Genomic DNA, 57,671 nt, shown 5'->3' with positions numbered 1-57,671 from the left:
GCTGGTTTCTGGCACCCTTGATGTCCAATATGACGACCATGAAAAGGCAACTATAAAAACTGGAGAGTATGCATACGGCCCAGCCAAACTGCCACATTCCGCATATTGCCACAAAGGCGACCCCTGTGTTTTGTATATCGGTTTTGTAGAGCCACTTGATGCAATGCCAATTAAAAGTTCAGAATCTAAATAGTTTGAACATAACAAGGCAGGGCATTGGACTGTTAGATGCGCCACTTAAATTGCATGTGCAATTACCTGCCACTTTTGCAAGCCCATACTTGCGGCGTTAATGTCACTTGATCTTTTTCTTATACTCCACATTATCCTGTTCCAGTCTTTTGGATTCATCGGTTCGCAGTAAACGATTGCGGCGGCGTTTTAAAACCGCCCATTTCCAAAACTGGTTGAGACCTAAACTGCCGATTAGCGCCAACACCAACCCGGTTACAAAACATCCCAAATAGATCGGTTGCCAACTGTTGGCGATCAAATTTTTGATCCAGTCCATTTTGCTGGCGTCGGGTGGCACCTCCAGGTCCGGTACGCCCAGTATCACGCAGCCCACTTTGTACCCAAGGAAATACATCGGAAACATGGTGATAGGGTTGTTGAACAAGGTCGCGACAATCGACATAGGCAGATTGGCTTTCCACCAGATGGCTAAGAGTACCGCCAGCATGGTGTGCGCAGGAATCGGTTGAAAACCGCAAAATATGCCAATCCCCAAACCTAGCACCACATTGCGGCGTTTGGTGGTCCAGAGCTGTCGATTATCGATAAAACCGCGTAATGGACTGACATACGAGGCATCGCGAATCTCTTTCGGGTCGGGTAGAACACGTTGAAAAAAGCGTCTGGGCATGGTGATATTCTAACGGCTTGGTTATACTTTTGCTGACTAAAGGAATTAGTCCACATTTTTTAAACGATCAGCAAGGAAGCGATCATGCAAATATCCCGGGGCGGCGTACTCGCACGCCCGCACAAATCAATTCAGCCGTCTAGTAAAAACCCGCGTGTGCTCAGTCGCACACTGGCGCTGGTATTGTTCACTTTGGCCTTTGTTGCCGGCATATTTTTTGTGCAGCAACAATCCAGACTTTTCACGAGTCTTGAACTTTTATGCGTTCTTTTGCCAACTACAGTGTTCTGCTTGTATCTCTGGCGACTGCAAAGGCTTAAAAGACTAACCGCTTTCCTTTTGAAGATCGGATTACTTGTAATGCTGGGTATCGGTATGGGTTACTTGCGTGCCCACATTCAGGCGCATGTGTATTTGTCTAATTCCGCCGCACCGGATGTGATGGCGCAAGATCTCTCACTCGATGCCTGTATTGCCAGTATTCCGCAAGCCAAGGGTTCGGTACTACGTTTTGTGATCCAGCCACAGGATGAACAAGTCACGCATATTCGTCGCATTCGGGTTAATGCCTACAATCTGGAAGACCCGAAAAAATTTACTGCCGGGAGTTGTTGGAATTTTACTTTGCGACTGAAAACCACACGTGGCTTACGTAATAACGAATCCTTCGACTATGAACTCTGGTTGTATCAGCAGGGCATTGGCGCGACGGCGTATTTACGTGCTGAGGCAATTGACTTAGAGACAAACCGTTACCCCTGGTTGCAAGTGCGTGAAGGTCTGGCCAATACCATTCGTTCTGCCTTGCCGGGAAATTCGAATATCACCGCACTGATCCTTGGATTAAGTTTGGGATTACGTGACGACATCTCAACAGAACAATGGACGGTATTACAAAATACCGGCACCAGTCATTTATTGGCGATATCCGGTTTGCACATATCCATTGCCGCCATGTTTGGGTTTTATCTGGGTAAAATTCTCTGGCTTGCCTGGGCCTTACCAGCATCACGCATATCAAGACTCGCGCAACCGGCGTTTTCACCCCTCAAATGTGGTCTATTACTTGGTGGCGGGTTTGCTTTCATCTATGCCGCATTGGCCGGATTCTCGGTGCCAACCCAGCGTGCCTGCATTATGTTGTTGGTGGCAAGTATTGGCGTGTTTGGTAAACGCCGCTTACACGCCGTGTCAATTTTGGCTTTGGCTTTGCTGATGGTGACCGCCATGGATCCGATCGCAGTTATGGCGAGTGGCACCTGGTTGTCGTTCATGGCGGTTGCGGTATTAATCTATTTAGCCAAACGCGACAAAGTATTTAACCGACCTGAGAAAAAACTCTTACGACGTTTTAAGCACAAGTTCTCAGGCCTGATGCGTATGCAGTTTTTACTGGTTTTGCTGTTAAGTGTACCGGTGGCCATGAGTTTTTCCAAAGTCAGTCTGGTTGCGCCGCTGGTTAATCTGGTGCTTATTCCACTATTCACGCTGAGTGTGGTGCCCGTATTGTTGGTCGCCGTTATCCTGCAGGGCGTTTTGCCTGAATTGTCTCAACAGCTTTATTGGTGGGAACATCAATGGTTAGGCGTAGTCTGGCAAATGTTGGAATGGGTGTCGGTCTGGTCACTGAGCAGTCAGGATCTCAGGCTGGGTTGGTTCCAGATCCTGTGTGTGCTTATTTTGCTTATCACTTTGATCTTGCCCCGTGGTCTTGTGGCACGCCATTATGCAAGTGTATTGATACTGCCTTTGATCAGTGGTTTCGCTCCAGGTAAATCCGTAAAGTCGGGTCTCAGCATGCAGGTCTATGATGTGGGGCAGGGCTTGTCGGTATTCATACAAACGCAACACCATCAGTTGATCTATGACACCGGACCGGCATTTCGACAGGGCGGCAATACCGCCGAGATGGTGGTGATACCTGACTTGCAGGCACGCGGTGTACGGCAACTCTCCGGTGCCATCATCAGTCACAGCGACAATGATCACGCAGGCGGACTTGCTTCGATTCAAAAAGCCTTTGCTCCGAAAGTATTGTATGCGCCGGCAAAAGATCCACTTCCCGGTTCAATGCCGTGTACGGCTGGCACAACATGGACATGGGACGACGTCAGCTTTGCGTTTTTACATCCTTCACCGTCCACACTTAGTGGTGACAATAACGATTATTCTTGTGTCCTGAAGATCTCCTACGCCGGTCGCTCGATCTTGTTAACCGGGGATATAGAAACTTTGGCCGAATACGAGTTATTGCAACAGCACAGCAACGACAATAGTCTTTTAAACAGCGACATCGTTTTTGCGCCACATCACGGCAGCCTTTCTTCCTCCACCCCAGAATTTGTTCAAGCGACGCAAGCTGACCAGGTAATTTTTGCGGCCGGCTTTGCCAATCGTTGGCGTTTTCCCAAGATCGAAGTGGTCGGGCGCTGGCAAAGGATTGGGGCCCGTATTCACAACATTGCTGCAAGTGGTCAATTGGAATTTCAAATAAGTCCGGGTGGAAGTATCAAATCCACATCCTGGCGCGAGACAAATTGCCGCTATTGGCATCAGGACTGTGCAATAAATGCACAATAAACCCACAGCAATGTCAATGGAATAAATCCGCTAAAATCCTGAATTGAATAGATATTCCGCTGACATGACTGTTAAAATAACGCGATAAATCAAATAATTTTCGCCCCACAGATAGAGAGTCTGCATGTACGAAATATTCAGAGCTGGCGGTTGGATCATGTGGCCGTTACTGGCTTGTTCCATCATCACAATGATCATATTGATCGACCGTTTCATTGCCTTACGCAAAGAAAAAGTCATTCCCCCCAAATTGACCGAAACCGTCTGGAGCTGGATCAAGAATCATCAGGTGGATGAGGAACGCTTGCGTGCCTTGCACAATAGTTCTCCCTTAGGGCGTGTGCTGGCGGCAGGTTTGGTACATCGCAATCAATCCACCGACATCATTAAAAGCAGTATTGAAGACACCGGGCGACACGTGGTACATGAAATGGAACGCTACCTGAATTCGCTGGGCACGGTTGCTGAAACCGCGCCATTGCTAGGCTTGTTAGGAACGGTGTGGGGCATGATCAAAGTATTTAATGCCATTGTTACCGAAGGAGTGGGCAATCCCGGGGTCTTGGCGGGTGGTATCTCGCAAGCCCTGATCACCACGGCCGCCGGTTTGTCGGTTGCGATCGTGGCCAAGATCGCTTATCGCTATTTGCACGGCAGGGTCTCGGAACTGGTTGTGGATATGGAAAAAGAAGCGATCCGTTTATTGCAAAGCATGGAAGGCAAACTGCCCTTGGCCGGGGTAGAGCCTACGGCCACCAAGATCAAGTAAGTAAAGAGCATGAATCTTCATCCACGCATCCTCAGCGAACCCAGCATCAATCTGACCTCATTGATCGATGTGGTGTTCCTGTTGTTGATATTTTTCATGGTCTCGACCAGTTTTACCAAAGAGTCGGAAATGAAGATCACTTTGCCACAAGCCGAGGTCGAAACCCCGGCGTCCATTGATCCAAGCATTGAAATAGTAATAACGGCCGATGGCAAATATTTCTTGAACGACAGAGAACTCATCAACTCTGATCCGGCTACACTACGTGAAGCCATTTCGCGTGAAGTTGGTGAAGATCGAAATATGCCCATTACCATTCGTGCCGATGGTAACGCCACGCATCAATCGGTGGTGGCGGCCATGGATGTGGCCGGACGCCTGGGTTTTGCCAATTTGAACATTGTTACCGTAACGCCAGATAAGAACTGATCCCGACCATGCCAGTCGCAAATTGGGAAATCTATGCCTTTTATACATCTTGATGCACCCGGAAAAGTGACCTTCAAGCGTTTGCTTGGGTATATATTCCGTTATAAGCAATTTTTCCCGATCATAATATTGTGTCTGTTGTTTCTGGCTCTGGCGAATGGCGCCCTGGCCAGTATTATTGAGCCCATAGTAGATAAGGTCTTCGCCGAACGTGATCCTTTCTGGTTGACTTGGGCACCGTGGTTTTTGTTTATATTGTTTGTGGTTCGCGGTGGCTCCACGGCCGGCACCACGTTTTTTATGGGTAAGCTGTCACGTAAAGTGATCTTTGACCTCAGGCACGATCTGTTTGCCAAGTACACCTTGTTACCGACCGCCTATTTTGACAATACCAACGATGGCGAGCTCACGGCAAAAATGACTTACCACGTTGAGCAAGTGGCACAAACTGCGAGCAGGGCATTACGCACTTTGGTCGAAGACAGTTTAACCATTGTGGTCTTGCTGATTGTCATGCTCATGAAAAGCTGGCAATTGTTCTTGTTTGTGTTTGCGATTATTCCGATCTTGATGTTGATCATCCAGATCGTGAGTAAATTATTCAAACGCTACAGCGAACGCATTCTGGATTCGGTATCGGATATTACACAAATCTCGGAAGAGTCCATAATCGGCCACAAGGTGGTCAAAGCCTACAGTGGTCAAGCACAAGCCCAACAGGATTTTAAGCAGAGTAATCTGAAAAATTATTTGGGCAATATGAAAGTGCTTTTGACCCGTTCGAGTAGCAATCTGCTGGTGCAACTGGTGGCCGGTGTTGCGGTCGGCTTGATCATATATTTTGCGTCGCGTCACACCGATCTGCAAACCGGCGAGTTTATGGCGTTTTTAACCGCCTTGCTCATGATCAATACCCCGATCAAAAAACTCCTAAACGTTAATGAAGTAATACAAATGGGTCTGGCATCAGCCGCCAGTGTGTTTGAAGTGTTGGATGAAGCCGGGGAGATTGACGAGGGTACTCGCGAGTTGCAGACGGATAATTTGCAACTCAGTTTTCATGACGTGAGTTTCAGTTACGTAGGAAAAGCGGAACCGGTTCTCATGCATCTCAACTTCACGCTGGAAAAAGGAAAAATGTTGGCCTTGGTTGGAAGCTCTGGCAGTGGCAAATCCACGATCGCCAGTTTGATCCCACGCTTTTATGACGTCAGTTCCGGCTTCGTTTTGCTTAACGGGCATGACATTCGTGAATACGCTTTACACGATCTGCGAAGATCGATCGCGTATGTTGGCCAGGATGTGTTCTTGTTCAACGATACCATTGCCAACAACATCGCTTACGCCTGTTCGCATGAATACAGCGAAAAAGACATTATTGCCGCAGCCCAGGCCGCACATGTTATGGAGTTTGTGAACGAATTGCCCGAGGGTCTGGATACCATGGTGGGCGATCGTGGCGTCTTGTTATCGGGTGGTCAGCGACAACGCATCGCCATTGCCCGTGCCATCATGAAAAATGCACCTATACTCATTCTGGATGAAGCCACTTCGGCACTGGACACCGAGTCGGAGCGTTTGGTGCAAGACGCTTTGCAACAACTGATGCAAGGCCGCACAACATTAGTCATCGCGCATCGTCTGTCTACAGTAGAGATGGCCAATGAGATTCTGGTGATGGAGAACGGGCAGGTCATAGAACAAGGTGACCATAAATCCTTATTGGCCAGAAACGGGCAATACGCCAAATTACAACAACTGCAAACCGGTTCGCTGTAACACAGGGTCCGGGCAAGTATTTTAAGATGCAAAAACTCGAACAGTATCTGCTCAGGGTCTGGTACGGCGAGAAAAACTCCCCGTGGTTTTTACGCTGCCTTGTTCCCTTGTACGTTTTCCTGCTTCAATTTCGCAAACTGCTATACAGGATAGGCTTAATAAAAACGGTCAAGTTGCCCAAACCGGTGATCGTGGTCGGTAATATTACCGTTGGCGGTACTGGTAAAACACCCGTGGTTATGCACTTGATCGAATTACTCCGTGAGCATGGATTAAAGCCCGGCGTGATCAGTCGTGGCTACGGAGGCAGTCGATCACATTTAGCCAGTGTGATGCTGGATACCACCAGTCTGGCATCGGAAGTTGGTGATGAGCCCTACATGATCTTTCAGAAAACCCGGGTTCCATTTGCCATCGGGAAGGCCAGAGTGGCGGCTGCACGAACCCTGCTTGCCAATGCCCCGGATGTTGATGTGATCCTAAGTGATGACGGTTTGCAACATCGTAAACTTGGACGAGATCACGAGATCGTGGTGCTGGATGGTCAGCGCGGCTTGGGGAATGGGAATCTAATTCCAGCTGGTCCATTGCGAGAAAAGAAAACACGCCTGCACCAGGCCGATATTTTATTGTGTAATGGAGAGCCCGTACATGATTCATTGCAAAATCTGGTGCTACAAAGTTTTACGCTAGAGCCGGGAGTTATTTGTCAGCTCAATTCAGGCAGGCAACAGGCCCTGACGGCACTCTCAGGTCGATCGGTTCATGCCTTTGCCGGTATTGGAAACCCCGAGCGGTTTTTTAATTTGCTGGAAAAGTATGAAGTAAAGGTCACTCGTCATGCGCTGGGTGATCATGCGGCTATGCCACACAAATTCTTTGAACGGCATAGTAATGAAATTATTCTGATGACCGAAAAAGATGCGGTTAAATACCCGGACTTGCAGGCAGACAATATCTGGTTTGTTCCTGTTACACTGAACTTGCAGTCCGAGGCAATTGACTCAATGATAAGCTCATTAGTCGAACCAACCAGCAAGCAAACAACATGAACTACAAATTAGTCATTCCTGCGCGCTACGATTCACAGCGCTTACCCGGTAAACCGTTAAAGCTAATTCACGGTCGCACCATGATCGAGCGCGTGATCGACAAGGCCCTGGCATCAAATGCCAGTGAAGTCATAGTGGCTACCGATGACGAGCGCATTGCTAAAGCTGTAAAAGATTCCGGCGTTAAGTGCTTTATGACCTCAAAAGACCATCAAAATGGGACCGAGCGCATAACCGAAGTAGCCTTGAAACAAGGCTGGGATGCTGAAACTCTGGTGGTTAATTTACAAGGAGACGAACCCTTGATGGTGCCGGCATTACTGGATCAAGTTGCAGGTTTACTGGACTCGGATCCAGCTGCTGCGATGGCCACATTGTGTTTGCCATTCCATGATCAGGAAAACCTTGCCAATCCGAATGTGGTCAAGGTTGTGTTTAATAAACAGCAATACGCTCAATACTTTAGTCGTGCACCAATACCCTTCCCGCGCGACACCAAGAAATTTCTTGCCTACCGACATTTGGGTCTCTACGCCTATCGGGTTAAAACGCTTAAAAAGCTGATCACCCTGCGTCCGACCGAGCACGAACAAACAGAAAAACTGGAACAATTACGCGCACTGGATAACGGTTTGTTGATCAAGATCGCTACCGCAAACGGGGTTCCCGGGCATGGCGTGGACACTGAGGAAGATCTTAAAAAAGTTACCGAATTTTTAAATTCCTCCGAATAAATGCTATGCGCAGTCCTGATACTACACTCGAAAAAAAACCCGCCAGTATTCTATTTGTGTGTTTGGGGAATATTTGCCGTTCGCCCACAGCACATGGTGTGTTTGAACATCAATTAAAAAAGGCCGACCTGCATACCAGCATTCGTATAGATTCAGCCGGAACCGGTGCTTATCATGTTGGCGAATTACCGGACTCGCGCATGCGTGCCAGTGCCAGGCAACACGGAATCAGTCTTGAGCATATCCGTGCACGTGCGGTACATGAAAGCGACTTTGAAGAGTTTGATCTGATTCTGGCCATGGATGAATCAAATTTCAGTGACCTCATGGCAATCTGCCCTGAACACTTGCAGCACAAGATCAGACTATTTCTGGATTTTTCCCGTCATGCTGAATTGCAATCGGTCCCGGACCCGTATTTTGGTGACCAGGACGGTTTTGATCATGTCATGCGCTTGATCACTGAAACTTGCGAAAACCTGATTGCATACATCAGGATGTTAAATGACAAGATTTGATTTTCTATTTCAATGCGCACATAAAAAAACCGGTCAATGACCGGTTTTCATCTGAGCTAAATAAAGACGTTTAGCCGTTTTCTTTGTTTTTTGGCACCACATTATCGGAATGGCTTAATGTGAATGCCGACTTGCCATCACTTATCTTTTTAACTGGAGTCTCTTTTTGAGCTTCAGCAGTTTTCTTGGGTACCGGTCTTTTCTCAACGGCCTTGGGAATGGCTGGTGCGGTCGTTGTTTGTGCAGCACTCGTGGTTGAGAATCCAAACCCGCCACTTTTAGCCGGCGCCGGTATTTCGGCGGTAGCTTGAGCAGGCGCTTTGCTTGGTGGAGTTTGTGGTTTTGGGGTCACTGGCTTTGGAGTGTGTTGTGTTGGAGTCTGAGGAGCTTGTTGCGGCTTTTGCTCAGACTTTGCTGCCTTAGCTTCAGGTGCTGCCGGTTTGGGAGCAGCGGGTTTGGGAGCAGCGGGTTTAGGTGTCGCAGGTTTAGGTGCCGCAGGTTTAGGTGCTGCAGATACCTCAGGCTTGGACGGAGCAAAACGCATTGCTTCGCTTTGCTTGTTTTCAGGTTTGCTATCCGGGGCCGCTGCCAATGGGGCTACATAACCAGAATTTGACGCTTGGCTTGGTGCGGCAGGCTTGGAAACGGGCGTTTCGACTTTTTGTTCTGCTCGCTTGACCTCCGGCTGTACACTTGCCGACTTGGATTCCGGTTTGGCTTGTTGCGCTGCTTGTTTTACAGGTTCCGCAGTTTGGGATTGCGGCTTGTCATCACGTGGTTGCGATTGTTGTTCGTTGCTACGCGGGTTGCGACGACGGTTACGATTGCGATTGCGTCCTTGGCGCTGACGCCCCTGTTTTTGCTCGCCGCTTTGTTGCTTGGCTTGTTGATTATCTTGCCGGATCTGTGTGTCTGTGGATTTTGTATCTGTTACATCGGAATTTTCATCGCGAGACCTTTGTTGTTTGCGTTGCCCCTGTTTGCGATCTTGCTGCTTGCCTTTTTGACTTTGACTACGATCAGACTGGGTCTTGTGTTTTGATTGGCCGCGCCCGCGTTCATTACGCTTTTGGTTTTGAGATTTCTGACCCTGTTGCTTGCCGCGGCTTTGTTGCTTGCCTGAACGGCTTTTGTCTTGGCCCTGCTTGCCACGTGGTTGACGACTCTTGGAATCCTTGCGTTCACGAGATTCTTTGTCTTTACGGACTTTTTCTTCGCTTGTCGGTTTTTCTGTTGCGCTACCGGTAAACCAATTAGTCACTCGTTTAATCAGTCCAAGTTCTTTTACCGGAGCTTTTTCGGAGGTAGGTTTACGTGACTTAACGGGCTTTTGAGTTTTCTTTTTTGGTACGTGTTGTGGTGCAGGTGTTTCTGGAAGAATATTGGCAACCGCCGGAACTTCCGGTGTTTGTTTTTTGCCGAATTTGTCCAGATCAACCAATGGCAAATCTTCAATTTTGGATGCCAGGTCAACACTGGAACCCTGATTTTCAGGCAGGGCCATTTCATCGCCTTTAATGCGGCGCAAATGGAAATGCGGGGTTTCCAGTTGTGCGTCGGGCAAAACGATCACACGCACATTGTTGCGAGTTTCGATCTCTGCAACCCATTCGCGTTTTTCATTCAACAAATAAGTGCTGACATCGACGGGTAATTGGGCAACAACTTGTGAGGTGTTGTCTTTTCTGGCTTCGTCGCCGATCAAGCGCAGAATAGACAGTGATAGCGATTCAACGTCGCGTATTGATCCCAGGCCACTGCAACGTGGACAGGTCATGGTATTGGCTTCACTTAGAGAAGGGCGTAAGCGTTGACGTGACATTTCCATTAAACCAAAACGCGAGATACGTCCAATTTGTATACGCGCGCGATCATGCCGTACCGATTCTTTCATTCGGCGTTCCACTTCTTTTTGATTGCGTTGCTGGTACATGTCGATGAAGTCAATAACTATCAAGCCGCCAAGATCGCGTATGCGTAATTGACGCGCAATCTCTTCAGCCGCTTCAAGGTTCGTGTTTAAAGCGGTAGCTTCAATATCGCCACCTTTGGTTGCTCGCGCGGAGTTAATGTCGATAGAGGTCAAGGCTTCAGTGCGATCAAACACCACACTACCGCCGGAAGGCAGGTCAACGGTGTGAGCAAAGGCAGAATTGATCTGGCCTTCGATCTGAAAACGGTTAAACAATGGAACGTCATCGTTATAAAGTTTTACTTTGCGTTCGTATTGCGGCATAACTTTAGCCACAAAGTTTTTTGCTTCCTGGTAAATTTCATCGTTATCAATAACGATCTCGCCAACTTCACCACTGAAATGATCGCGTAAGGCGCGCAATATCGGCTTATTCTCTTGATAGATCAGGAAGGGGGCTTTGCGTTTTTCCGAAACTTCATAGATCGCATTGGCAATATTGACCAGATAGTCAAGATCCCATTGCAGTTCTTCGACATTGCGTCCCACTGCCGCGGTACGTGCAATTGCACCCATGCCATCCGGTACTTTCAAATTGTTCATGACCTGACGTAATTCGTTACGGTCTTTACCTTCGATGCGACGCGATACGCCACCGGCTTTGGCATTGGTTGGCATGCACACCAGGTAGCGACCGGCCAGACTAATAAACGTGGTTAGGGCTGCGCCTTTGTTTCCACGTTCGTCTTTTTCAACCTGTACGACTACTTCAGTGCCTTCTTTGAGCACTTCTTTGATGTTGGGCTTGCCTTTACCGCTATAGTTTGAGAGGTATTCTTTGCCGATCTCTTTGAGAGGCAGAAATCCGTGACGTTCAGCCCCGTAATCAACAAACGCGGCTTCGAGACTCGGCTCGACCCGGGTGATTACGCCTTTGTATATATTGGCTTTACGTGATTCGCGCGCTGGCGATTCGATGTCGAGGTTGTAAAGGTGTTGGCCATCGACCATTGCAACGCGCATCTCTTCGGATTGCGTTGCGTTTACTAATAATCTTTTCATGGGTTTTGCTTTCCAACCAATCCCATGATCTGTTGTGTGCGAGGTGTTTTGAAGAATTGAAAACTGGTAAGAGATTCTGGCTTAAGCCGGTCTCTGTGTGTGAGGGACGTACTGAAATCGCTACAGTCGGTGTCAACAGACTGGTTAGGCAATTTAATAAATAGCAAACTATGTATAACATTTTAAAGGTTATGTGTTTTTCGCTTTTACGTCATCTCTGAATTTTCGATTGGCCGACAAACGTTTGTATTGCGTTGTGGCTCTGTGCTCGAACAACAAATCGAGATTGGTATTATTTAGGGTTTATTATTTTGTTTATAAACCGGTGGTAAAAAAAGGTGCTACATTGCTGATATTGGGGCAAATGCCGCAACAGCAAGGTTGCGAAATCTTTGCGTTCTCAAAAAATGTTATATTTCAATTACTTGAAACAAAGTCTAATGAGACGTTAGACGTGCGAACTATACAGTAAATAGTCGGGTGCCGCAATGCCACAATCTTCACGCAAAGGTGTAAAATGTCTTTTTTTTCAATAACTAAGCATGACTGAGCAAAAATCCAGCACCGGGCTTAAACCATCAAATCTGTTCACTGTTGCGGACGACGAGGCCGGACAGCGCCTGGATAATTACTTGTTGCGGGAATTCAAGGATCTGCCACGCAGCCATTTGTATCGCCTGGTTCGCACCGGTCAGGTACGCATAAATAAAAAGCGCTGTAAGCCAATGCAAAAATTGTCTGCGGGTGACCAGATCCGCTTACCGCCAAAAATGGTTTTGGAGCGTCAGGAAAATCTTGAGGCCAAGCCACAACTAAGCCTTGGTTCAAAACTGGCTGAGCGCTTGCAGAATTCTATTTTGTTTGAAGACGAACGCTTGCTCATCATTGATAAGCCATCGGGCATGGCGGTACATGGCGGTAGTGGAATTTCATTAGGCGTGATCGAGGCCATGCGCTTGTTGAAACCGCAACAGCAATATCTGGAATTGGTGCATCGTCTCGATCGTTCAACCAGTGGTTGTTTGGTGCTTGCCAAAAAACGCAGTGCCTTGCGTGAATTGCACCGGCAAATTCGTGACAATGAAGTCAAAAAACAATACCTGACTTTGTTAAAAGACCATTGGTCGGATCGCGCCCGAGTGGATTTACCATTGGACGTTGAACATCGAAAAGGCGGTGAGCGGCACGTTGTCGTGAGTGAGAAGGGCAAAAAGTCACTTAGCCATTTCAATCGCTTACAACACTACATTGCTGAAAAAAACAAAAACCTTAAAGTCAGTTTAATGCAGGTTGATCTTGAGACAGGCCGCACACATCAAATACGCGTGCATGCACAAGCTAAACAACATCCCGTGGCTGGTGATGATCGTTATGGCGATCGCGAGTTTAACAAGCAGCTAAAAAAACTGGGTTTAAAGCGACTGTTCCTGCACGCGCACAATATTGAATTCACACACCCGAAGTCTGGCGAAGAATTGTCAATTAGCGCGCCTTTGCCGGATGATCTAAGCAGACTGATCGATAAACTCAAGCCTGTTTGAATTCGTCGGCTCAGGGAATTTTAATTCCTATTTTCTGCAAACAATTTGCCACCCAGATCATCGGAAGTCCAATCAAGGCCGTCGGGTCCTGGTTTTTGATCTTTTTGAAAAGACTAATGCCTAACCCTTCCGACTTAAAACTGCCTGCACAATTTAAAACATCTTCTGCGTCTACATAATTTTCTATTTGTTTTAAACTCAGTTCTTTAAAGTACACTTGAGTGACATCAAGGTGTTCAAATTTTTCTGCATGGGTAAGTACCGACACAGCAGTAAAGAATTCTACTTTGTCGTTTTTGAAGGTCGAAAGTTGTTTTATCGCGTTTTCCCGGGAACGCGGTTTACCCAGTATTTTCCCGCGATGACTGGCAACCTGGTCCGAACCGATGATCACCAGGGTTTCATCCGCCATACTTTCCAGTCGGTCGAGAACAAATTGAGCTTTACGGGTTGCGAGACGTTGAGTGAGTTCTTGCGCAGATTCACCTGGCCGGCAAGTTTCATCAATATCTGAAGAAACTTGTTCAAAATCAATGCCTAAGCGGTTCAGCAGTTCAGCCCGAAAGGGCGATTGTGAGGCCAGGATGACATGAAATTTATTCTTTACTAGGCTCATTTCTACTCTTGATCACGAAAATGCCGGGATAAATCTGATGCAGACTCGATGTTAAAAGTGATCAGACTGTGGTCAATCCCTAAAAAAGTAATTATAATAACAGGTTATGTCGATAGATTTACTGCGTCCGATACGCGTTACGGATGCCGCCGGACAGGCACTGTTGATCGAGCAGGCCATTAAAGCCCAAGATTTTCCTGGAGTAAACACATTGCTTTTCGCAGACGAAAGTGGCGAAGACCCGGTGTTACGCCTTCAGGCAAAATTTACCAGAACAAGAGAAGATAAACAATCACTTAGTTTGCAAATCGATGGAACAATATTTGTCAGCTGTCAAAGATGTTTAGGAAAAATGAACATCGATGTAAAACACAGTAATAATTATGTTTTAGTGGCAACGGATAAAGACGCAGAAAAGTTTGTCGAAACCGATGAGGAGATTCTGGTTTTGGCAAATCAGGAATCGCAACTGAATATACGTGAGGGCGAACTGGACTTGGGCGCATTATTGGCCGAAGAATTGCAATTAGCCATACCGTTCTATCCGCGTCATGAACATGCAGAAGAGTGCGTAGAGTCGGGATGGGAAAAATATTCCGCAGACACCCAAAGTGTTGAAGCGACTTTTGAGGAAGAAAAACAACGACCGTTTGCGGGTTTGAAAGACCTGATCAAACATTAATACAGAATTTATGCCAGTGGCTTATGCCTTGTAAGCTCGCTGGAAAAAGAATTTGATTTATATTTTGGAGAATACCAATGGCAGTACAAAAGAGTAAAAAAACCCCGTCACGTCGCGGCATGCGTCGTTCACACGATGCTTTGAAAGGCAAAACATTGTCGACCGATCCAACAACTGGTGAAACGCATTTGCGTCACACTGTAACGGCGGATGGTTATTACCGTGGCAAGCAAGTCATCAAGCCCAAGGTCAATGAGTTTGATATGGACGAGATGGATGAGATGGAAGACTAAATAACCATCCAGTAATCCAAGCCGTGTAGATATTGATCTACGCGGCTTTTTTTATGCCTCCGGTATCAATTTTTGCACGATAAATAATACAAATGTTGCTGGTATTGAGTAGAATACAGTTAGTTTCAAATTGCTGCACTCACAGAGAATTCACATGCAAAGAATTTATTCCCGAATAACCGGAACCGGTCGCTGTAATCCACCCAAAATTTTAACCAACGCTGATCTGGAAAAGATCATGGATACTACCGATGAGTGGATCCAGACTCGCACCGGAATCAAGCAACGTCATGTCGCAGAAGATATGACCACCGTGGATATGTGCGAAGTAGCAGCCAAGGCCGCCATGGAGGCAGCCGGAGTGAGTGCCGAAGACATCGATTGTGTGATCGTGGGCACAACAACACCCGATCAGATATTCCCGAATCCTGGTTGTTTATTGCAAGAGCGCCTCGGCATTCATGGCCCCATGGCCTTTAGTCTGGAGGCAGCATGCACCGGGTTTATTTACGCCTTAGCCGTCGCGGATAAATTCATTCGCTGCGGCGATGTGAAAAAAGCCCTGGTGGTTGGTGGCGAACGCATTACCAATTTGCTGGACTGGGATGATCGCAGTACCGCGGTGCTGTTTGGTGATGGCGCTGGCGCGGTTATTCTGGAAGCGTCTGAAGAAGCCGGCATCATCTCAACCCATTTGCACGCCGACGGAAAGTACAAGGATCTACTCTACTATCCGGCGGGTATTGGTAAGGGTGTGGAAACCTTTAAAGGTGAAGAAGCGCAACTGCGTATGACCGGAAATGAAGTATTCAAAACCGCCGTTAAGCAATTGGGCAATGTTGTGCTGGAGACACTGGAAAAAAATAATCTTCAGAAAAGCGATATCGACTGGTTGATCCCGCATCAGGCCAATATGCGAATTATTAAAGCCACGGCTAAAAAATTGAATATGCCAATGGAACGCGTTGTGCAAACGGTTCAAATTCATGGCAATACGTCTACCGCATCAGTACCCATGGCACTGGACGTGGCGGTACGAGACGGGCGCATCAAGCGCGGGGAAACTTTATTGTTGGAAGCGTTTGGTGGCGGCTTTACCTGGGGTTCTGCCTTGCTGGTGTATTAGGAACGCAGTAAATTCCTGATTAATCGAAATCGACCAGATCCCAGTCCTGGGTTTCCTCAAAGGTCACATCATCTTTGATCGCTTCGCGTTTTTTACCTTTGGGCTGTTTGCCGATGATAATAAACGGAGCAACATCCGGGCGGATCAACAAGTGCAAACAAAGCACCGCTTCGGTATCACCATTAGCCAGTTGCAAGCCTTTAATTTTAAACAAGCGTGACGTGCGCTCAAACTTTTTAACCAGATTCGTCTCATTCTCGAAGTCGTTACTGGCTTTGTTGAATTTTTCCTTGAGCAGGGCAATGTAGACCGGTTTGACCGCACTTAGTGCCGCACCGATATTTTCGATGGCTTGTTCCTTGCTTACGCCCTTGGTCAGGAATTTATTGGTGTCACGGTATAAACCGACTTGAAGCTTGATCCCGAGTTTGTTGTTGATCAAGGTGTAATCAATAACACGCTTGTTATCAACCAATAAACTGTACTCGTCCTTGAATTCAGGTACATCGTCGTCATCATAGCGTGCTTTCGAGAACAAGCCTTTGATTTTACTTTTGATATTAGATATCAGGTCGTCTTCCATATTGTCTGATTTTACAGAAATACTGGTGATGATTAAAGGATTATTAGTCGGATGCGGGACTTTTATCAGGGTGTAATTGGTTCAAAGGTACCGATAATCCGTTTTGACTGACTATTCGCGCATGTCGGCGTTTTAGCTTTCTTGGCTCTGGTGCGCCACAAGAGTGGGCAATAGTCTCTACTTCTTTACGCATGGTCTTGGCGAAATTTGCCACGCGTTCAGCTTTATTTTCTACCACCAGGCCACTTTGCAATTTTTCATCGTGGGTAGTGATCCCGGTTGGGCAGGTGTTTTTGTTACATTGCATGGCCTGGATGCACCCAAGTGCAAACATAAAGCCGCGTGCATTATTAACAAAATCAGCCCCCATGCATAAGGCCCAGGCAACTTCGGAAGGATTAATACGTTTACCCGACGCAATAACTTTTATACGCTTGCGTAAACCGTATTCGTTTAATTTATCGACTAACAAGGGTAAGGATTCTTTGAGCTGCAAACCCATTTCATCAATCAGCGCCTGGGGTGCAGCACCGGTGCCACCGTCCCCACCATCAACAGTAATAAAATCTGGGGCATATTCGGGTCCGCGTTTTAGTATGGCCTGCAGAAATTCATCCATCCAGAATTCGGAACTTAAAACAATTTTTATTCCCACTGGAAGCCCGCTGACATTACGTAAGCGATTTATCAAATCGATGAGTTCTTCATTGTTTCCGGCATCAAGGTGACGGTTCGGACTTAATGACGCTTGTCCGGCAGGAATCCCGCGTATCTTGGCGATCTCTGGGGTGACTTTCTCAGCCGGCAAGATGCCACCTTTACCGGGCTTGGCCCCTTGTGCAAGTTTGAGTTCGATCATTTTCACTTGTGGATAATTGGCAATCTCCTTGAGTTTATTTTCATCCAGATTGCCGTCTTTATCGCGGGCACCATACTTTGCAGTGCCCAGCTGAAAAACCACATCACAGCCACCTTCCAAATGATACGGCGATAAACCGCCTTCTCCGGTGTTAAGCCAAATTCCCGCTTGCTTGGCACCGCGTGATAATGCCTGAATCGCCGGTTTGGAGAGTGAACCAAAACTCATGGCAGAAATGTTAAAGAACGACGAGGTGACATACGGTTTGCGTGCCTGGGGCCCAATGGTTAACGGGGTTGGCGATTGTTTTTCGTGCTCTTGCGGAGGGTAGGCGGCATTCACAAAGATCACCGTTCCCTCGGGAGTCAAATTTTTTGTCGAACCAAATGCGGTGGTGGTACTTAAATTTTTCGCGGCACGATAGACCCAAGAGCGTTGTGCGCGATTAAACGGTAATTCTTCACGGTCCATGGCGAAAAAATACTGACGAAAGAACTCACCCAGGTGCTCGAAAAAATACCGGAATCTTCCAATCACCGGGTAGTTGCGCAATATGGTTTTTTTGCGCTGGGTTTTGTCGCGGATGTACATGATGAAGACCGCGAGAACAGCAATGCCTATTGCTGTGATGAACAAGGTTGCAAGAAATTGCAATACCGGAACGATGTAGTCGTTAAACCAGGTCATCATCTAACTCCACTGGGTAGGGAACGGATGCGAAATGCCAGTGTATCTTAAACCTTTTGACCGGCGAGTAACAGCCAAGTTTCAACCACGGTATCCGGATTGAGTGACATGCTTTCTATGCCTTGATCCAGTAACCATTCTGCCAGATCCGGGTGATCGGAAGGGCCTTGACCACAAATGCCAATGTATTTTTTCTGTTGTTTGCATGCGGTGATCGCCATGCTGAGCATTTTTTTGACCGCAGCGTCGCGTTCATCAAATAAATGTGCGATCACACCTGAATCTCGATCGAGTCCGAGGGTTAATTGGGTCATGTCGTTTGAACCAATTGACATACCGTCGAAGTGTTCCAGAAACTCGTCGGCGAGCAGGGCATTGGATGGCAACTCACACATCATGATAAGTTTTAAACCATGCTTGCCCCGCTCCAGATCCTCGGTTTTAAGTAACTCTACCACTTGCGCGGCTTCGGCCACTGTGCGCACAAACGGGATCATCACTTGCACATTATCCAGGCCCATGTCGTTACGGACCTTGCGTATTGCCGCACATTCCAGCGCAAAACATTCGCGAAAATCGTCACTGATGTAACGCGAAGCACCACGAAAACCCAGCATCGGGTTTTCTTCATGCGGCTCATAATTCTCACCGCCAACCAGATTTGCGTATTCATTGGATTTGAAATCCGACATGCGCACGATCACAGGCTGCGGATAAAAGGCTGCAGCTATTGTGGCAATTCCCTCGCTGAGTTTATCAATATAAAAATTTACCGGGTCTTTGTATCCGGCGATCAATTGCGAGATGTTTTTTTGTAAACTGGCAGACTGTTGTTCGAATTCCAATAAGGCTTTTGGATGAATGCCGATCATGCGATTAATAATGAATTCGAGTCGCGCCAGACCGACACCGCGATGTGGCAAACTGGCAAAATCGAAGGCGCGATCCGGATTGCCAACATTCATCATGATCTTGACCGGTACTTCGGGCAAAGTATCCAGTGCAATCTCATTACGCACAAATTCCAAGTCACCGGCATAAATATTTCCAGTATCACCTTCGGCACATGACACCGTGACACTCTGTCTGTCCTGCAGTATTTGCGTAGCATTGCCGCATCCGACTACGGCCGGAATTCCGAGTTCACGTGCGATGATCGCAGCATGACAGGTGCGACCACCCCGATTGGTGACGATTGCCGAAGCACGTTTCATGACCGGTTCCCAGTCCGGATCCGTCATGTCGGCGACCAGTACATCGCCAGTCTGCATGCTGTCCATTTCACTCACGTTCTTAATCACACGAACCTTGCCGGCGCCAATGCGTTGTCCAATGGCACGCCCGGTCAATAAAATCTCGGAATGTTGTTCCAGTTGGTAGCGTTCCAGGGTATTACCACTGCGACTTTGGACCGTTTCAGGACGCGCTTGCAGAATATAGATCTTGCCGGTGATACCGTCTTTACCCCATTCGATATCCATGGGGCGTTGGTAATGTGATTCAATTGCGAGCGCTTGCCGCGCCAGGGTTTCAACATCGTCATCGCTGAGGCAAAACTGTTGACGGTCTTCCTGACTGTTTTCCACGGTTTTGACGGCTTTGCTGTGCGAATTGTGCTCGGCATACACCATTTTTATGGCTTTGCTGCCCAAGGTACGCCGCAGAATGGCGTGCTTGTTTTCACGCAAGCTGTGCTTGCCCACATAAAATTCATCGGGATTTACAGCACCCTGCACAACGGTTTCACCCAGCCCATAGGAGGCCGTGATGAAAATGACATCACGAAAGCCGGATTCGGTGTCCAGGGTAAACATAACCCCACTGGCGCCGGTATCACTGCGTACCATTTGCTGAATACCGGCAGAAAGCGCTACGTTGTGATGCTCGAAACCATGGTGTACGCGATAAGCAATAGCGCGATCATTGTATAAGGAGGCAAAGACCTCTTTGATGGCGGTCAATACATTCTCTATTCCCCGCACATTCAAAAAAGTTTCTTGTTGTCCGGCAAAAGACGCATCGGGCAGATCTTCTGCGGTTGCGGATGAACGTACGGCAACAGCGAGGTCATTACCAATCTCATCGGTCATGCTGGTAAAAGCTACTCGTATAGCTTGCTCAAACGCACTTGAAAACGGCGCCTCTAGGATCCAGTTTCGAATATTTTTACCCGTCCGGGTTAATTGCTGAATGTTGTCAACATCCAGTCCATGCATTTCTTGCCGGATCTTTTCGGCCAATCCATCCTGTTCCAGAAACTCGCGATAGGCATGTGCAGTAGTTGCGAACCCGCCAGGCACATTCACACCGGATTCACTCAAGTTTGAGATCAATTCTCCAAGAGAAGCATTTTTGCCACCAACCTGATCAATGTCCTGCATGCCAAGGTCATTGAGACGAATAATAAAATCTTGCAAGTGCGTGTCCTCTTGTTTCGATGTGGCTGAAATCTTTTATCGGGCAGATTTCAGCATTAAGGAAATAAAATACCTGATCAATTCACACAGATTTGCTCATTGATGGGGCATAATTATGCCCGATTACCTCATACTGAATCGTTGATAAAATGACCAACTCTTCCGAACTGCCCAAGCGTTACGTGTACTTTATTTCAGATCAAACCGGGATAACCGCCGAAACCCTGGGGAAAAGTCTGCTAACCCAATTCAGTGGTATTCATTTTAAACAGGTAACCATCCCCTTTATTAACAGCATCGATAAGGCCGCGCAGACAGTTCAGGACATACACGCCAAAGCAGCCCAGAGTGGTGAACATATTTTTGTGTTCAGTACCATGGTGCAAGATGAGGTGCGTGAGATCTTTATGCAGCATTTTGATAAAAGTGCTGTTTTGTATATGGATTTTTTCGAGGCATTTATTGCTCCATTGGAGAAAGCTTTGGGTAAGGCCTCCACGCATCAGGTCGGACGAGCGCACAGTGCCGATACCAAAGCCTACACACAAAAAATTTCCGCGATCAATTACGCTTTGGCAAATGATGACGGCGTGCGAACCGATCATTACGCTGAGGCTGATGTGATCGTGGTTGGCGCGTCTCGTTCTGGAAAAACCCCGACGTGTTTGTTCCTGGCCTTGCAGTACGGGATTTATGCGGCTAATTACCCCCTGGCTGATGAAAATTTTGAAAAACTGCAATTGCCGGATTCTCTGAGCAAACATCGCCATAAATTATTCGGCTTGAATATTGAACCTGAGCGGCTGGCACAGATCCGTTCGGAACGCCGTCCAGACAGTCGATATGCGTCCATGCAGCAAGTGAATTATGAAGTGCGCCAGGCTGCGGCGATCTATCGCAAATTCAGAATTCAAAATACCGACACCACGCATTCATCGGTGGAAGAGATCGCCAGTATAATTTTGCAGCAAACCGACTTGAAACGTCGCATCTAGTAACGCACAATAAAAGCATGAAATATTCCGACAGTCGCATTGTTATCCCACGCTTAAGCAAACCGGTCAGTTTTGCGGCTTTAATGGCTTTATACGAAAGTAACTATATTCAACTCATGCGTTTTCTCAACGCAGACCGCAAACATATCGATTACGGTGAGGCGACCATTCGTTATGACAAGCACGCGGTGCACTGCAGGATCGAGGATGTAACCACCTACACAAGCCTGGTGTGTATCGATGAAGACCTGTTTGATCAAGGTGAGCCGGTTCGCATCAACCATTTTCGTATTCGGCTGTATCATGACGCTTTGTGTGCGGCGGTAACGTCGAGTATTCAGGAAAATACCGATTATCAGCTAAAATCACTCCCGCTGAATCAGAGCCGACTGCGGGTTTTGTGGCAACAAAACATGTTTTTGAATAAATGGTTGGCGTATTGTTTGTCCAGAAAGCTTGTTTTCACAGGTAAAATCGATGAAAATACAGATAGTTAGGATAATAAGCTAGATAATAAATTATAGCTTGCGGAGAATACATGGCATCTGCCGGTAAAAAACCAGACGGGAATACTGAAGAACGGTTGATGCAACTGTTTCAAAGTCGTGCCGAACTTAAACAGGAGTTCAACCAGCTCCAGAAAGATAAACTTCTCCTGACCAGGACCACCGATGCCCAGGCTCACCGGATCGAAGAACTGGAAACAGATCTGGTCATGCTGGAAAAATTATTAAAAAAACCGGAAAAATACGCGAACTTGCGCGTGTACTACCAGCTGCGTAAAGTCTGGGACACTTGTAATCGTTATATCCACAAGTTTCGTGACCGTCTGGTCGATCAACAACGCGACCGTGAGCGCAAACAGCAGTTGATGGAATTTAATCAACAAAAAACCGACAAACTTAACAAGATCAATAAAAGCATCGATAATCGCAAAAAGCTGCTCGACGGTGTGAATGCGCGGGTCGATGAGTTGAGCAAAAAGATGGAATCCTACAAATATCCCTGGCAGTTTCTGGGTAAACAGGGCGTTTCCAAACAGCGCGCCATCGCTATGAAAACCCAGTCAGAGGCCTACTCGGAAATTCAGGCCATGTATGACCAGCGCATCAAGATCGAGAGCCAACCCTGGCCAGAGTTTGATGGTCTGGACCTGGCAGGAAAGCGCTCAATCAATCTCGCCATGATTGCCTTGGCACAATATTTTTATATGTCATTGACTGAATTGGGCTTGGGCAATAAAACCTATCAGGCACAAAGGAAAAAGCCCTGGGAGATCACATTTGGTTCCGCCGCAGAGCAAAACGAGATTGTTCATCGCTGCGCCCAAAAACTGGAATTATTTGCCCAGTTGAAAGATCTGGGGGCCGAAGTGCAAACCCGGATGGCGAAACTCAAAGAGAACATCGAATACAAACGGCCGGATGATTCGATACCTGATCCCGAATCCATCACAAAACTGGTCAATGATGTCAGCGGTACATCCCTAACCACCACGATCACCGATGTGAATCTGGAAGTGAATGTGCTGAATGAAAATTATTGGGGTCTCAACGACCTGATGATCCCCTGAGTCAGTACGCGGATGCATTCTCCGATTAAATTTAGTTGACTCTCAATTAACCTTTTTTTGTTCTTTTTGGCAAGCTTATTTTGTATGGCTATGCCGCTCTTTGGCGTACCGCACGACCCCATCTTGACATGTTGTCAAGCCACAAGTAGATCACCGGAACGATGATCAAGGAAACCACCGTGGAAAAAAGCAAACCGCCAATAATGGCTTTGGCCATTGGGGCATAAGACGCGTCAGCGCCAGCCAATGTGCTTGAACTTACCGCCAGCGGCACCATGCCCAAAACCGTTGTGATCACAGTCATTAAAATGGGTCGCAGACGATCTCTACCCGCCTGAATGATCGCTGAAATACGTTCGAGCCCGGTTTTGCGTAAAAAGTTGATGTGTTCAACCAGGACGATGCCATTGTTGACCACAATGCCAATAAGGATCAGGGCACCAATCGCCGACATCAGGGTAAAGGTTGTGCCAGTTGCGGCAAAAAACAAAACGATACCGATAAAAGAAAAACCGATCGAGGTGATGATCGACAATGGGTAGAGCAGAGATTCAAACAATGCGGCCATGACAATAAAAATCAACGGGATCGCCAGCAAAACATTAAATATCATGGCTTTTTGATCTTCATCCTGTTGCTGGAATGAGCGACCGAGACCCCAGCCATAACCCGGCGGGAAGTTATAGCTTGCCAATAACTGGTTTGTGGCTTCCCGGATTTGAGCAATATCGGCGTCTTCCTCAAAATCGGCACTGATGCCCAGGGTTGTGCGACGATCTTCACGTCGGATTATGCTAGTGCCGTATTCGGTGATCACATCGGCAACTTGCTCAAGATTAACTCGATCACCGCTAGTGGTGTATACGGGTATCAATTTAATATTAGAGATACTCTGGGCATCTTTATCTGCGAATTCAACCCTGATCTCGGTTTCACCATTTTCGGTTCGCATACTGCGTAGTCTATCCCCGCGTAGAGCGGTGGCGACACTGTTGGCGACTAATAACGGACTAATTCCCAGCTGGGCTGCCCGATCTTTTTTAATTTTGATCTGTACTTCTCGCCCTGACCGGAAGATGTCGGGTAACACATTGGTCAGTCCTTCAACACCACGCAAGGTTGCCATAACCTCGCGACTGATCTCGCGTAAACGTTCTGTAGAATCGCCATAGAGTTGAACTTTGAATCCTTCGTCACCACCAATGCGTTGTCGCTCAAAGCTGGGCGTGCCGATCACCAATTGTGGCAATCCTTCTTCAATGTCTTTTTGCACCTGTTTCGGATTGAGATGTGAATCCTGTTTTAAGATAATCGTAGATTCAGCCCTGTCAGTATTGAAAAAGGAATAGACCGAATCAATGGTGTATTTTTCCTTATTGGCAAAAAGATATTCTTCAATGATATTGACCGCTTCCTCGGTTTTACTTAAGGGGTGGATGCCGATAACGTTGTAACGCAAGAACAGGCGGTCACTGGATTCTTCATCATTCATATCCACCTTGAAACCGTTCATGGCGACCCCCGTCAATACAAATATGGCCACTAATCCCAACACACTGTAACGCGCTTTATTCAGGGCAATCGCCAGAATTTTGGCGTATTTACCGGAAAGCCAGCGCATAATCCGGCCTTCGCCTTTTACTTTTACCGACTTGATGCGCGACGCCAACATTGGAATAAGAGTCTGAGCAATGAGTAACGAAGCCAAAAGTGCCACAATAATTGTGAATGCAGTGTGCTTCAAAAACAGAAACAAAGGATTTGCCTCACTAAACACAATTGGCGCAAAAACAATAACCGACGTCAGGGTGCCGGCAGTGATCGCCAGATTGACTTCTTTGGTGGCCTCGATCGTGGCTGCGTAGGGGTCACTGTTTTCCAGTCTTTTGCGAAAAATATTTTCCGTGACAACCACGCTGTTATCAACCAGCATTCCAATGGCCAGCATCATGCCCATCAAAGTCAAGATATTAAAGCTGTAGCCGGAAAAATAGATAGCGCCGATTGTAATGAGCAAACAAAAAGGTACTGACATTGCAACGATGAGAGTACTCATGGGTTCGCGTAGAAACAAAAAGAGTACTATGAAGGCAAGTATGGCTCCGATCATTCCGGCTTTGACCAGTTCGGTCAATGAGCGTTTTACATCTTCGCCCATATTATTCATTACATAGAGCTCAATGCCTTGCATTTCAGGCAGTCCGCCGATCACCGAGATCTCCTTGAGAACCGAATCGGCAACATTGACCAGATTTGAGCCACTGGCTTTTTGAATGTCGATCCCAACCGCATAGGTTCCATTCAAATGACGACCATGCTCACGCTCCGGTTCCTCCAAAACAACTTCAGCAATGTCCGAGAGTTTGATGCCTTGGGGCTGGATCAAAACATTTCTAATATCGTCCAGACTGTTGAATTCTCCTTGCGGTCGAACCAGCCATTTCTGGTTGGAAGTCGTGATCTCACCAGCACTGACGGTAAAATTGGTCTTTTGCAACTGTTGGCGCAAGCTGAAGAGATTGATGTTATGTGCGGCAACCCGGTCGGCATTCAGCTTTATTGAGATTTGTTTGGGAAACACCCCGTCCAAACGAACATTGGCAACTCCTTCCAGGCGTGATAATCGTTTAATGACGTTCCTATCGAGCATTTGATAGGCATTGGACAAGTCTCGTTCGGTGGATATGCGTATGGTTAAGATGGGTGCATCGCCGGTATTGAACGAGAAAATCGGCAAACGTTCGAGGTCGATCGGGAATTGATCGGAAATGGCATCGATCTTGGCACGCAGCTCGATACGTTTTCCTTCCATGTCGGCGCCCCAGCCAAAAAATATCCCGACAAATCCGCCATTACGGTTTGATGTGGAGAACATACGCTGCACGTCCGTCATGGTCGCAATACTTTCTTCCAGGGGTCTAACGATCTCGGTTTCGACTTCTTTTGCGGTAGCATTCGGGTAGGGAATTTGAATTCCAAGAAAAGGTGCATCGACTTCAGGCCAGCTTTCAAGCGGGATTAAGGGACGAGAGACCAGTCCAATAATGGCCATGGCAACAAAGGCCATGATTGTTGTGATTGGGCGTTTCAATGCGGCGGCGGTCAAATTCATAAGGAGTTACCTTGTATTGAATCCCTGGGTTACACGCTTTGGTAGCGTTTGTTATCCAGTAATGAATACACCACCGGAATCACAATTAATGTTAGCAAAGTTGCAACCAGCATACCGCCAATCACAGTGATCGCCATCGGCGCACGTATCTCGGCGCCTTCGCCGACTCCAATAGCCATGGGTAAAAGGCCGAGAATGGTGGTCATTGCTGTCATGAGAATCGGACGTAAGCGGTCACGACTGCCTTCAAGAATGGCCTGGGTTTTAGCCAAGCCTGCGGCGCGTAACTGATTGATCAGATCAATCAACACAATTCCGTTATTCACCACAATGCCGGCAAGCATGATCAAACCGATCAGGGCAACGACGTTGATGGTGGTACCGGTGACGTACAAGGCGAGGATTGAGCCGATCAATGCCAAGGGAATGGTGAACAGAATGACAAAAGGATGAACCAGTGACTCAAATTGCGAGGCCATGACCAGATAAACCAGAAAGATCGCGAAAAGCATGGCAAATTGCAATGACTTGAAGGCTTCTTGCATTTCTTCGCTTTGGCCTTTGATCTCCGCGTTGATACCTGTTGGAAAGCTTGACTGCTTGAGCTCATTATCAAGTATGTCCACGGCCGAACCCAGATCACCGTCAAGCACATTGGCAGAAATAAGTGCAACCCGTCTTTGGTCAATCCTGTTGATCGATGAGGGGCCCAACGATTCCTCGATGCTGGCTACTGAGGAGAGTGGAACAGGACGATCACTTTGCGGATTGATAATCAGCTTATTGATCTCTTCGCGTGAGGTATCGGTCGCATCAAGGCTTCTTATCAGGACATCGATCTTACGATCGCGCCAGGAGTATTTGGTTGCGATCTTTCCGCGTACTTTATTGACCACGCTATTGGCAATATCCCTTTCATTCAAACCGAGGGCAGTTGCTTTCTGGGTGTCGGCAATAATATGGATCTCTGGTTGACCTTGTTCAATGGTTGAACGGATATCGCTAAACAATCCGGTATTTTGCATAAGCTGAATAACTTGTTGACTGGCAGCTTGTAACTGATCCAGGTCATATCCGCCAATGACAACTTGCAACGGAGTGCTGAAACTTACCAGTTCCGGTGTGCCGAATTCGTAAGCCACGCCTGGCAATCCACTTAATTGTTCCCTGAGGTCATTGCGTAGGCCATTTTCAATCCGGTTTCCCTGTTGACCCGCTTTGTTGATCTGAACATTCAGGCGGCCGGCATTATCTCCGCTGTCTACCGGGGCGGCATCCAGCCGGTTACCGGTGCCTGCAACGGATGCCAGGAGTTTGATGCGGTCATCGTTGCGCATATTCTCTTGCGCCTGACGCAATACGGAATCGGTTGAGGAGATCGGTGTACCGGGCTGCAATCGAATATCCGCATAAAATTCGCCTTGCGCCAGTTGCGGGATCAACTCTGTTCCGAGACGGGGCACCAGAGACAGACTTGCAGCAAAAGCCATAATACTCGTGGCCACAATCAGTGAGCGATTGCCTAATGACCAGGTCAGGAAGGGTGCATATAATCTGGCTATCAGGGTATATAGTCGGTTGAATACCCACACAAACGGTTTTAACACATAATGCAGTAGGGTGCTGACCAGCTTAAACACAGTTTGAATAATCTTCGTGATCAATACCGGTATCCAAACCAGGAATAAGCGACCTATATAAGAGAAGCCTTTTTTTATAGATCCGTAATCATCCGGCTTGAAACCCTGTGCCAGTTCATGCTCAGCGTCTTGTTCGAAGCGTCTAGTGGTTCCCAAAGTACTCAGCATCGGTATCAAGGTTAAGGCCACTATAAGTGAAAAGATCAGGGCAAAACTGACCGTAAGGGCCTGGTCTTTAAAAAGTTGGCCTGCAATTCCGGAAACAAACACCATAGGAAAGAAAACCGCGACTGTTGTAAAGGTTGATGCAGTAACCGCCATGGCGACTTGGGTCGTTCCTTCTTTTGCGGCTTGAACCTGATCCAGGCCTTTTTCACGTTTTTGTGCAATGTTCTCTAGCACGACTATGGAGTTGTCCACAAGCAAACCAATTGCAAGTGCAATACCCCCCAAGGACATAATATTCAGACTCAGGTCCATTTGATACATAAGGAAAAAGGTACCGATGACCGACACCGGAATGGTCAAGCCAATGATCCAGGTAGAGCGGGCGTCACGTAAAAAACCGTAGAGTACGAATATGGCCAACAGCCCGCCCAATACAGCGGCTGAACGAACTTGTGAAATGGCGTCTGCAATAAAGACCGATTGATCTTGTACCAGTTTGAGGTCTGAACCAGCAGGCAAGGGTTGTTTGCGGCTTGCCATAAAGCCCTGGCCATCTCCACGGTTATTCCGCGACTGTTGGCCGGAAGGCTTGCCGTCGGGATCTTCGGCGTCAGACTTTTCTTTATCCGGGTCGCTCGCTTGCTTTTGGGCAGCGTAGGACTCGACAGCGTTACGAATACGCTTGGCAACCTGAACAGTGTTTGCGTCACCTTCTTTATATATGGCCAGTTCAATGGCTTCGTTGCCATTTACTCTAAAGATAGCTTTGCGCTGCTTGTACAGCATTTCAACCTTGGCCACTTCATACAAATAAGTAGGCCGGCTGTCATTAATTGCAATAATCGTATTCTTGATGTCATCCAGTGATTCAAACTGGTTCACTGTGCGTACTTGCAGGCGACGTTGGTCTTCTTCAATTTGACCCCCGCTCATGTTGATGTTCTCCTGCTGCAAGCGATCAGCAATGCTTTGAATGCTTAAACCTTTTTGTGAAAGGTTTTCCTGATCGACCGTGATCAGGATCTCGTCTTCAAAACCACCACTGATCTTTACTGAGGCGGCACCGTCAATTGCTTCGAGGTCGGTTTTAAGACGCTCGTCTGCAAAACGGCGTAATCGCTTGAGGGTTTCAATACTTGATTCTAAACTGGCCCCGGACGGGTCGTCGCTTTCCGGCGTTGCGCCAGACGAAGCAACCAAGGCATAACGAATAATGGGTTCAGATCCCGGGTCAAAGCGTAACAACAGGGGTTTTCCAGCTTCTTCGGGTAAATTCAACAGATCGATCTTTTCTCGAACATCGACCGAGGCCAGATCCATGTTGGTGCCCCAGTTAAATTCCAGGGTGACATCAGACTGTCCAGCCTTGGACACCGAACGCACACGTTTAAGATTTTTTATAACACCCGAGCTTTCTTCAATTGGCTTGGTGATCAGGGTTTCGATCTCTTCAGGTGCGGTGCCACTCAGATCTGTGCGAATTGTTAATGTCGGATAACTCAGGTCGGGTAACAATGTCACCGATAAACGGGAAAGTGCGACCAGACCAAATATGACGATGGCAATCATGGCCATCCCGATCGTGACACGACGCTCGGTAGCGATATCAATTAATCGCATGATCAGCCTCCTGCGTTATTGCTATCGCCACCGTCAGTGTCACTGGCGGTTTCCTGGACCTCGTTATCGGACTTTTCTTTGCTCAATTTGTCGAGTTCGGCCTGATATTCGGGAGTGCGTGGATTAGGTCCTTTAACCACATTCACTTTGGTACCAACTCGCAGTCCGGCCTGACCAAGAATGACTACCGCTTCGTCTCCGGTTAGTCCCGATGTGATCTCAACCACGCCATTGTTCTCATAACCGGTCTGGATTGCTATCTTTTTCGCTTTGTCATCAACGATATGAAAAACAGAGCGTTCACTATCAAGTTCGAGAATTGCGTTACGCGGCAAGGTCATTACATTAGCGTGCTCACCAAACACCACATTAAAGCGTCCAAACATCCCGGGTTTAAAAAAACCTGCCGAATTGTCCAGTTCAAGAGTGGTTTTGAAAGTACCGGTCTTGGAATCGATCACCGGACTTATGCGTTTGATGCTTGCAATGATCGGGGTCTGGTCCTCGGTTTGTAAAGCGTCAAAACTTACCTTGGCCTGTTGCCCGATCTTGATGCGACTCAGTTCGCGTTCCGGTACAAACAGATCAGCTTGCAATGATTTCAAACTGGTGATCTCATACACGCTTTGATTTACACCCAGAGTATTGCCTTTTTGCACCATTCGGGATGAAATGATGCCTGAGATCGGTGCACGAATACGGGTATGACTAAGGTCGAGTTTGGCGAGTGCCAATGCAGCTTCCGCACTTTGTTTGTCGTAACGTAAACTTTCAAAACTGTCACGGGGAATCAGTTTTTGCTCATACAGTTCTTGTTTGCGCGTAATTTCTTGAGTAATTTTATTCAAGTTTGCTTCGGCCCGTTGCATTTCAAGTTGATAACGGTCAGCTTCAATGGTGGCAAGTTCTTGTCCGGCTTTCACAATATCGCCTTCTTCAACCAGAATGCGTACCACTTGACCGCCGATCTTGGCAGCTACTTCGGTTTTATTTTCCGCGTACAAGCTTGCGGTTCCGCTGTAATACGCATACAGGGTACCTGTGCCTGGAAGATTGGTTTCAACGGGAATTTTGATCTCTTTTTCTTGTTTGTCGCCATTTTTACCATTACGTCGGCGATCTTTGTTTGATGTATCGCTGTTTTTGTCATTTTGACTGGATTGCTGGTTATCACTGCCTGGTCCGAATTGGACGTTGCCGCTATACAGTAAGCCAAGTAATGCTAACAAAGGTAAGAAAAATACCAGAGATTTCAGGAATTTCTTGAATCGTGACGGCTGGGGCGTTTCAAATGCTGAGTTTTGCACTAGAATGACCTTGTGTGAATTAGTGTTGTAGTAGAGTATAACACCAAACTACCAAAGTGCAACAAACTGTTAAATCTTGATAAACCTAATAAAAACAATGAATTATTCCTTTGAATCTAATTTTATTGCCTGCAATTTGTACATTAAACAGCCAATATTTTTAGCAAAGTTGTCGATTTGCATGAATTTCAAGTAATTATCCGTATAAGCATGATATGTATTTCAGGTCCATGACGAATATCGTTAACTCTGATCAATTAATTAATCGGGCTGGTTGCATACGCATTGTCGGGTTGCTTGTTGACGCGAGTTTGGGCGTTGCGATAAATACTGTCAGTAAAAGGCAGCGACAATAGGTCAGCCATGATCAGGCTGGCTTGATTTAATTGAACATCAAGTACATCGTCTTCTTGTATATCCGATAACTTTTCAATCTGTTCAAGTCCCCGGGCAGTGCGACGAATATTTTCACGTTTTACACGTTGTTGCTCATTGTATTTGCGTTCTGCTTTCCTTTGCTCGAGATTCAAGGAAAAGCTTTTACGTTTACGTAATTCCTGAATTGATGCAATGTCGGTCTGCAAATAGATCATATCGGGATCAACCATGGCTCGTTGAGACTGCTTTTGTTGCAAGTCACTGATCAGATCGGGTTTGATGAAACCACTTTGCTGATATTTACTTTGCGGGATCTGGTCCCAGGGCAGGGCATTGTGTTCAGAACTTTCACCAACGTCTTCGATGGAAATATACGACGGTAATTCGATGTCCGGGATTACCCCGCGGTGTTGAGTGCTGCCACCGTTGACGCGATAAAATTTCCCAATGGTTAAGGATAATAATCCGAAGCGTTCATTTTTGTTAAAAATATTATCCAAAGGTATTTGTTCTTGTACGGTGCCCTTGCCAAATGTTGTTTGTCCAACGATAACACCACGCTGGTAATCCTGAATTGCGGCCGCGAAGATCTCTGAAGCCGAAGCACTATAACGGTTCACCAATACGGTTAATGGCCCGTTGTAGGCGATCCGGGTTAATTGATTGCTGTCTTCATACACCTGGGCGCGACTGCGTGCTGCGCGAAACTGAACAATTGGACCTTCGTCAATAAATAAGCCGGTCAGATTTATGGCCTCTTCTAGATTACCTCCGCCATTATTTCTCAAGTCGATGATCAAGCCGTCGGTTTTTTCTTCAGCAAGCTCCTGGATCAATTTGTAAACGTCTTTGGTGGTGCTTTTGTAATTGGGATCGCCGGCCCATTTGCCACGGTAATCCTGATAAAAACTGGGAATGGCAATAACCCCGAGCTTATACTGTTCGCCATTATGCTCAAGGTCCAAAATTTCTTTTTTAGCGGCCTGGGCTTCCAGTTTTATCTGATTACGTATGAGCTCGATCTCGATCTCATTCTCGCCAACGCCGGCCTCATCACGAATCAAACGTAAATGTACTTTAGTGTCAATCGGGCCACGTATAAGTTGCACAACGTCGTCAAGCCTCCAGCCAAACACTTCCTGGATCTCTTCGCCTTCTTGACCAACGCCAATGATGTGGTCATCAACTTTGACCAGTTCAGTCAATTGAGCAGGTCCTCCCGGAATGATATTGGCGACCGTGACATATTCGTCTTGCATATTCAGGCTGGCTCCAATACCGGAATAGGTCAGGCTGGATTGAATGTTGCGCTCGTCTTCATTTTTAGGGCTGAAATAACCCGAATGTGGATCCAGTGAGTCAATGTAGGCATTGATGAATAACTGAAATACATCATCAGATTGTTGTTGATCGACTTGGCGCAAAGCAGTGCGATAACGTGTGGTCAGGGTTTTTTTAACTTCTTCCCATTCCTTATCGGCGAGTAGTTGATTGATCACATCATGGGTAACCCGCTGGCGCCAGAGCGTGTCCCATTCTTCCTGGTTACTTGCCCAGTCCAGGTTTTCGCGATCTTGAACATAATAATCACTGCCTTTGAGGTCGGGTTGGGCATCAAGCAAGTCGATTGAATATTGCATACGATCGCGCACACGCTCTTGATAAATTTTGAATAAGTCGAATGCTCGGGTGGCTTTACCGGAACTGACCGCGATTAAATATTCATCGCGGAATTTTGTGAATTTTTTAATGTCACCGGCTAGAAAGTAATGTTTGTTGCCATCGAGCAATTCTATGTAACGATCAAATGCGGTTTGCGATATTTCAAGATTCAGGGATTTTTGTGCGTAGTGACCTCGAGTGGTTTTCTTGATCACATTACGCGCAATTTTACGATGCGTCTCGGTTGGACTCAGTTTTTCGGGTATTAGCACAGGTGTTTCGACCGGGGCTCTGACCTGGCTTGATTTTGTCTCCGAAACCTCGGCAGTCAGGACATTATCGGGAGAGGACATTAACTGAGAGCTCAGAAATACCCCGGTTAAACCGATTGCAATAATTACCCCGATAAATAAAATTTTACGCATACATTAATCCACAAACACGAGTTGTTATTCAATAAAGACCCTGGAGATTGAAAAAAATTGCCAGAGGTGACTTTGGTCACTATGTTTCTAATTGATATGATATCAAGGAATTACTCAACACATTCACGACATTCCTGTAAAATTTACAATTTATCAATGTCTTAGGACTTAATTCTAAAGCCAATTTCACATAATTATGCGACCAATTACAGTATTGACTCTTATTATTCTCGGTAGTTGCCTGGCAATCAGTATTTGTTTGATTGCCGTCTGGGGGCTTTTATTCCTATCTGCACAAGATCCCGAGATCAGTGCAAGGGTCAGCAGCGAGCTCAAATTGATCCCCAGGCATATAGCTATTTTTATACCTCTCACGGTTGTTGCGTGGATGGGTTTTATCACCAGTCAAAAACAGAAATCCTCGCGCTTTATCTGGCAATTTGTGATGTGGGGAAGTTTGGGTCTGGTCGGTCTTTATTACATTAAGGTGATATAGCCCTGGAAATTGCTAATGCGTGCCAATTATCCGTATAGCATCCTATAATGTTCGAATAACTCGCATGGATAGCAATAAACTAAAATTCAATAAAAACTGCTAAATATAATTCGCGAACTTCAACGATCTTAATTGGAATTCGCAAATAGGCAAAAGGTGGGGCTGTGGTTGTTTCGATTCCCGTTCTGGAAGACATGAACGGCTATTTTATAATTACCCTGTATGAGAGCAGTACAGATGGTAATTTCAAGCGGACTGGTAAACGACCATTTCGTATTCTCACAGGTGTAATCAATGGCGTCTCATCGCCACTGGGTTCAGTCGAATGCAATCCGCGAATTCGCCGCAGTATGATCACCTGGCGCAGCCCAAGTGTTATTCGTTATGCAGATCCCAGACCACAAAGTGTATACCAGTTTTTTAGAGAAAATCTGGTTGCTCGAAAATATTACATTGCAACATCGCCGTATTCCGCGGCACGCACTAAAAAACTGGATTTACACGAGATTCAGTTCAAGCCGGGTGTCTCACCGGGTATTAAGAAATTATTTTCAGAAAAATGTGTGGACGCCATGCGAATCTGGGGTGTGAGTAAAAAAGTCAGCAAACGCTGAACGGAAATAGAGTATTTTTGTCAAAAAGTCATAAATTTTCACTCTCGGGGCTTGTCAGACGGGGTTAAATTTGGGATGATTTTGTTAATCATGGAGTCAATGAATGGGTGGATTTTTTAAAAAGCTGTTTGGTAGCAAAAAGAAAGCATTGCGCGATGCCGATGCAGGATTTCGTGATGCCGATGAATTGTGGAGTGAACACGAAACCACGGACGAGATTCTAGCCGAAGAATTTGATCTAAAACCGAAAAAGCGATTTGTCGAAACGGTTGAGATCCAGGCCATGAACGAGATACCCGATAGCTTGCCAGATCTCCCTGATCTGCCAGCACCAAAAAAGCCTAGCAAGCCGGTAATTCGCGATCTTGATCCCCTGAATATTGAAGCGGCCAGCGACTTTACTGAAAAACCATCAGATCCACTCGATGAAGTAACGCGCCAGATCCAGGCCGAGATCGCGGCTGAAAAATGGCAAAAAGAGAAACTGGAAAAATTGCGTCGATTACAAGAGGCCACTGACCAGTTCCGTCGTCCTGATTGGCCAGACGACCCTTTGAAAAAAGACTAGGCCCTAAATTACTGTATTTCCTGATGAAGCCTGAGCACAGAGTGCTCTAAGGCACTATAATGCGCGCCTGACAAATCACACTATCGCTAAGGCGATTTCCACAAATTCCCGCAAATTTACTTTTAAATCTGTCATTTTTATACAAAAGACTGGATGCTTTATGCATAACGATATTTCTAAATTACGTAACATAGCCATTATTGCTCACGTCGATCACGGCAAAACTACCCTGGTTGATCAACTACTGCGGCAGTCTGGTACCTTGGACGCTCGTGAAAATCTTGGTGAACGGGTCATGGATTCCAATGACCAGGAGAAAGAGCGCGGCATCACGATTCTTTCCAAGAATACAGCCATTGCCTGGAATGATTGGCGCATAAACATTGTCGATACACCGGGACACGCCGATTTTGGCGGTGAAGTTGAGCGAGTCTTATCCATGGTCGATTCCGTGCTGTTGCTGGTTGACGCTGTCGATGGCCCAATGCCGCAAACCCGTTTTGTTACCCAAAAAGCCTTTGAGCAGGGCTTTACTCCTCTGGTGGTGATCAACAAGATCGACCGACCTGGGGCACGCACAGACTGGGTTCTGGATCAAACTTTTGAACTTTTTGACAATCTTGGTGCGAGTGATGAACAACTGGATTTTCCGGTGGTGTACGCCTCGGCACTGAATGGTTTTGCGAGCTTGGAAGATAACGTAACCGATGGTGACATGACACCTTTATTTGAAGCCATCACAAAACATGTGCCAGCACCAAAAGTTGATGTGAGCGGCCCATTGCAATTGCAAGTTTCCAGTCTGACCTATGACACCTACACCGGCTTGCTTGGTATTGGCAGGATCACCCGTGGCAAAATTACGCCAAATACGCCAGTGAGCATTATTGACCGTGAGGGCAAGACCAGACAGGCTCGCGTCTTGGAGATATTCGGTTTCCATGGCCTTGAACGAGTGCCGGTTGAACAGGCACAGGCCGGTGACATTATTGTGTTCAGCGGTGTGCAAGAACTTTACATTTCAGACACCGTTTGCGAGCGAGATCAGGCAGAGGCCTTGCCGCCCTTGAGTGTTGATGAACCCACCATTTCGATGGTTTTCCAGGTCAACAAGTCACCCTTTGCCGGCAAGGAAGGAAAATTCCTGACCAGCCGCCAGATCAAAGAGCGTCTGGATCAGGAACTACTGCATAACGTTGCCTTACGAGTCGAGGAAATGAATGACCCGGACAAATTCCGGGTTTCGGGTCGCGGTGAGTTACACCTTTCGGTGTTACTGGAAAGCATGCGCCGTGAAGGATTTGAATTGGCGGTTTCGCGCCCCGAAGTTATTGTGCGTGAGATCGATGGTGAACTGCAGGAACCGTATGAGCAAGTTACCCTGGATTTCGCTGAAGAACACCAGGGCAATGTCATATCTCGCATGGCGGACAGAAAAGGACAAATGCTAAGTATGCTGCCAGATGGAAAAGGCCGCTTGCGCCTGGAATACCGCATTCCATCGCGTGGCTTGATCGGTTTTCGCACCGAGTATTTAACCGCAACAGCGGGTACCGGATTGATCTATAGTATTTTTGATGGCTATGACAGTCGGGTCAAAATGGATATTGGCCAACGCCAAAAAGGCGTATTGGTCTCTATGCTTGCAGGTAAGTCACTTGCCTATGCTTTATTTAATCTGCAAGAGCGTGGACGTTTGTTTATCGGGCATGCAGAAGAAATATACGAAGGCATGTTGGTTGGAATCCATTCGCGCGACAATGATCTGGCCGTCAATCCGACTAAAGCCAAGCAGCTAACCAATATTCGGGCGGCCGGTACGGATGAAAGCTTGATCCTGACGCCTCCGATCAAATTCTCACTCGAGCAGGCTCTGGAATTCATCAATGACGATGAGCTTGTGGAAGTCACCCCGCAAAGTATTCGCTTGCGTAAAAAATTCCTGAAAGAGCATGAGCGCAAACGCGAAGGGCGTATGGCGAAAAAGGCGGATGTTGCTTGAGAATATGTGGTTTGTGAAGCTTAACCGGGACTCAGGAAATTTCCTTGGTGCGTGTCAGCCAATGTTCGATGCTTTCCCAGGAATTGGGATGACAAATGTAATAGCCCTGCGCCATGTGGCAATTCATTTGGCGTAATTTATCCAAAGTATCTTTGTCTTCTACGCCTTCAGCAATTACTTCCAGATCCAGACCATTCGCCAGTGAAATAATGGTTTCAACGATCAAGGCACCTTGCTCATTGGTTAACATGCCCATGACAAATTCGCGATCGAGTTTGAGTTTGTGGATGGGCAAGTTTTGTAAATAGGCCAGGGATGAATATCCCGTGCCAAAATCATCGATCGACAATTGCACCCCGAGTTCAGCGATCTGGGTCAGGCACTCAACGGCTCGATAGGTATCGTGCATTAAAGCGGTTTCGGTTATTTCCAGCTCCAGCATTTTTGGCGGCGTGTCATAAAAATCCAGCAAGTCTTTGAGCAACTGGAATAAAGCATCATCCACCAGACTGCGAGCGGAAATGTTCACGGCTATACTGTAGTCCAGACCTTTTTTACGCCATTGCATTTGTTGTGCGAGGGCTTGATGCAAGACTTCTTCGGTTAAGACCGATATCGAGTTCGACATTTCGATCAGGGGAATAAACATACTAGGACCTAATAAGCCCAGTCGCGGGTGTTCCCAACGGGCCAAAGCTTCAAATCCTGTGATCTCATCGGTCAACAAGTTTAATTTGGGTTGATAATGTAAAAACAATTGTCCGGTACTGATCGAGCTGCTCATCTCGGCGATCATTGCCAGCCGTTCCGGAGTATGGATATCCCGATCCTGGTCATAGAATGCAAAGCCTGTGCCTAAGCGCTTGGCTTGATACATAGCGACATCGGCCGAACGCAACAGGGCGTTACTGTCCAGACCATCGTAAGGGTATATCGCAACCCCCACACTGGCATCCACTTCCAGAGACATATCGTCTATTTTGAAGGGTTTTTGCAGGCGCGTGATTATACGCCGGGCAAAGTCTTCGGCTTCGGCGGCAGTTTTTACGCCATACACAACCACAATGAATTCATCGCCACCCAGTCGACTGATCAGATATTCCTTCTCGTTACTGATGTTATTCAGACGTGAGCCAATCTGTTGCAGGATCTTGTCACCGGTAAAATGCCCCAGGGTGTCATTGATCTCCTTAAAGCGGTCAAGGTCGAGTAAATACAGGGCCGCTGCTTCATAACCGCCTTTAAGAATGTCACGTTTAAACTGCTGGTGAAAGTAGGCGCGGTTACTCAGCCCCGTGAGTGAGTCATGGTGTGCAATGAATTCCAGTTCAGAGCGGTTTTTGGCATTCACGAGTGACAAGGATACCGTTTTACCCAGCGAGTGCAGGGTTTCAAGGTCGTCGTCATTCAGGCAATCGCCGTCGGTATAGGTTAAATAGATGACAGCTACCCGCGCCGCCTTCTCCATTACCGGAATCTGGGCAAGAGAGCGAATACCCAATTTGATCAGTGCTTCTCGCAAGTGAGGCAGGGTGCGTGTGTCTTTCAGTAATTCCGGAATGTATAAGGGGGTTCCACTTTTCGTGATCTCGTTGTGAATATCCAGATTTAAGGGAACATTCGCGAATTGGTTCTCTACCTCTATGGAAAAGCCGGCCTGCATGAACAGAGTCATATTCTCAGCACTGTCATCGATATCATAAATAGCAATTTGCGGAGCTTGCGGCATTTTCTGCAGAATTGAAATGGTTTTTGTATAAATCTGTTCTTTAGAATCCGTTTCGCGCAATAAATTTGAGTGCTCATTTAACAGGGCAAGGCTAATGTTCTTTTGAACGATCAGCTGACGGGTTTCGGCTAATTCACGCTCGGATAATTTCCTTTGGCTGATATCGCGCACACTCGCCAAAAGATGTGGTTGATTGTGTAATTCGACTAGATTCAAAGTTACTTCTGCATCAAATTGTGTGCCATCGTATTGACAGTGTAGCCATTCAAAACTTTGTGCTTGACCATCAAGTGCGGCATTGATCTTTTCCAGGGCTTTTTCATTGGAGCGCCTGCCATCCGCTTGAAACTCTGGTGAAAACTTCATCGGGGTGCTGGCTATGAGTTGCCCACGACTGCAACCAAACATATTGAGGCTGGCCTTGTTGCAATCAACAAAGGTGTCGCCTTGCATCAAAAATATTGCATCAGCAGATCCTTCAAAAACAAAACGATAACGTGCTTCTTCTTCTTGCAGTGCTTTGCGGGTGCTAATCTGCTGTGTGATATCAGCGGCGATGCATAAATAGCCGCTGACACTTTCATCGGTTTTTTTGAATTCGCTAAGACTTATGCTGACCGGGATGTTGTGTCCGTGAGAGTGTCTGAAAAAACATTCCGAGTCCTTATCATGACCTTCCTTGATACGTTGTTTGAACATATCAAAATTCAATAGTGCAGGAAGCTCCATGGTGTTTTCATTTTTTAATTGATCATCACTTGGTACACCAAGCAGGTTTGCGCAAAAATCTTTGCCAATAATGTCTTCACTGCTATAGCCTAAAAGGTGACATGCTGCTTGGTTAATGGTTCTAACTTGACCACTCTCATCCAGCGAAATAATACAATAGGTAGAAGCATTTAATAAAGCTTCATCAAAAGCGCTGAGTTCAGAATAATAAGTGCTTTTTGATTTTAATTCTTCATAAAGCAAACGTTGCGATACCAGATCGGCGACCAATAAGGCAAAATGTTTGTCCGCTTCATTCCACACGCGCGGGTTTGGTCCATCTTCGATGCTCAAGACACCGATAATCTTTCCGGTTTTAATTAAGGTGCAGTCGAGTTTGGCTGCTATATCAAGCGGTTCAAAATAGCTTGTATTGAATTCTTGGGAGCGATTATCGTGCTTGGCATCGTTGATCGCGATCAAACGAGTGTTCTCGATCAGGTCAAAGTATTCGGGATAATTACGCTTTTTGAGGTTTAACCCCAAACTATGCGATTTATTGGATGCTGTGTATTGGGTAATTTGACGAAGTGACTTGTTCTCGTTATTCAGAAAAAATATGCCACAACGTTCAGCCCCTAAGGCATCACTTACTACCTTGCAGGCATTGCGGAAAAACAGGTCTATTTCATTTTCCCAAAGCAAACCGTTTCTGGCAAGATTAAAGTATTCTTGTTCAAGACTGGACATGGCTTTAGCCATATCTGGATTTTGTTGGACAGAAATATCCATAGTAATGCGGTGTACAGCCCCCGTTTGTAACGCTTTTTAAGAATGATTGGTGCGTTATAAGTTCTAGTTATACTTTCTTTTTATCATATAAAAGAAGATATTGCATGAGTAATTCTTGCTATATTGTTGATTTATATGGTTATATTATTAATAACCTGCTCTGTATTGACCAGATGCGTATTACAGACGCGCCATTTTTTATGCATTCAGGCCGTTAACATGCGAATTTTTCGCTCAAGCATGCATACAGACTTCAGAATCATCGTTGAACGTCGGCATCCAGTAATTCGATCTGAAATTTAAGAACTTGGTCAGGCGGTATTACCGTTCCAGCACCTTCTTCGCCATAGGCCAAGTCCGGCGGCACCACCAATTCCAGTTTTGTACCTTCTTGCATCAGTAATAACGCTTCAGACCAGCCTTTGATGACACCCCCGACTTTAAATTCTGAAGGTTCACCGCGTTTATACGAACTGTCGAATTCTCTACCGTCCGGGAAAGTGCCGCGGTAATTTACTTTTACAAAACTTTCAGCCGTGGGTTTTGCCCCACTGCCTTGTTTTAGGATTCGATACTGTAAGCCACTGGACGTTACCTTGACGCCGGGTTTTTTCGTATTCATGGCCAGGTATGCTTCGGCGTTCTCGTAAATGTCGAGAAGATCGACTTTTGCCATTTGCTCAAGCTTTGTACCTACGGCATCATCAATGTCACTTTGCGCTTTATCCAGAGTGGCTTTGGCGTTGATTACCGGCTCGTGATCTTGGGTTTTTTGTGATTGAGAAGATTGGCCACACGCACTAAGACTTAGCAGTAGAATAAGCAGGCCAGTATTTTGGATTAATATTTTCATCAAGTACCCCCGAGTACAAAATTCATATTTGTTGTGAGTATATAGCAGCTACAGGGTAAAATTTTCAATTGGGTGTTTTCAGTATTCGCAGGACTTGAAAAATCTGGATCTAATCATTATATTAGGAAAAACTAATGTAAAATACCCGGACTGAATTCGATTTCACAATCAGGATGTAAGATAATGTCTAAAGCACCGAAAATTAGAAGTTTTTTCGATGAGACCACATATACCGTTACGCATGTTCTCTGGGATGCTGATACTAAGCAATGTGCGGTTATCGACTCCGTACTGGACTACGATGCAGCCTCCGGGCGGACCCAAACAGCCAGTGCCGACGAGGTCATAAGCTTTATCCGTTCGCATGACTTGTCTTTGCAGTGGATATTGGAGACTCACGCTCACGCCGATCATTTATCAGCGGCCCCGTATATCAAGAAAACACTGGGTGGACAAATAGGAATAGGCGAACACATCAAGATCGTTCAAGAGGTTTTCACCAGAGTATTCAATCTGGATGCTGAAGAATTCAAAAATCGTAGTGCTTATTTTGATGTGCTGTTTAAAGACGGTCAAAGTTTCCAGCTTGGCAACTTGACTATTACAGTTTTGCATACGCCTGGACACACACCGGCATGTATCACCTATCTGATCGATGATGCTGCATTTGTTGGAGATACCATGTTTATGCCGGATTACGGTACGGCACGCTGCGATTTCCCGGGTGGTGATGCAGCGACTTTGTATCGGTCTATTCACAAAATATTCGCGTTGCCTGAAAACACGCGTTTGTTTATGTGTCACGACTACAAAGCGCCTGGACGTGACGAGTTCGCCTGGGAAACCACAGTAGCCGAACAACGTAGCCAAAATGTGCATATCAATGACAGTGTGTCTGAAGAACAGTTTGTGACTATGCGCACGGCACGTGACAAGACCCTGAATATGCCCAAACTTATTATGCCGTCGATCCAGGTCAACATACGGGCCGGCGAATTGCCCGAGCCGGATTCAAACGGTATTCGCTATTTGAAGATCCCGCTGAATGCACTTTAAGCAAATCGTTTCTACAGCGAGATTGGTTTCGTGAGTTTTTCCGTGTTTGCGTGGTTGAGTGCCATCGCCATTGGCCTAAGTCTTGGCATTTTTGGCTCCGGTGGTTCTATCATCACTGTGCCGGCGCTGATCTACCTGTTTGGTCAGGACGAAAAAATTGCTATTGCCGGATCTCTCGCCATTGTCGGAATTATTGCCCTGATCGGCAGTTTGCCTTATGTCAAACAAAAGCGTATCGACTGGCGCATGGTCTGGATGTTCGGGATACCGGGTATGCTTGGAACTTACCTTGGTGCGTGGTTATCGGTATTTATGTCAGGGCTGGTGCAACTGATGTTATTTGCGGTGATCATGTTACTGGCCTCCGGTTTAATGTTGCGACCCTTGAAACTTGATGATCGAACACCACATCAGGCGCGTGCCCGGTACAAGATCGTGATTGATGGCCTGGTCGTTGGTGTGATCACCGGACTGGTCGGCGTCGGGGGAGGGTTTCTGATCGTTCCGGCACTGGTCTTGCTGGGTGGCTTGAACATGCACAGGGCCGTAGCCACCAGTTTGATGATCGTGGCACTGAAATCGTTTATCGGTTTTATAAAATATATCGACGTACTGAATGAACTGGATCTGGCGCTGGACTGGCACGTGCTTGGTCTGGTTTCCGTACTGGGTGTGCTTGGTAGTTTTGTTGGCAGTACGCTCGCTGGCAAATTGCCCCAAGCCAAATTAAAAAAAGGCTTTGCAATATTTTTAATTGTCATGGGCATCTTCATACTCGCTCAATCGGCATGGCAATTGCTGTAATGTCAATGAGTACGCTTAAGGAAACACTTTAGGGCACGCTTTAAATTACTTACATTTAACGCTGAGACAGTTTTAATGGTTTCAGTTTTTATAACACAACGGAAAATAGAATGAATCCAACAGAATTTACTCCCTGGCTTTCCCTGATCGGCGGGATGTTACTCGGCATATCAACTATCTGGTTGATGTTCTTTCACGGCCGTATCGCAGGTATCAGCGGTATTATCAAGACGGCTTTGTTCAATAAACCGGGTCGCTTTTGGCGGATCATGTTCATTATCGGGATTGTTTTTGGAAGTTTGGTGTTTTACCACTTCACGCCCATGTATTTTGACTACCGGGAAGGATTTCCAAAGGGCTTGATCGTCATAGGAGGCTTGCTGGTGGGTATTGGCACGGCCCTCGGATCTGGCTGTACCAGTGGCCATGGTATCTGCGGAATCTCGCGAGTCTCCAATCGCTCGATTCTGGCCACCGCGGTGTATCTACTGGTCGGGGTCATCGCGGCCATTGTGACCAGTCAATTCTTTCTGTAGAACTCAATCTAATTCAGGTTTAAATATTATGAAAATACGATCCAGTGCATTATTCGCAGGCGCCTTGTTCGGTGTCGGACTGAGTGTGTCGGGGATGGCCAATCCGGATAAGGTCATGAACTTTTTAAACTTACTAGGTCAATGGGATGCCAGTCTGGTTTTCGTGCTGGGTGGGGCGGTGGTCACAACTTTTATTGGTTATCGCTTGTCCTGGAAGCGCAAAGCCCCTTTGTTCGAGGGCCAGTTCTACTTACCCACCAAAACCATGGTGGATAAACAGCTGCTGATAGGTGCCGCACTGTTTGGCGCCGGTTGGGGAATGACTGGATTCTGTCCAGGTCCGGCATTGGCTGGTTTGGCCTTCGGTCATTATGAGCCCTGGTTGTTCACTGGAAGTATGCTGTTGGGTTATTTCATTATCGAGAAATTCATTAATTTGCCCAAAGAAGCAAAAGCCCAGGTTGAGCTTGGTGATCATTAAGGTCGATTTTTATATCTTTACTGCATATTGGCATCCTTTTTGCATCGCATAGTGCAGGGATTTTCCTTGTTACATTCGGCATCACTGAATTCATGGGAATATTCCAAAAATTACGCACCATAGATGCACATAATTCAAATAATTCGCACTTAAATAGTGCATAAAACAGTATCGTCAATCACTGGGAGATCTCATATGAGCCACAGCCGCTTATTGCAAACAATTATTTTTTTCATCATCGCTGTGTCTGGCATGTCGCTGTTTGCGGATGAATTAAACCCGGCCAATACATCCTGGATCCTCACCGCAACGGCTCTGGTTCTGTTCATGACCGTTCCTGGCTTGTCATTGTTTTATTCAGGCCTGGTGCGCAGCAAGAATGTACTCTCGGTTTTAATGCAGTGTTTTGCGATCTGTTGTGGTGCTTCAATCGTGTGGTATGTGGCCGGTTATTCCCTCGCATTTTCACAAGGCAACTGGTTTGTGGGTGATCTTTCCAAAGCGTTTTTTGCAGGCATTGGTGAAGACACACTAAGTGGAGACTTGCCCGAAACCCTGTTTGCCATGTTTCAAATGACTTTTGCCATCATCACACCCGCACTAATCGTGGGTGCGTTTGCAGAGCGGGCCAAATTTTCTTCCATGTTCCTGTTTTCCATGCTGTGGCTGGTCTTGGTTTATGCACCAGTATGTCACTGGGTGTGGGGCGGTGGCTGGTTGGGCGAAAATGGTGTGCTGGATTTTGCCGGTGGTATTGTTGTGCATATAACCGCGGGTGTCGCGGCTCTGGTCTGCGCCATTGTGATCGGTAATCGTAACGGTTACGGAAAAACCCCAATGCCTCCGCACAGTCTGCCGTTAACGGTGGCCGGTGCGGGTATGCTTTGGGTCGGTTGGTTCGGCTTTAACGGGGGCTCAGCGCTTGCGGCCAATGGCGATGCCGCGATGGCCGTTTTAGTCACGCACATTTCAGCCGCTGCCGGTTCATTAGCCTGGATGACGGTCGAGTGGATCCGTTATGGCAAGCCATCGGTTCTGGGGATCGTTACCGGCATGGTAGCAGGGCTTGGCACCATCACACCGGCCTCGGGATTCGTCGGACCTGGAGGGGCATTGTTGATCGGCTTGTCTGCGGGTGTGGTTTGTTATTACGCGACCCAGTTTATTAAAAATACCCTGAAGATCGATGATTCGCTGGATGTGTTCCCGGTGCATGGCGTGGGAGGTATATTAGGAACATTGGCCGTTGCTTTTTTCGCTTCCGATTCAATCGGATTATTAAGTGGTCAAGGCTATAACGAAGGTATGGCAGCTGGGTCACAGTTTTTGGTGCAAGCCACCGGCGTGTGTGCAACCATCTTATACACGGCTGCAGTTTCTTTCATTTTGTTAAAAGTCATCGACAAGATCATGGGACTTCGGGTTAGTGAAGAACAAGAGATCGAAGGCCTGGATCTGGCGCTACACGGTGAGCGCGGTTACGAGACCTGATTTCAGTCAAAAACTGGATATTTGATCAGCCGGAGACAGTCTCCGGCTTTTCTTTAGGGCTAACTCTTTGACAAATCTGGCATTCAGGACTACTATGCGCATCCCTTTCAGGCATTCGTCCTGAACCGAGACCCTTGCTCAGGTGGCGGAATTGGTAGACGCGCTGGCTTCAGGTGCCAGTGACCTCACGGTCGTGGAAGTTCGAGTCTTCTTCTGAGCACCATTTTCTTTTTTTGCATAGATTGCACATTCCCAGTCAATATTGGATATGATTAAATTCTGCGTGCATATTTTCCAGGGGGAATCATGTCTAAGAAAAAAATTATCACAATTATTATGAGTGTATTGGTTGCCGCAATGGGAATCTTTACATTTATCATGATTGAAAAGGCAAATCAAAAGTCCGATTTTGAAATTTTAAGAGAAGCACAATTTCAGATGCAGCAGGCAAAAGAAGATGCGTGGAACAAGGTCCTTAGTGCTCCGGACTCTTGTACTAACGTGCCTGCAACGATATTCGCACGCGTATGCGAGAACGAAGTTTACGAGAGTGAGACGCCTATTCCCTGGGCCACTGGCCTTGCGGATTCAGCTGCAACCTGTCTTGCGGAATCCTATATTTCTAAAATGGAGTTATTTGCTGAACAAAACGGGCGTACGTTTGAAAGAACGGGTCTTGCTGATTGGCAATTTATACAACACGCCTGTGGTATTTCGGGAGACTTCATGTTGTTTATTGACGATTTTGATCTTGATGATAAGAGTATTGATGCTAAAAAGGCCCTTGATCTGTGGTTTAAATATGATGCGGATGAATACTGTCGTAAAAGCAAGGAACATTCCTGGTGCAATGAATGATTGTCGAGTGAACAGGCATTAAGTGCCTTAATCCGATGCTTGGCGAGTTAAATAGACATCAGCTTCGCGAGTGGGCTTGTATTCTCATTTGTCTCTTCATTAGTAACTGCTTCAAATTGTTTTTTACACACTGAAAAGATATCAGCATTATTTGAGTAAACTAATGAATAATTTGTATTTCAATAATACGATCTTTTTTGGAGCTACTGTTTCTAAAGGTATTTCTACTTGGGAATTCTTTGTTACGGATTTACTCGATGTATTTTCAATTAAGAATTCTTCGTCGTAAGAAACATTAGATCTATTTGAGCTAAACCCAGACTCTTCAGATTTATCACCCCATCGTAACCAAAAGCGTGGGTATCAATCCGATCTTTTTGCATCAGTTAAATTTGGAAATGTTTGAGTTCCAGGTGGTTTGCATTCTTGGTTTTCAGATTTTCTTAAATTGTCCCTTGCAATCTCCCGCCCATCTCTGTATAGTCAAAGCCGTCCAGACGTTTAGACGTCTAAATGAAATATTCTTAATATGCCACCAATGAACAAATTGTCCAAATTCATCAAACCCCATATGCCGATGTGTATGCCATGTCGTTGTGCGTGTATGCCAGCACGCCGGGGAGCTGATTAAGTCTGATTAACGCTAATCAATTCGATCCCCGATACATACAGTGCCGGGGATTTTTTTTGCCATTTTTAACATTAATATCAAACAGTTACAAAGGGAAACCCAAATGACAACTCATAATTTCGATACACAAGCTTTACATGCCGGACACGACGTTGGTCAAACGGCTGGAACCCGTGCAGTGCCTATTTTCCAAAGCACGGCTTATGTGTTTAACAATGCCCAACACGCGGCGGATCTGTTCTCACTTGCCGAGCCGGGTTATATCTATACCCGCATCAATAACCCGACCGTAGACATCCTGGAACAGCGCCTGGCAGCGGTGGAGGGCGGAATTGCGGCGGTGGCGACGGCTTCTGGTACAGCGGCAATTTCAACAACCTTGCTGACTTTACTAAAATCGGGTGACCATATCGTAGCCTCCAACAGCTTATATGGTGGTACCTATAATCTACTCAACGTGACCTTACCGCGTTTCGGGATAACCACGACATTCGTTGATCCTGATGATGTAGAAAATTTCTCCAAGGCGGTTCAAGACAACACTCGTGCGATCTTTGTCGAATCACTCGGTAATCCAAAACTCGACGTTCTCGATCTGGATGCCATCAGTTCCGTTGCCAAAGACGTACAAGTCCCATTTATCGTCGATAACACTGTAGCAACTCCTGCTTTGTTGAATCCCATCAAACACGGCGCGAATATTGTGATTCATTCCCTCACAAAATACATCAATGGCAATGGCACTTCACTGGGTGGCGCGATTATTGATGCTGGAACATTCGATTACGCTAACGGAAAATTCCCAGAATTTACTCAGCCATCGCCGGGTTATCACGGACTGGTGTATGCCGAAGCGTTGGCCGAAGCGGCGTTTATTGCCAAAGTTCGTATCGAAGGCTTACGCGATCTGGGTGGTGCAATTAGCCCATTCAATGCTTTCCAGATCATTCAAGGACTCGAAACCCTAAGTTTGCGTGTGAAAAAGCATTGTGAAAATGCGCTAGCGCTGGCCGAATGGTTACAAGCTCAAGACGAGGTGTTATGGGTGAACTATCCTGGACTCAAGACTAGCAAATACAAATCATTATCTGACAAATACCTATCTAAAGGTCAAAGCGGAATTGTGACCTTTGGCGTTGCCGGTGGTTACGAAGCGGCAAAAACTATTGCTGACGAATCCAAACTTTTCTCTTTGCTGGCGAATATCGGAGACTCAAAATCGCTGATCATTCATCCGGCGAGTACCACGCATCAACAACTGACGGAAGAGCAACAGGAATCTACCGGCGTAACACAAGACTTGATTCGTCTATCCGTTGGTCTGGAGGACATCGAAGACCTGAAACAGGACTTGAAAAACACCTTCAGCAAGCTCCGGGCGATTTCCAAAGCCGCTTAACAGGAAAAGGGATTCTAATGAGTCAAATACACACACTGGTGGTCAGTGACTTTGTGACCGCGTCGGGTTTCAGACATGACCCGACGCTCACGTATCAACTCTATGGTCGCGAGCTGGGAACAGCGCCAGTTGTGCTCGTCAATCATGCACTTACTGGAAACTCCAGCGTAACGGGTGCGCAAGGCTGGTGGAATGACCTCATTGGTGACAACAAAATTATCGATACCGGACGTTACACCATCCTGGCCTTTGACATACCGGGCAATGGTTTCAGTCAAATCGATGAAAAGCTCACCGACAATTATCAGGAATTTACTCTAAGAGATATTGCCAGAATATTTTTGTCTGGACTTTCGGAGTTGAAGATCAAGCGTCTGTTTGCAATTATCGGTGGAAGTATCGGTGGGGCACTTGCCTGGGAAATTGCTGCGTTAAAGCCGGATGTTACCGAGCATTTGATCCCGATCGCAACAGACTGGAAAGCCTCGGACTGGTTGATCGCTAATGTGCGTATACAAAAACAGATCTTGCAACATTCCGACTCACCGCTGCAAGATGCGCGTATGCACGCAATGACCTTTTACCGTAGTGCCGCTTCACTCAAACAAAAATTCGCGCGCTCAAAGCATGCCGAACTTGACTTATTCAATGTAGAAAGCTGGTTACAACATCACGGTGATAAACTTGAGCAACGCTTTGCATTAGCCTCATACAAACTGTTGAATCATCTACTCGCTACTGGGGACATCACTGATGGCACCGGGGATTTTGAAGGTACTGTGGCTGACTTCGATGCAAACATCCATTTGATTGGAATCGATAGTGACGGTTTCTATATAAATTCCGAAAATTACGACACCTTGGAAAAATTACTCGCAGTAGGTAAACCGGCCAAGCTTGGAATTATCAACTCCATTCACGGTCATGATGCGTTCTTGATCGAGTATCAACAGTTGATAGATTTTTTACAGCCCGTATTTGCGGGTGCGAAAGATCTTGATGTTTACGCAAATAGCAAGCGAAATTCATCGAGTTTTGGTGTCACCGATAACAGCCTGGAATGGTGCGCCTAACTGATTTGGGTTTCCGGGATATTTTTTCTTGAATAGGCAATTATGCTGCCGGTAGTTGCATACATGATCAATGAGTAGATCGCAGCCGGTAAGGCAAAGGCTGTATCGTGCAGGAATGCTCCCACGATCACAAAAGCCATGGTGGTGTTTTGCACACCGACCTCAATGGTAATGGTTTTACTCTGGCGCTTATCCAGTTGGCTGAGGCGAGACATTATGTAGCCCAGTGACATCATCCCAACATTCAGGATCAAGCAGGCCAGGCCGGAAACCAGTAAGGCTTGCAGTAAATTATCGCGCTCCACCACGATAATGAAAATAACCAGAAAAACAAAAAAACCGCCGGAAAAATTGTTGACCAGTTTTTCCTGACGATCGGCGAAACCCGGGGCTTTGGCTTTTATCAACATTCCGATCGCTACCGGCAAAAGTGTGATGGTAAACAGGGTTTTCATGGTTTTGAATATGGGCAAGGACAATTCTGCGCCATCTCCCATAAAGTTTTGCAAGGCGAAATTTATGATCACCGGAATACTGAAAACGGTAATGGTGCTGCTGATCGCGGTTAGCGTGATGGAAAGGGCAGTATCACCTTTGGCCAAATGCGAAATGATGTTTGAGGTGCTGCCACCAGGGCAGGCTGCCAGGATCATAATACCAACCGCCAATTCAGGCGGCATCGGGATGCTAAAGGCGATCAAGAAACCGAAAACTGGTAATAACAAAAGTTGTCCGATTATTCCAATACTGACTGCTTTGGGATAAACCAGTACCCGTTTAAAGTCATCCACAAGCAAGGTCATGCCCATGCCAAGCATGATGAAGAATAAGCTTATGGGGAGAATGGTTTCAGTAAGGAGACTGGTCATGCGAATAATTTATTATTGAATTGCAGGAATTTTAGCATGAGGCGCTTGCGCACTGTTTTAATCATTATGCAGTAGACGCAACGCGGCTTCTCGCCCGCCGCAAAAATAAAAAAGCCACCGCAAGGGTGGGCGAATATTTGAATTTTGGATTTGTAGGGAATTATTCGGCACATCGTGTGCCTCACCCTGTTGGGGCCATCGTCGTTCCTCCGATGTTCAAAAACGCTCCAGGCGTTTTTAGTGAACCCGCTACGCGGCTTCTCAGCACGCCGCATAAATAAAAAAGCCACCGCAAGGGTGACTTTTTATTTTGGTGGAGGCGGCGGGAATCGAACCCGCGTCCGCAAATCCTCCGCTTCTCGCTCTACATACTTATTCAGTCTTTAATCTTACTTAGCAGTACCCGACTGTCAGGGAAGCCACTAAGCCAGTTCAAGTAAGAGTTTAACGGTCTGCGCTTGAACATCACTCGCCGCGATCCTATAAAAGTAACCCTGGATTCCACAACGCATAGGCTCATTGTGGGCCAAGGGCATTAAAACTGGTTATTAAGCAGCTAATGCGTAGTTGTTATCGTTTGCAACTATAAGGTTTGCAGTGGTTTAACGAGTCGCTACAGCTCGGTATGCACAAAAAGTTTCGCTATCCACGTCGAAGCCAGGTCGCCCCCGAATCAGATTGGTCCACCGATGTTGTCGTTACGATCTACGACAATTCCTATTATCTCAGACTTTGCTTGTCTGGATAGGTTCAATATGGGGTTACGGGTCAGTCTTTCAACTGAATCTGGGTAGGATCAATGGAATGCTCGGGATAACTGCCCAAAACCCGCATAAAGGCCGCGTGCTGTTCCACCTCGTTCAAAGCTTCGTGCACATTCTCGTCAGCCTGATTGCCCTGGAAATCCACAAAAAACAATTCTTGCCAGGCTTTGCCAGGAATAGGGCGTGAGGTTAATTTGGTCATATTGATCTTGTGTTCTTTTAATACATTCAAGACGTCCACCAAAGCCCCGGCCTGATGCTGGGTAGCAAACAATAAGGTGGTTTTTGCGGGTAAATTATTGGGCACGCTTACCGGATTTCTGGCAATAATAATGAAGCGGGTGTAGTTTTCGGCTTGATTGCCGATGTCTTCGGCAAGCACACTTAGGCCAGCATGCATGGCCGCTTCGCGACTGGCAATGGCGGCTTTTGTTGGATCGCCTATCTCTTTTATGTAATTTACCGCGGTTGAGGTGCTGGCGTAAAAATTGGCATGCAAATTGGGATACTTTTGTAAAAACGCGCCGGATTGTGCCAAGGCTTGAGGATGTGAATACACATCTTTCAATTCATGGATCTTGTTGCCCGGGAATCCGATCAGGCAATGGCGTATGGCCACACTTTCCTCGCCCACTATGTATAAAGAAAATTCACGCAGCAGATCGTGGATCTCGTTAATGGTGCCGGAAGTGGTATTTTCAAATGGTAACAATCCCAGATTAACTTCCTGATTTGCCACCGCGTTAAAAATTTCTCGAAAATGATCAAATCCCTGACCCACGAATTTTGTCGGGTAATTGGCGAAATGCCGCTCGACTGCCAAATAGCTATACGAATACTGGTCACCCAAATGCGCAATGAGCAGTTCTTTTATTTGCTCTTTGTTTTCACGATTCAAGCTGTGGGTATATTGTTGCCGCACCGAGTCATCCAGAATACGATGGTAAACGTCTAATACAAATTGCGGATTCAGTTGCAGGTCGATGCCATCTGCCACCAGACGCGAAAGCAGCGCCTGCTCACGATCGGTGTCACGAATGGGATGACCGGCACGTATCTTGTCGGCGATCACATCGGCGACCAGTTCTTTGCGTTTGGCCAATGCTTTGAGTAATTGCTGGTCAAGTTCATTGATCTGTAAGCGAACCTGTTCTTTGCTGGGTTTTAAATCTGTCATTGTTGTAAATTGATGTTTGACACTAGTGTCAGTAGAAATTAGCGACCTTTTAAAATACGTGCTTTTTGCCGATTCCAGTCACGGTTCTTTTCAGCAGCGCGTTTATCATAACTCTTTTTGCCTTTACCCAATCCGATTTCGAGTTTGGCACGTCCATTCTTCCAGTACATTTTCAGCGCAACCAGGGTATAACCTTTGCGTTCTACCGCGCCGATCAACATATCGAGTTCACGCCGATTCAGTAATAATTTTCGTACCCGGGTGGGGTCGGCGTGTACATGCGTGGAGGTCGAGAGTAACGGGGTGATGTGTAAACCCAGTAACCACGCTTCGTTTTTGATAATGCGTACATAGGTGTCGGTCAGATTTGCCTTACCCATGCGTAAACTTTTCACTTCCCAGCCCTGCAGGGCAAGGCCCGCTTCAAAGCGCTGTTCAATGAAAAAATCGTGTCCGGCTTTACGATTGACAGCAATTTGATTATTGCTTTTTTTGGTTTTTTTATCGGTTGGCATTGTGAAATTATAAAAGATTTAAGCACATTAAGTGCTTTCAAGCGCCTGAATGCACAGAAAATTATACGAATTCGTTCATTTTTTGCTAAAAATATCAACCTTAAATCATTACAATGGTCATCTAAATATTCAGCTGGTTCTGGATCAAGCCCATTTAAAATCAAATATAAGAATCTAATTATGGCAAAACGTGAATCCCTACATGGTAATTGGTCATCCCGCATGGCCTTCATTCTGGCGGTAACCGGTTCAGCCGTCGGCCTTGGTAACATTTGGAAATTCCCCTACATCACAGGTGAAAATGGTGGAGGTGCATTTGTTCTGGTCTATCTTCTTTGCGTGTTTGCTGTTGGCTTGCCGATCTTGATGTCGGAAATACTCATGGGTCGACGTGGTCGCCGTAACCCGGTTAAAACCATGGAAATCCTTGGCGAAGAGGAAGGCAATTCTAAACACTGGAAATGGTTGGGAATGTGGGGCATTTTGGCCGGCTTCCTGATTCTGTCATTTTATTCGGTAGTCGCTGGATGGGCATTAGCCTATGTTTTGAAAAGTATGTCTGGAGCCTTCACCGGTGCAGAAACAGCGGCCATAGCAAATACCCTGGGTGATCATCTCGGAGACTGGAAAAGTTTGCTTTTCTGGCATACCTTGTTCATGATCATTACCGCAATAATTGTCGGACGTGGAGTGCAAAGAGGTCTGGAAAAAGCGGTGCAATTTTTAATGCCGGCATTATTTTTTCTGCTCCTGGTATTACTGGTTTACAGCATGCAAAGTGGTTCCTTTATGGACGGGGTTAAATATTTATTCGAACCCGACTTCAGCAAATTGAATGCCAACAGCTGGATCGTTGCAATGGGACACGCCTTTTTCACATTAAGTGTTGGAATGGGTGCGATTATGGCCTATGGAGCGTATTTGCCACAAAATACATCGATCGGTTCTACTGCGGTCATGGTGGTTTTTGCTGACACACTGATAGCATTACTTGCCGGATTGGTGATTTTTCCGATCGTACTTGCGAATGGATTGAATCCGGGCGAGGGTCCGGGTTTGATCTTCAGCACTCTACCTGTCGCATTTAGCCAAATGCCGCTAACTACATTGTTTTCTACCTTGTTCTTTGTGCTTTTAAGTTTTGCCGCCTTAACATCTGCGATTGGCTTGCTTGAACCGGCGATTGCCTGGACAGTAGAAAGTTTTAAATGGTCAAGAAAAAAAGCCGCAATAATTATCGGGATCGTTATCTGGGTAATTGGTCTTGGAACAGTATTCTCATTCAATCTTTGGAGTGGGGAAGAATATCAATTCTTTGGCCGAACTATTTTCGATAATATTGATTACTTGTCCAGCAATATTATGTTGCCACTGGGCGGATTCTTTATTTCAATTTTTGCAGGCTGGATAATGTGCAGGGTCTCAACCTCGGACGAGCTGGGATTGGGAACCGACTGGCGCTACACCACCTGGTTGTGGTTGTCGCGTATTATCGCGCCACTCGCTGTGCTTTTTGTTATGTTGGTTAAGCTTGGTTTTGTTAATCCTTAATATGCAGTTTGCTTGTTATGCCGATTGTTGAGCGCAATGCTCTGGTGCCATACACCTGTGCAGAAATGTTTGACTTGGTCAATAACTTTGAAAGCTATCCGGAATTTTTACCCTGGTGCGCTTCCGGTGAGTTGCACTCGAGTGAAAACGGTCAATTAAGCGCATCTTTGGGAATACAAAAAGGCCTGATCAAAGATTCGTTCACTACCAGCAATACCAATGACAGACCCTGGACTATTCAAATGCAATTACTCGATGGCCCATTCAAACGCTTACGCGGGCAGTGGAGTTTTGATCCACTCGGCAAGGCCCCGCTAGGTCAGGAAGCCGGTTGCAAGGTGGGTCTGTACATGGATTTTCAGTTCAAGCACGGCATCGCAAATTTACTGTCTCGCACATTGCAAAACGATATCTCGGATATGATGGACGCCTTTGTACACCGCGCTGAACACATCTATGGACCACGTAGCCTTGATTGAAGACGCTGAAAAGATTACCAGTGAAGAGCATACGCTTACCTTGGAAGTGGCTTATGCAACTCCCGATAAGCAGGAAATAGTATTAGTCAACGTTCCTGTTGGTACCACGGCACGTGAGGCCGTGCGGCAATCCCCGATCAAACATGAATTTCCGGAGATCGATGTGGAATCGGTAAAGCTCGGAGTATTTGGGAAGTTGATCGCTGAAAATTATGAATTACACAACGGTGATCGCATTGAGTTGTATCGACCTTTGTTGGCAGACCCGAAAGAGGTCAGACGCCGCCTGGCAGCGGAAGGGAAAACCTTGGGAAAAAAGAAACCGGTCTAAACAGAAGTCGTTAAATCTTTAACTGGCTGGTTGTTTATTTTCAGCTTCCGTATTCTCGATCTTGCTAACAATCCCTTTGTCAAAAAAGATACTCACGCGTTGCACTTTGTTACTGCCTAGATTGATCGTGTAATAGACATAATCCCAGCGGTCGGGATGGTAAATGTCCTGGATCATGGGTGTACCAAGCAAGCGACGAACCTGGTCTGCGCCCATGCCAACTTCGACTCTTTTAATTGCACGTTCATCAACTTGACCACCTTGAATAACGCCGGTGCGGTATACACAGGCAGATGTGAAAAGCAGGCTTAATGCCAGTGAGGCAATAATTAACAGTTTGCGCATAGTGATTTTTCGCTAAAATAGTTTTTAATAGTCAGTCATTATACAACGAGAACCAGCAGGAGTTCCCAATCGATGGAATCTAAAGACCTTCGTCAAGCCGGATTAAAAGTCACTCTGCCCCGAGTGAAAATCCTGGAGTTGCTGGAAACCAGTGAGCAACGTCATATGAGTGCTGAAGATGTGTTCAAAATGCTCAGGGATTCTGGCGAGGAAAAGATCGGTTTGGCCACGGTGTACCGCGTGTTAACCCAGTTTGAAGCCGCGGGTCTGGTCACACGTCATCATTTTGAAGGCACGAATTCGGTCTTTGAGATTGAACGCGGCACCCATCATGATCATATCGTGTGTGTGAAATGTGGCAAAGTAGATGAATTTATAGACGATATGATTGAGTTACGCCAAAAAGAGATCGCTGAAAAAAAAGGCTATCAAATGACCGATCATTCATTGCACATTTACGGGGTTTGCCCGGAGTGTCAAAAACAACAATAAAACAGCTCGTTTAATTTTCGAGTAACTTCTGCGCATGTTCAGTTAATGCCTTGTCACTGTCCTGACTGCCAAGCATTCTGACAATTTCCGTGACCCGTTCATCTTTGTTCAAATGCCGCACCTGGGTGTGTGTGGTTTTGCCATCCGTCATTTTCATAACCCGAAATTGATGATCGGCTTTGGCCGCCACTTGCGCCAGATGTGTGACACACAAAACTTGATAGTCTGTGGCCAGGGTTTGTAAATATTCGCCCACCGTATTTGCGGTTACCCCGCCAATGCCTGCATCCACTTCATCAAACACCACAACAGGTGCCGATTTTTTAGATTGGCTACTTACCGCCAGCGCCAGTCCGATGCGTGACAACTCACCGCCCGAGGCAACTTTTCTGATGGGTTCGAGTGCTTGTCCGGGATTGGCCGAGAATAAAAACTCGATCACATCCAGTCCGAGCAGTTTTGGATCAGAGTTATTATCAAATTGAATTTTAATCTCGAATTGTGCATTCGGCATACCGAGATTTTGCACACTGTCGCTGACCGTTTTTTGCAAAACTTTTGCAGCTTTGTCGCGTTTATCAGACAAGCGCCTGGCACACTCACGATACCCGGTTTCCAGGGAACTCAGGGAATTTTTTAATTCAACAATGCGATCGTCTGCATTTAAAAGACTGTCATGCTCAATACGAATTTTTTGCGAAAACTCGAATAAGCCGGTAGCGGAGACCCGATGCTTGCGTGCCAATCCCTGAATGGCGCCCAAGCGGTCATTCAACCAGGCTTCACGTTGTGGGTCGGCGTCAACGTTTTCCAGTTTTTGTGCGATATCAGCGGCCACTTCACGACTCATGATGTCGGCGCTTTCTAAGGTTTCGGCAAGATCCTTAAACAAGTTGTTTTTCCTTGCCAGTTCCTGCAAAACACCGGATGCCCTGGCAAGTTGGTCGTTAATGGCATGCTCGGCATTCAGTAGTTGATCCAGCTCAGTGAGCGCTTCAAGATGTTTGCTGCCACTGCTCAATTGCAGGATTTCTTTTTCCAAAGATTCAACTTCACCGTCAACCAGGGCCAGTGCATCAAGCTCTTTTAACTGAAACTGTAAAAAATCAAGCCGGTTTTGGCGCAGCATATTATCTTGTTGAAGTTTTTCCAGTTCTTGCTGACACGCTTGCCATTCCAGAAAATGCTTCTTGGTGTCATCGAGTTCTTGACCACATTTTGCGTATTCGTCCAACAAGGCCAATTGTTTGGGCGTTTTTAATAAGGAGTGGTGTGAATGCTGACCATGAATGTCGAGCAGTAATTCACCCAATTCCTTGAGTTTTTGCAACGGCGCTTGTTGACCATTGATGAAAGCGCGTGAACGCCCATTGCGATTGATGACCCGGCGAATCAGACAAACATTATTATCATCTTCAGCGGCTTCCAGGTCATTTTCAAATAACCAGGAATCCAGTGGTGAGTTTTGTACAACCGAAAACTCTGCGGTGATATCGGCTTTATCTTGTCCGGCACGGATCATGCCAGTGTCAGCGCGGTCACCCATGATCAAGCCTAGGGCGTCGAGTAAGATTGATTTTCCTGCACCCGTTTCACCGCTTAATACACTGAAACCCTGATCGAGTTCGAGTTCGAGTGCATCAATAATGGCAAAATGGCGAATGTGTAAATGT

The 57,671-nt window shown here is 46.5% G+C and carries 47 protein-coding genes, 1 tRNA gene, 1 other RNA gene and 1 pseudogene (1 of these 50 running past the window's edge); 32 read left to right on the top strand and 18 right to left on the bottom strand.

The features are described from left to right. Positions 1 to 193, top strand: the final stretch of a protein-coding gene (locus HKN88_10145; protein ID NNC98416.1) for a cupin domain-containing protein. 257 nt of this gene lie to the left of the window's left edge; 193 of the gene's 450 nt are visible here — the last part of the coding sequence; its start codon lies off the left edge, out of view; the stop codon is at positions 191 to 193. A 102-nt stretch (positions 194 to 295) separates the two neighbouring features. Here the strand turns inward: HKN88_10145 and HKN88_10140 are convergent, their stop codons facing one another. Next, positions 296 to 865, bottom strand: a complete 570-nt coding sequence (locus tag HKN88_10140) for a DUF2062 domain-containing protein (GenBank protein ID NNC98415.1) — start codon at positions 863 to 865, stop codon at positions 296 to 298. 84 nt (positions 866 to 949) lie between these two features. Here HKN88_10140 and HKN88_10135 point away from each other — a divergent pair, with 84 nt between their 5' ends. The 7 genes from HKN88_10135 to HKN88_10105 all read left to right on the top strand — a co-directional run bounded on the left by HKN88_10135 (position 950) and on the right by HKN88_10105 (position 8,726). Then, positions 950 to 3,445, top strand: a complete 2,496-nt coding sequence (locus tag HKN88_10135) for a DNA internalization-related competence protein ComEC/Rec2 (protein NNC98414.1) — start codon at positions 950 to 952, stop codon at positions 3,443 to 3,445. Between the two features lie 124 nt (positions 3,446 to 3,569). Further along, entirely contained in the window at positions 3,570 to 4,214 is a 645-nt protein-coding gene (locus HKN88_10130; protein ID NNC98413.1) for a MotA/TolQ/ExbB proton channel family protein, read from the top strand. A 9-nt stretch (positions 4,215 to 4,223) separates the two neighbouring features. Beyond that, complete coding sequence (locus HKN88_10125; GenBank protein NNC98412.1) at positions 4,224 to 4,643, top strand: biopolymer transporter ExbD; 420 nt, start codon at positions 4,224 to 4,226, stop codon at positions 4,641 to 4,643. 33 nt (positions 4,644 to 4,676) lie between these two features. Beyond that, complete coding sequence (gene msbA / locus HKN88_10120) at positions 4,677 to 6,422, top strand: lipid A export permease/ATP-binding protein MsbA (protein NNC98411.1); 1,746 nt, start codon at positions 4,677 to 4,679, stop codon at positions 6,420 to 6,422. Between the two features lie 26 nt (positions 6,423 to 6,448). After that, the gene (locus tag HKN88_10115) at positions 6,449 to 7,474 is read left to right on the top strand and encodes a tetraacyldisaccharide 4'-kinase (GenBank protein ID NNC98410.1); all 1,026 of its coding nucleotides are present in this window, start codon (positions 6,449 to 6,451) and stop codon (positions 7,472 to 7,474) included. Beyond that, positions 7,471 to 8,208 carry a 3-deoxy-manno-octulosonate cytidylyltransferase gene (gene kdsB, locus HKN88_10110; GenBank protein ID NNC98409.1) on the top strand — a complete coding sequence of 246 codons (738 nt, stop codon included), beginning with the start codon at positions 7,471 to 7,473 and terminating at the stop codon, positions 8,206 to 8,208. The genes HKN88_10115 and kdsB overlap by 4 nt, the downstream gene beginning before the upstream one ends. A gap of 5 nt (positions 8,209 to 8,213) precedes the next feature. Continuing rightward, on the top strand, positions 8,214 to 8,726 hold the full coding sequence (locus tag HKN88_10105) for a low molecular weight phosphotyrosine protein phosphatase (protein ID NNC98408.1): 513 nt from the start codon (positions 8,214 to 8,216) through the stop codon (positions 8,724 to 8,726). A gap of 1,354 nt (positions 8,727 to 10,080) precedes the next feature. Here HKN88_10105 and HKN88_10100 read toward each other — a convergent pair. After that, positions 10,081 to 11,700 (bottom strand): annotated as a pseudogene (locus HKN88_10100) (Rne/Rng family ribonuclease). Between the two features lie 542 nt (positions 11,701 to 12,242). On the opposite strand from HKN88_10100, the gene HKN88_10095 reads away from it, so the two are divergent. Beyond that, complete coding sequence (locus HKN88_10095) at positions 12,243 to 13,241, top strand: RluA family pseudouridine synthase (GenBank protein ID NNC98407.1); 999 nt, start codon at positions 12,243 to 12,245, stop codon at positions 13,239 to 13,241. Between the two features lie 10 nt (positions 13,242 to 13,251). Here the strand turns inward: HKN88_10095 and maf are convergent, their stop codons facing one another. Further along, positions 13,252 to 13,857 (bottom strand): septum formation protein Maf, encoded by a 606-nt coding sequence (gene maf, locus HKN88_10090; protein NNC98406.1) that lies wholly within the window; start codon positions 13,855 to 13,857, stop codon positions 13,252 to 13,254. Between the two features lie 106 nt (positions 13,858 to 13,963). On the opposite strand from maf, the gene HKN88_10085 reads away from it, so the two are divergent. The 3 genes from HKN88_10085 to HKN88_10075 all read left to right on the top strand — a co-directional run bounded on the left by HKN88_10085 (position 13,964) and on the right by HKN88_10075 (position 15,958). Beyond that, positions 13,964 to 14,539, top strand: coding sequence for a DUF177 domain-containing protein (locus HKN88_10085; protein ID NNC98405.1), 576 nt, complete (start codon positions 13,964 to 13,966; stop codon positions 14,537 to 14,539). A gap of 77 nt (positions 14,540 to 14,616) precedes the next feature. Beyond that, the gene (gene rpmF / locus HKN88_10080; protein NNC98404.1) at positions 14,617 to 14,832 is read left to right on the top strand and encodes a 50S ribosomal protein L32; all 216 of its coding nucleotides are present in this window, start codon (positions 14,617 to 14,619) and stop codon (positions 14,830 to 14,832) included. 154 nt (positions 14,833 to 14,986) lie between these two features. Beyond that, entirely contained in the window at positions 14,987 to 15,958 is a 972-nt protein-coding gene (locus HKN88_10075; protein NNC98403.1) for a ketoacyl-ACP synthase III, read from the top strand. Between the two features lie 19 nt (positions 15,959 to 15,977). On the opposite strand, the gene HKN88_10070 is transcribed toward HKN88_10075, so the two are convergent. The 3 genes from HKN88_10070 to ppsA are packed head-to-tail and all read right to left on the bottom strand — an operon-like array spanning position 15,978 to position 20,504. Further along, the gene (locus HKN88_10070; GenBank protein NNC98402.1) at positions 15,978 to 16,541 is read right to left on the bottom strand and encodes a hypothetical protein; all 564 of its coding nucleotides are present in this window, start codon (positions 16,539 to 16,541) and stop codon (positions 15,978 to 15,980) included. A 43-nt stretch (positions 16,542 to 16,584) separates the two neighbouring features. Continuing rightward, complete coding sequence (locus HKN88_10065; GenBank protein ID NNC98401.1) at positions 16,585 to 18,090, bottom strand: FMN-binding glutamate synthase family protein; 1,506 nt, start codon at positions 18,088 to 18,090, stop codon at positions 16,585 to 16,587. A 44-nt stretch (positions 18,091 to 18,134) separates the two neighbouring features. Then, positions 18,135 to 20,504 carry a phosphoenolpyruvate synthase gene (ppsA, locus tag HKN88_10060; protein NNC98400.1) on the bottom strand — a complete coding sequence of 790 codons (2,370 nt, stop codon included), beginning with the start codon at positions 20,502 to 20,504 and terminating at the stop codon, positions 18,135 to 18,137. 149 nt (positions 20,505 to 20,653) lie between these two features. Here ppsA and HKN88_10055 point away from each other — a divergent pair, with 149 nt between their 5' ends. The 3 genes from HKN88_10055 to HKN88_10045 are packed head-to-tail and all read left to right on the top strand — an operon-like array spanning position 20,654 to position 23,072. Further along, positions 20,654 to 21,499 (top strand): kinase/pyrophosphorylase, encoded by an 846-nt coding sequence (locus tag HKN88_10055; GenBank protein NNC98399.1) that lies wholly within the window; start codon positions 20,654 to 20,656, stop codon positions 21,497 to 21,499. Positions 21,500 to 21,516: 17 nt separating this feature from the next. Further along, positions 21,517 to 21,996, top strand: a complete 480-nt coding sequence (locus HKN88_10050; protein ID NNC98398.1) for a DUF1249 domain-containing protein — start codon at positions 21,517 to 21,519, stop codon at positions 21,994 to 21,996. A gap of 41 nt (positions 21,997 to 22,037) precedes the next feature. Further along, positions 22,038 to 23,072: a hypothetical protein gene (locus HKN88_10045; GenBank protein ID NNC98397.1), complete on the top strand. Its 1,035-nt coding sequence runs from the start codon at positions 22,038 to 22,040 to the stop codon at positions 23,070 to 23,072. Between the two features lie 88 nt (positions 23,073 to 23,160). Here the strand turns inward: HKN88_10045 and HKN88_10040 are convergent, their stop codons facing one another. From HKN88_10040 to HKN88_10025, 4 genes are all read right to left on the bottom strand, one after another. Continuing rightward, positions 23,161 to 26,184, bottom strand: coding sequence for an efflux RND transporter permease subunit (locus tag HKN88_10040; GenBank protein ID NNC98396.1), 3,024 nt, complete (start codon positions 26,182 to 26,184; stop codon positions 23,161 to 23,163). Between the two features lie 29 nt (positions 26,185 to 26,213). Then, complete coding sequence (locus tag HKN88_10035) at positions 26,214 to 29,612, bottom strand: efflux RND transporter permease subunit (protein ID NNC98395.1); 3,399 nt, start codon at positions 29,610 to 29,612, stop codon at positions 26,214 to 26,216. Positions 29,613 to 29,614: 2 nt separating this feature from the next. Then, on the bottom strand, positions 29,615 to 30,919 hold the full coding sequence (locus HKN88_10030) for an efflux RND transporter periplasmic adaptor subunit (GenBank protein ID NNC98394.1): 1,305 nt from the start codon (positions 30,917 to 30,919) through the stop codon (positions 29,615 to 29,617). A 257-nt stretch (positions 30,920 to 31,176) separates the two neighbouring features. Then, the gene (locus HKN88_10025) at positions 31,177 to 33,384 is read right to left on the bottom strand and encodes a carboxy terminal-processing peptidase (protein NNC98393.1); all 2,208 of its coding nucleotides are present in this window, start codon (positions 33,382 to 33,384) and stop codon (positions 31,177 to 31,179) included. A gap of 196 nt (positions 33,385 to 33,580) precedes the next feature. Between HKN88_10025 and HKN88_10020 the strand changes: the two genes are divergently transcribed. From HKN88_10020 to typA, 4 genes are all read left to right on the top strand, one after another. Further along, complete coding sequence (locus tag HKN88_10020) at positions 33,581 to 33,880, top strand: hypothetical protein (GenBank protein ID NNC98392.1); 300 nt, start codon at positions 33,581 to 33,583, stop codon at positions 33,878 to 33,880. A 164-nt stretch (positions 33,881 to 34,044) separates the two neighbouring features. Continuing rightward, positions 34,045 to 34,494, top strand: coding sequence for a hypothetical protein (locus tag HKN88_10015; GenBank protein ID NNC98391.1), 450 nt, complete (start codon positions 34,045 to 34,047; stop codon positions 34,492 to 34,494). Positions 34,495 to 34,597: 103 nt separating this feature from the next. Beyond that, positions 34,598 to 35,062 (top strand): hypothetical protein, encoded by a 465-nt coding sequence (locus HKN88_10010; GenBank protein ID NNC98390.1) that lies wholly within the window; start codon positions 34,598 to 34,600, stop codon positions 35,060 to 35,062. A gap of 160 nt (positions 35,063 to 35,222) precedes the next feature. Beyond that, the gene (typA, locus tag HKN88_10005) at positions 35,223 to 37,064 is read left to right on the top strand and encodes a translational GTPase TypA (GenBank protein NNC98389.1); all 1,842 of its coding nucleotides are present in this window, start codon (positions 35,223 to 35,225) and stop codon (positions 37,062 to 37,064) included. Positions 37,065 to 37,095: 31 nt separating this feature from the next. On the opposite strand, the gene HKN88_10000 is transcribed toward typA, so the two are convergent. Both HKN88_10000 and HKN88_09995 read right to left on the bottom strand, forming a co-directional pair. Further along, on the bottom strand, positions 37,096 to 40,263 hold the full coding sequence (locus HKN88_10000) for an EAL domain-containing protein (protein NNC98388.1): 3,168 nt from the start codon (positions 40,261 to 40,263) through the stop codon (positions 37,096 to 37,098). A gap of 289 nt (positions 40,264 to 40,552) precedes the next feature. Beyond that, a complete protein-coding gene (locus tag HKN88_09995; GenBank protein NNC98387.1) occupies positions 40,553 to 41,146 on the bottom strand; it encodes an FKBP-type peptidyl-prolyl cis-trans isomerase in 594 nt (197 codons plus the stop codon). A gap of 183 nt (positions 41,147 to 41,329) precedes the next feature. Between HKN88_09995 and HKN88_09990 the strand changes: the two genes are divergently transcribed. The 9 genes from HKN88_09990 to HKN88_09950 all read left to right on the top strand — a co-directional run bounded on the left by HKN88_09990 (position 41,330) and on the right by HKN88_09950 (position 49,475). Continuing rightward, positions 41,330 to 42,202, top strand: a complete 873-nt coding sequence (locus HKN88_09990) for an MBL fold metallo-hydrolase (GenBank protein NNC98386.1) — start codon at positions 41,330 to 41,332, stop codon at positions 42,200 to 42,202. Positions 42,203 to 42,256: 54 nt separating this feature from the next. Then, positions 42,257 to 43,006: a sulfite exporter TauE/SafE family protein gene (locus HKN88_09985; protein NNC98385.1), complete on the top strand. Its 750-nt coding sequence runs from the start codon at positions 42,257 to 42,259 to the stop codon at positions 43,004 to 43,006. A gap of 110 nt (positions 43,007 to 43,116) precedes the next feature. Then, a complete protein-coding gene (locus HKN88_09980; protein NNC98384.1) occupies positions 43,117 to 43,542 on the top strand; it encodes a YeeE/YedE family protein in 426 nt (141 codons plus the stop codon). 28 nt (positions 43,543 to 43,570) lie between these two features. Further along, a complete protein-coding gene (locus HKN88_09975; protein NNC98383.1) occupies positions 43,571 to 44,023 on the top strand; it encodes a YeeE/YedE family protein in 453 nt (150 codons plus the stop codon). A 195-nt stretch (positions 44,024 to 44,218) separates the two neighbouring features. Beyond that, entirely contained in the window at positions 44,219 to 45,514 is a 1,296-nt protein-coding gene (locus HKN88_09970; GenBank protein NNC98382.1) for an ammonium transporter, read from the top strand. A gap of 136 nt (positions 45,515 to 45,650) precedes the next feature. Then, positions 45,651 to 45,737, top strand: a tRNA-Leu gene (locus HKN88_09965). An 83-nt stretch (positions 45,738 to 45,820) separates the two neighbouring features. Beyond that, a complete protein-coding gene (locus tag HKN88_09960; protein ID NNC98381.1) occupies positions 45,821 to 46,372 on the top strand; it encodes a hypothetical protein in 552 nt (183 codons plus the stop codon). Between the two features lie 734 nt (positions 46,373 to 47,106). Then, the gene (locus HKN88_09955) at positions 47,107 to 48,402 is read left to right on the top strand and encodes an O-acetylhomoserine aminocarboxypropyltransferase/cysteine synthase (GenBank protein NNC98380.1); all 1,296 of its coding nucleotides are present in this window, start codon (positions 47,107 to 47,109) and stop codon (positions 48,400 to 48,402) included. A gap of 11 nt (positions 48,403 to 48,413) precedes the next feature. After that, positions 48,414 to 49,475 carry an alpha/beta fold hydrolase gene (locus HKN88_09950; protein ID NNC98379.1) on the top strand — a complete coding sequence of 354 codons (1,062 nt, stop codon included), beginning with the start codon at positions 48,414 to 48,416 and terminating at the stop codon, positions 49,473 to 49,475. Here HKN88_09950 and HKN88_09945 read toward each other — a convergent pair. The 4 genes from HKN88_09945 to smpB form a co-directional block, all read right to left on the bottom strand. Continuing rightward, on the bottom strand, positions 49,472 to 50,344 hold the full coding sequence (locus HKN88_09945; protein NNC98378.1) for a bile acid:sodium symporter family protein: 873 nt from the start codon (positions 50,342 to 50,344) through the stop codon (positions 49,472 to 49,474). The two genes, HKN88_09950 and HKN88_09945, sit on opposite strands and share 4 nt — an antisense overlap. A gap of 311 nt (positions 50,345 to 50,655) precedes the next feature. Continuing rightward, positions 50,656 to 51,014, bottom strand: a transfer-messenger RNA (tmRNA) gene (ssrA, locus tag HKN88_09940). Between the two features lie 98 nt (positions 51,015 to 51,112). Further along, the gene (locus HKN88_09935; protein ID NNC98377.1) at positions 51,113 to 52,285 is read right to left on the bottom strand and encodes a hypothetical protein; all 1,173 of its coding nucleotides are present in this window, start codon (positions 52,283 to 52,285) and stop codon (positions 51,113 to 51,115) included. Positions 52,286 to 52,323: 38 nt separating this feature from the next. Then, complete coding sequence (gene smpB / locus HKN88_09930; protein ID NNC98376.1) at positions 52,324 to 52,800, bottom strand: SsrA-binding protein SmpB; 477 nt, start codon at positions 52,798 to 52,800, stop codon at positions 52,324 to 52,326. 180 nt (positions 52,801 to 52,980) lie between these two features. Here smpB and HKN88_09925 point away from each other — a divergent pair, with 180 nt between their 5' ends. From HKN88_09925 to HKN88_09915, 3 genes are read left to right on the top strand one after another with little or no spacing between them, the layout of a single operon-like run. Then, positions 52,981 to 54,351 carry a sodium-dependent transporter gene (locus HKN88_09925; protein NNC98375.1) on the top strand — a complete coding sequence of 457 codons (1,371 nt, stop codon included), beginning with the start codon at positions 52,981 to 52,983 and terminating at the stop codon, positions 54,349 to 54,351. A gap of 17 nt (positions 54,352 to 54,368) precedes the next feature. Next, positions 54,369 to 54,830, top strand: coding sequence for a type II toxin-antitoxin system RatA family toxin (locus HKN88_09920; protein NNC98374.1), 462 nt, complete (start codon positions 54,369 to 54,371; stop codon positions 54,828 to 54,830). Next, entirely contained in the window at positions 54,808 to 55,161 is a 354-nt protein-coding gene (locus HKN88_09915) for an RnfH family protein (protein ID NNC98373.1), read from the top strand. The genes HKN88_09920 and HKN88_09915 overlap by 23 nt, the downstream gene beginning before the upstream one ends. A gap of 18 nt (positions 55,162 to 55,179) precedes the next feature. Here the strand turns inward: HKN88_09915 and HKN88_09910 are convergent, their stop codons facing one another. Beyond that, entirely contained in the window at positions 55,180 to 55,506 is a 327-nt protein-coding gene (locus HKN88_09910) for an outer membrane protein assembly factor BamE (protein ID NNC98372.1), read from the bottom strand. A gap of 72 nt (positions 55,507 to 55,578) precedes the next feature. Between HKN88_09910 and fur the strand changes: the two genes are divergently transcribed. Further along, complete coding sequence (fur, locus tag HKN88_09905; GenBank protein ID NNC98371.1) at positions 55,579 to 55,998, top strand: ferric iron uptake transcriptional regulator; 420 nt, start codon at positions 55,579 to 55,581, stop codon at positions 55,996 to 55,998. A 10-nt stretch (positions 55,999 to 56,008) separates the two neighbouring features. On the opposite strand, the gene recN is transcribed toward fur, so the two are convergent. Beyond that, on the bottom strand, positions 56,009 to 57,671 hold a 1,663-nt coding region (gene recN / locus HKN88_09900), incomplete at its 5' end, for a DNA repair protein RecN (GenBank protein NNC98370.1).

The organism is Gammaproteobacteria bacterium, from assembly GCA_013001575.1.
Lineage (GTDB): Bacteria > Pseudomonadota > Gammaproteobacteria > Steroidobacterales > JABDMI01 > JABDMI01.
This window is presented reverse-complemented; position numbering and strand designations above follow the sequence as displayed.

What these genes read in the sequence shown, in the direction of transcription:
- HKN88_10140 (NNC98415.1), bottom strand. Translation starts at nt 865, where the DNA reads ATGCCCAGACGCTTTTTTCAACGTGTTCTACCCGACCCGAAAGAGATT.
- HKN88_10135 (NNC98414.1), top strand. Translation starts at nt 950, where the DNA reads ATGCAAATATCCCGGGGCGGCGTACTCGCACGCCCGCACAAATCAATT.
- HKN88_10130 (NNC98413.1), top strand. Translation starts at nt 3,570, where the DNA reads ATGTACGAAATATTCAGAGCTGGCGGTTGGATCATGTGGCCGTTACTG.
- HKN88_10125 (NNC98412.1), top strand. Translation starts at nt 4,224, where the DNA reads ATGAATCTTCATCCACGCATCCTCAGCGAACCCAGCATCAATCTGACC.
- msbA (NNC98411.1), top strand. Translation starts at nt 4,677, where the DNA reads ATGCCTTTTATACATCTTGATGCACCCGGAAAAGTGACCTTCAAGCGT.
- HKN88_10115 (NNC98410.1), top strand. Translation starts at nt 6,449, where the DNA reads ATGCAAAAACTCGAACAGTATCTGCTCAGGGTCTGGTACGGCGAGAAA.
- kdsB (NNC98409.1), top strand. Translation starts at nt 7,471, where the DNA reads ATGAACTACAAATTAGTCATTCCTGCGCGCTACGATTCACAGCGCTTA.
- HKN88_10105 (NNC98408.1), top strand. Translation starts at nt 8,214, where the DNA reads ATGCGCAGTCCTGATACTACACTCGAAAAAAAACCCGCCAGTATTCTA.
- HKN88_10095 (NNC98407.1), top strand. Translation starts at nt 12,243, where the DNA reads ATGACTGAGCAAAAATCCAGCACCGGGCTTAAACCATCAAATCTGTTC.
- maf (NNC98406.1), bottom strand. Translation starts at nt 13,857, where the DNA reads ATGAGCCTAGTAAAGAATAAATTTCATGTCATCCTGGCCTCACAATCG.
- HKN88_10085 (NNC98405.1), top strand. Translation starts at nt 13,964, where the DNA reads ATGTCGATAGATTTACTGCGTCCGATACGCGTTACGGATGCCGCCGGA.
- rpmF (NNC98404.1), top strand. Translation starts at nt 14,617, where the DNA reads ATGGCAGTACAAAAGAGTAAAAAAACCCCGTCACGTCGCGGCATGCGT.
- HKN88_10075 (NNC98403.1), top strand. Translation starts at nt 14,987, where the DNA reads ATGCAAAGAATTTATTCCCGAATAACCGGAACCGGTCGCTGTAATCCA.
- HKN88_10070 (NNC98402.1), bottom strand. Translation starts at nt 16,541, where the DNA reads ATGGAAGACGACCTGATATCTAATATCAAAAGTAAAATCAAAGGCTTG.
- HKN88_10065 (NNC98401.1), bottom strand. Translation starts at nt 18,090, where the DNA reads ATGATGACCTGGTTTAACGACTACATCGTTCCGGTATTGCAATTTCTT.
- HKN88_10055 (NNC98399.1), top strand. Translation starts at nt 20,654, where the DNA reads ATGACCAACTCTTCCGAACTGCCCAAGCGTTACGTGTACTTTATTTCA.
- HKN88_10050 (NNC98398.1), top strand. Translation starts at nt 21,517, where the DNA reads ATGAAATATTCCGACAGTCGCATTGTTATCCCACGCTTAAGCAAACCG.
- HKN88_10045 (NNC98397.1), top strand. Translation starts at nt 22,038, where the DNA reads ATGGCATCTGCCGGTAAAAAACCAGACGGGAATACTGAAGAACGGTTG.
- HKN88_10040 (NNC98396.1), bottom strand. Translation starts at nt 26,184, where the DNA reads ATGAATTTGACCGCCGCCGCATTGAAACGCCCAATCACAACAATCATG.
- HKN88_10035 (NNC98395.1), bottom strand. Translation starts at nt 29,612, where the DNA reads ATGCGATTAATTGATATCGCTACCGAGCGTCGTGTCACGATCGGGATG.
- HKN88_10025 (NNC98393.1), bottom strand. Translation starts at nt 33,384, where the DNA reads ATGCGTAAAATTTTATTTATCGGGGTAATTATTGCAATCGGTTTAACC.
- HKN88_10020 (NNC98392.1), top strand. Translation starts at nt 33,581, where the DNA reads ATGCGACCAATTACAGTATTGACTCTTATTATTCTCGGTAGTTGCCTG.
- HKN88_10010 (NNC98390.1), top strand. Translation starts at nt 34,598, where the DNA reads ATGGGTGGATTTTTTAAAAAGCTGTTTGGTAGCAAAAAGAAAGCATTG.
- typA (NNC98389.1), top strand. Translation starts at nt 35,223, where the DNA reads ATGCATAACGATATTTCTAAATTACGTAACATAGCCATTATTGCTCAC.
- HKN88_10000 (NNC98388.1), bottom strand. Translation starts at nt 40,263, where the DNA reads ATGGCTAAAGCCATGTCCAGTCTTGAACAAGAATACTTTAATCTTGCC.
- HKN88_09995 (NNC98387.1), bottom strand. Translation starts at nt 41,146, where the DNA reads ATGAAAATATTAATCCAAAATACTGGCCTGCTTATTCTACTGCTAAGT.
- HKN88_09990 (NNC98386.1), top strand. Translation starts at nt 41,330, where the DNA reads ATGTCTAAAGCACCGAAAATTAGAAGTTTTTTCGATGAGACCACATAT.
- HKN88_09980 (NNC98384.1), top strand. Translation starts at nt 43,117, where the DNA reads ATGAATCCAACAGAATTTACTCCCTGGCTTTCCCTGATCGGCGGGATG.
- HKN88_09975 (NNC98383.1), top strand. Translation starts at nt 43,571, where the DNA reads ATGAAAATACGATCCAGTGCATTATTCGCAGGCGCCTTGTTCGGTGTC.
- HKN88_09970 (NNC98382.1), top strand. Translation starts at nt 44,219, where the DNA reads ATGAGCCACAGCCGCTTATTGCAAACAATTATTTTTTTCATCATCGCT.
- HKN88_09960 (NNC98381.1), top strand. Translation starts at nt 45,821, where the DNA reads ATGTCTAAGAAAAAAATTATCACAATTATTATGAGTGTATTGGTTGCC.
- HKN88_09955 (NNC98380.1), top strand. Translation starts at nt 47,107, where the DNA reads ATGACAACTCATAATTTCGATACACAAGCTTTACATGCCGGACACGAC.
- HKN88_09945 (NNC98378.1), bottom strand. Translation starts at nt 50,344, where the DNA reads ATGACCAGTCTCCTTACTGAAACCATTCTCCCCATAAGCTTATTCTTC.
- HKN88_09935 (NNC98377.1), bottom strand. Translation starts at nt 52,285, where the DNA reads ATGACAGATTTAAAACCCAGCAAAGAACAGGTTCGCTTACAGATCAAT.
- smpB (NNC98376.1), bottom strand. Translation starts at nt 52,800, where the DNA reads ATGCCAACCGATAAAAAAACCAAAAAAAGCAATAATCAAATTGCTGTC.
- HKN88_09925 (NNC98375.1), top strand. Translation starts at nt 52,981, where the DNA reads ATGGCAAAACGTGAATCCCTACATGGTAATTGGTCATCCCGCATGGCC.
- HKN88_09920 (NNC98374.1), top strand. Translation starts at nt 54,369, where the DNA reads ATGCCGATTGTTGAGCGCAATGCTCTGGTGCCATACACCTGTGCAGAA.
- HKN88_09915 (NNC98373.1), top strand. Translation starts at nt 54,808, where the DNA reads ATGGACCACGTAGCCTTGATTGAAGACGCTGAAAAGATTACCAGTGAA.
- HKN88_09910 (NNC98372.1), bottom strand. Translation starts at nt 55,506, where the DNA reads ATGCGCAAACTGTTAATTATTGCCTCACTGGCATTAAGCCTGCTTTTC.
- fur (NNC98371.1), top strand. Translation starts at nt 55,579, where the DNA reads ATGGAATCTAAAGACCTTCGTCAAGCCGGATTAAAAGTCACTCTGCCC.